This window comes from Vibrio sp. 10N.222.55.B11, from assembly GCF_041473705.1.
GTDB classification, from domain to species: domain Bacteria; phylum Pseudomonadota; class Gammaproteobacteria; order Enterobacterales; family Vibrionaceae; genus Vibrio; species Vibrio crassostreae_C.
The window spans coordinates 115,344-173,014 of record NZ_JBFRST010000037.1; the positions used below are offsets into that span (position 1 = coordinate 115,344).

At 45.1% G+C, this 57,671-nt stretch carries 53 protein-coding genes and 1 pseudogene (2 of these 54 cut by a window edge); 17 read left to right on the forward strand and 37 right to left on the reverse strand.

Features of this window, described 5'->3' with window-relative positions; genetic code table 11:
* Positions 1 to 782 carry the 5' portion of an HTH-type transcriptional regulator CysB gene (cysB, locus tag AB4503_RS13265; protein WP_017060244.1) on the reverse strand. It extends 193 nt beyond the left edge of the window, so only the first 782 of its 975 coding nucleotides appear in the window; the start codon lies at positions 780 to 782; its stop codon lies beyond the left edge, outside the window.
* Positions 783 to 1,104: 322 nt separating this feature from the next.
* Between cysB and AB4503_RS13270 the strand changes: the two genes are divergently transcribed.
* Positions 1,105 to 1,869: a hypothetical protein gene (locus AB4503_RS13270; protein WP_017060243.1), complete on the forward strand. Its 765-nt coding sequence runs from the start codon at positions 1,105 to 1,107 to the stop codon at positions 1,867 to 1,869.
* Between the two features lie 143 nt (positions 1,870 to 2,012).
* Positions 2,013 to 2,768, forward strand: a complete 756-nt coding sequence (miaE, locus tag AB4503_RS13275; protein WP_017060242.1) for a tRNA isopentenyl-2-thiomethyl-A-37 hydroxylase MiaE — start codon at positions 2,013 to 2,015, stop codon at positions 2,766 to 2,768.
* A gap of 104 nt (positions 2,769 to 2,872) precedes the next feature.
* On the opposite strand, the gene pyrF is transcribed toward miaE, so the two are convergent.
* The 11 genes from pyrF to AB4503_RS13330 all read right to left on the reverse strand — a co-directional run bounded on the left by pyrF (position 2,873) and on the right by AB4503_RS13330 (position 14,476).
* Positions 2,873 to 3,568 (reverse strand): orotidine-5'-phosphate decarboxylase, encoded by a 696-nt coding sequence (gene pyrF, locus AB4503_RS13280; RefSeq protein WP_372115018.1) that lies wholly within the window; start codon positions 3,566 to 3,568, stop codon positions 2,873 to 2,875.
* A 124-nt stretch (positions 3,569 to 3,692) separates the two neighbouring features.
* Positions 3,693 to 4,868: a lipopolysaccharide assembly protein LapB gene (lapB, locus tag AB4503_RS13285; RefSeq protein WP_017060240.1), complete on the reverse strand. Its 1,176-nt coding sequence runs from the start codon at positions 4,866 to 4,868 to the stop codon at positions 3,693 to 3,695.
* 12 nt (positions 4,869 to 4,880) lie between these two features.
* Entirely contained in the window at positions 4,881 to 5,153 is a 273-nt protein-coding gene (locus AB4503_RS13290; RefSeq protein WP_017060239.1) for a LapA family protein, read from the reverse strand.
* A gap of 129 nt (positions 5,154 to 5,282) precedes the next feature.
* Positions 5,283 to 5,567 (reverse strand): integration host factor subunit beta, encoded by a 285-nt coding sequence (ihfB, locus tag AB4503_RS13295; protein ID WP_017060238.1) that lies wholly within the window; start codon positions 5,565 to 5,567, stop codon positions 5,283 to 5,285.
* 121 nt (positions 5,568 to 5,688) lie between these two features.
* Positions 5,689 to 7,359, reverse strand: a complete 1,671-nt coding sequence (gene rpsA / locus AB4503_RS13300) for a 30S ribosomal protein S1 (RefSeq protein WP_010439921.1) — start codon at positions 7,357 to 7,359, stop codon at positions 5,689 to 5,691.
* A 106-nt stretch (positions 7,360 to 7,465) separates the two neighbouring features.
* The gene (cmk, locus tag AB4503_RS13305) at positions 7,466 to 8,146 is read right to left on the reverse strand and encodes a (d)CMP kinase (RefSeq protein ID WP_017060237.1); all 681 of its coding nucleotides are present in this window, start codon (positions 8,144 to 8,146) and stop codon (positions 7,466 to 7,468) included.
* Between the two features lie 292 nt (positions 8,147 to 8,438).
* Positions 8,439 to 9,185, reverse strand: coding sequence for a 3-deoxy-manno-octulosonate cytidylyltransferase (gene kdsB / locus AB4503_RS13310; protein WP_017060236.1), 747 nt, complete (start codon positions 9,183 to 9,185; stop codon positions 8,439 to 8,441).
* Positions 9,185 to 9,364, reverse strand: a complete 180-nt coding sequence (locus tag AB4503_RS13315; protein ID WP_004736429.1) for a Trm112 family protein — start codon at positions 9,362 to 9,364, stop codon at positions 9,185 to 9,187. The genes kdsB and AB4503_RS13315 overlap by 1 nt, the downstream gene beginning before the upstream one ends.
* Complete coding sequence (gene lpxK, locus AB4503_RS13320; RefSeq protein WP_029235839.1) at positions 9,345 to 10,352, reverse strand: tetraacyldisaccharide 4'-kinase; 1,008 nt, start codon at positions 10,350 to 10,352, stop codon at positions 9,345 to 9,347. Before lpxK ends, AB4503_RS13315 begins: the two co-directional genes overlap by 20 nt.
* A 13-nt stretch (positions 10,353 to 10,365) precedes the next feature.
* Positions 10,366 to 12,114, reverse strand: a complete 1,749-nt coding sequence (gene msbA / locus AB4503_RS13325) for a lipid A ABC transporter ATP-binding protein/permease MsbA (RefSeq protein ID WP_017060234.1) — start codon at positions 12,112 to 12,114, stop codon at positions 10,366 to 10,368.
* A gap of 31 nt (positions 12,115 to 12,145) precedes the next feature.
* On the reverse strand, positions 12,146 to 14,476 hold the full coding sequence (locus AB4503_RS13330) for a DNA internalization-related competence protein ComEC/Rec2 (RefSeq protein WP_017066776.1): 2,331 nt from the start codon (positions 14,474 to 14,476) through the stop codon (positions 12,146 to 12,148).
* Between the two features lie 17 nt (positions 14,477 to 14,493).
* On the opposite strand from AB4503_RS13330, the gene AB4503_RS13335 reads away from it, so the two are divergent.
* On the forward strand, positions 14,494 to 15,006 hold the full coding sequence (locus AB4503_RS13335; RefSeq protein WP_017060232.1) for a DUF2062 domain-containing protein: 513 nt from the start codon (positions 14,494 to 14,496) through the stop codon (positions 15,004 to 15,006).
* A 205-nt stretch (positions 15,007 to 15,211) separates the two neighbouring features.
* Here AB4503_RS13335 and lolE read toward each other — a convergent pair whose 3' ends face one another.
* The 3 genes from lolE to lolC are packed head-to-tail and all read right to left on the reverse strand — an operon-like array spanning position 15,212 to position 18,350.
* Positions 15,212 to 16,456 (reverse strand): lipoprotein-releasing ABC transporter permease subunit LolE, encoded by a 1,245-nt coding sequence (lolE, locus tag AB4503_RS13340; RefSeq protein WP_017072111.1) that lies wholly within the window; start codon positions 16,454 to 16,456, stop codon positions 15,212 to 15,214.
* A complete protein-coding gene (gene lolD, locus AB4503_RS13345; protein WP_372115023.1) occupies positions 16,457 to 17,149 on the reverse strand; it encodes a lipoprotein-releasing ABC transporter ATP-binding protein LolD in 693 nt (230 codons plus the stop codon).
* Positions 17,142 to 18,350, reverse strand: coding sequence for a lipoprotein-releasing ABC transporter permease subunit LolC (gene lolC / locus AB4503_RS13350; RefSeq protein ID WP_372099811.1), 1,209 nt, complete (start codon positions 18,348 to 18,350; stop codon positions 17,142 to 17,144). The genes lolD and lolC overlap by 8 nt, the downstream gene beginning before the upstream one ends.
* 227 nt (positions 18,351 to 18,577) lie before the next feature.
* Here lolC and AB4503_RS13355 point away from each other — a divergent pair, with 227 nt between their 5' ends.
* The 4 genes from AB4503_RS13355 to AB4503_RS13370 all read left to right on the forward strand — a co-directional run bounded on the left by AB4503_RS13355 (position 18,578) and on the right by AB4503_RS13370 (position 24,129).
* Positions 18,578 to 19,147: a hypothetical protein gene (locus AB4503_RS13355; protein WP_017065300.1), complete on the forward strand. Its 570-nt coding sequence runs from the start codon at positions 18,578 to 18,580 to the stop codon at positions 19,145 to 19,147.
* A 6-nt stretch (positions 19,148 to 19,153) separates the two neighbouring features.
* Complete coding sequence (gene mfd, locus AB4503_RS13360) at positions 19,154 to 22,615, forward strand: transcription-repair coupling factor (protein WP_372115026.1); 3,462 nt, start codon at positions 19,154 to 19,156, stop codon at positions 22,613 to 22,615.
* Positions 22,616 to 22,678: 63 nt separating this feature from the next.
* Entirely contained in the window at positions 22,679 to 23,446 is a 768-nt protein-coding gene (locus tag AB4503_RS13365; protein WP_372115029.1) for a peptidoglycan binding protein CsiV, read from the forward strand.
* Between the two features lie 137 nt (positions 23,447 to 23,583).
* Positions 23,584 to 24,129, forward strand: coding sequence for a GNAT family N-acetyltransferase (locus tag AB4503_RS13370; RefSeq protein WP_017060225.1), 546 nt, complete (start codon positions 23,584 to 23,586; stop codon positions 24,127 to 24,129).
* 111 nt (positions 24,130 to 24,240) lie between these two features.
* On the opposite strand, the gene AB4503_RS13375 is transcribed toward AB4503_RS13370, so the two are convergent.
* The 7 genes from AB4503_RS13375 to hinT form a co-directional block, all read right to left on the reverse strand.
* On the reverse strand, positions 24,241 to 25,530 hold the full coding sequence (locus AB4503_RS13375) for an NAD(P)/FAD-dependent oxidoreductase (protein ID WP_009847154.1): 1,290 nt from the start codon (positions 25,528 to 25,530) through the stop codon (positions 24,241 to 24,243).
* Positions 25,531 to 26,042: 512 nt separating this feature from the next.
* The gene (gene ycfP, locus AB4503_RS13380; RefSeq protein ID WP_009847155.1) at positions 26,043 to 26,582 is read right to left on the reverse strand and encodes an alpha/beta hydrolase YcfP; all 540 of its coding nucleotides are present in this window, start codon (positions 26,580 to 26,582) and stop codon (positions 26,043 to 26,045) included.
* 108 nt (positions 26,583 to 26,690) lie between these two features.
* On the reverse strand, positions 26,691 to 27,545 hold the full coding sequence (locus tag AB4503_RS13385) for a phosphotransferase (RefSeq protein ID WP_017060224.1): 855 nt from the start codon (positions 27,543 to 27,545) through the stop codon (positions 26,691 to 26,693).
* 205 nt (positions 27,546 to 27,750) lie between these two features.
* Positions 27,751 to 28,341 carry a penicillin-binding protein activator LpoB gene (gene lpoB, locus AB4503_RS13390; protein WP_372115031.1) on the reverse strand — a complete coding sequence of 197 codons (591 nt, stop codon included), beginning with the start codon at positions 28,339 to 28,341 and terminating at the stop codon, positions 27,751 to 27,753.
* Between the two features lie 86 nt (positions 28,342 to 28,427).
* Positions 28,428 to 28,811, reverse strand: a complete 384-nt coding sequence (locus AB4503_RS13395; RefSeq protein WP_017060222.1) for a YcfL family protein — start codon at positions 28,809 to 28,811, stop codon at positions 28,428 to 28,430.
* Positions 28,811 to 30,202 carry a COG3014 family protein gene (locus AB4503_RS13400; RefSeq protein WP_017065296.1) on the reverse strand — a complete coding sequence of 464 codons (1,392 nt, stop codon included), beginning with the start codon at positions 30,200 to 30,202 and terminating at the stop codon, positions 28,811 to 28,813. The genes AB4503_RS13395 and AB4503_RS13400 overlap by 1 nt, the downstream gene beginning before the upstream one ends.
* A gap of 296 nt (positions 30,203 to 30,498) precedes the next feature.
* Entirely contained in the window at positions 30,499 to 30,849 is a 351-nt protein-coding gene (hinT, locus tag AB4503_RS13405) for a purine nucleoside phosphoramidase (protein ID WP_017065295.1), read from the reverse strand.
* 277 nt (positions 30,850 to 31,126) lie between these two features.
* On the opposite strand from hinT, the gene AB4503_RS13410 reads away from it, so the two are divergent.
* Together AB4503_RS13410 and AB4503_RS13415 are read left to right on the forward strand one after the other, a co-directional pair.
* Positions 31,127 to 33,118: a methyl-accepting chemotaxis protein gene (locus AB4503_RS13410; RefSeq protein WP_017060219.1), complete on the forward strand. Its 1,992-nt coding sequence runs from the start codon at positions 31,127 to 31,129 to the stop codon at positions 33,116 to 33,118.
* 197 nt (positions 33,119 to 33,315) lie between these two features.
* The gene (locus AB4503_RS13415; RefSeq protein ID WP_372115035.1) at positions 33,316 to 34,482 is read left to right on the forward strand and encodes a DUF1887 family protein; all 1,167 of its coding nucleotides are present in this window, start codon (positions 33,316 to 33,318) and stop codon (positions 34,480 to 34,482) included.
* A gap of 213 nt (positions 34,483 to 34,695) precedes the next feature.
* Here AB4503_RS13415 and udp read toward each other — a convergent pair whose 3' ends face one another.
* The 4 genes from udp to AB4503_RS13435 all read right to left on the reverse strand — a co-directional run bounded on the left by udp (position 34,696) and on the right by AB4503_RS13435 (position 40,331).
* Complete coding sequence (udp, locus tag AB4503_RS13420) at positions 34,696 to 35,454, reverse strand: uridine phosphorylase (protein WP_017065292.1); 759 nt, start codon at positions 35,452 to 35,454, stop codon at positions 34,696 to 34,698.
* Positions 35,455 to 35,736: 282 nt separating this feature from the next.
* Positions 35,737 to 38,094: a zinc/cadmium/mercury/lead-transporting ATPase gene (locus AB4503_RS13425; RefSeq protein WP_372115037.1), complete on the reverse strand. Its 2,358-nt coding sequence runs from the start codon at positions 38,092 to 38,094 to the stop codon at positions 35,737 to 35,739.
* 153 nt (positions 38,095 to 38,247) lie between these two features.
* Entirely contained in the window at positions 38,248 to 39,711 is a 1,464-nt protein-coding gene (locus AB4503_RS13430) for an MATE family efflux transporter (protein ID WP_372115040.1), read from the reverse strand.
* A 203-nt stretch (positions 39,712 to 39,914) separates the two neighbouring features.
* On the reverse strand, positions 39,915 to 40,331 hold the full coding sequence (locus AB4503_RS13435; protein ID WP_017060213.1) for a CBS domain-containing protein: 417 nt from the start codon (positions 40,329 to 40,331) through the stop codon (positions 39,915 to 39,917).
* 302 nt (positions 40,332 to 40,633) lie between these two features.
* On the opposite strand from AB4503_RS13435, the gene AB4503_RS13440 reads away from it, so the two are divergent.
* Together AB4503_RS13440 and AB4503_RS13445 are read left to right on the forward strand one after the other, a co-directional pair.
* Positions 40,634 to 40,867, forward strand: coding sequence for a hypothetical protein (locus AB4503_RS13440; protein WP_017060212.1), 234 nt, complete (start codon positions 40,634 to 40,636; stop codon positions 40,865 to 40,867).
* Between the two features lie 167 nt (positions 40,868 to 41,034).
* Positions 41,035 to 41,331 (forward strand): hypothetical protein, encoded by a 297-nt coding sequence (locus tag AB4503_RS13445; protein WP_029235295.1) that lies wholly within the window; start codon positions 41,035 to 41,037, stop codon positions 41,329 to 41,331.
* Positions 41,332 to 41,428: 97 nt separating this feature from the next.
* On the opposite strand, the gene AB4503_RS13450 is transcribed toward AB4503_RS13445, so the two are convergent.
* The gene (locus AB4503_RS13450; protein WP_081324522.1) at positions 41,429 to 42,415 is read right to left on the reverse strand and encodes a glycosyl transferase family protein; all 987 of its coding nucleotides are present in this window, start codon (positions 42,413 to 42,415) and stop codon (positions 41,429 to 41,431) included.
* A 167-nt stretch (positions 42,416 to 42,582) separates the two neighbouring features.
* On the opposite strand from AB4503_RS13450, the gene AB4503_RS13455 reads away from it, so the two are divergent.
* Both AB4503_RS13455 and AB4503_RS13460 read left to right on the forward strand, forming a co-directional pair.
* Positions 42,583 to 43,191 (forward strand): TetR/AcrR family transcriptional regulator, encoded by a 609-nt coding sequence (locus AB4503_RS13455; protein ID WP_017066785.1) that lies wholly within the window; start codon positions 42,583 to 42,585, stop codon positions 43,189 to 43,191.
* Between the two features lie 123 nt (positions 43,192 to 43,314).
* On the forward strand, positions 43,315 to 43,809 hold the full coding sequence (locus AB4503_RS13460) for a peptidylprolyl isomerase (RefSeq protein ID WP_017060208.1): 495 nt from the start codon (positions 43,315 to 43,317) through the stop codon (positions 43,807 to 43,809).
* A gap of 130 nt (positions 43,810 to 43,939) precedes the next feature.
* Here the strand turns inward: AB4503_RS13460 and AB4503_RS13465 are convergent.
* From AB4503_RS13465 to AB4503_RS13485, 5 genes and pseudogenes are all read right to left on the reverse strand, one after another.
* A pseudogene (locus tag AB4503_RS13465) lies at positions 43,940 to 44,056 on the reverse strand (cytochrome c); the annotation flags it as partial.
* A 42-nt stretch (positions 44,057 to 44,098) separates the two neighbouring features.
* Complete coding sequence (locus tag AB4503_RS13470) at positions 44,099 to 44,959, reverse strand: DMT family transporter (RefSeq protein WP_372115045.1); 861 nt, start codon at positions 44,957 to 44,959, stop codon at positions 44,099 to 44,101.
* A gap of 110 nt (positions 44,960 to 45,069) precedes the next feature.
* Positions 45,070 to 46,167 (reverse strand): alkene reductase, encoded by a 1,098-nt coding sequence (locus tag AB4503_RS13475; protein ID WP_372115047.1) that lies wholly within the window; start codon positions 46,165 to 46,167, stop codon positions 45,070 to 45,072.
* Positions 46,168 to 46,181: 14 nt separating this feature from the next.
* Positions 46,182 to 46,559 carry a lactoylglutathione lyase gene (gloA, locus tag AB4503_RS13480; protein ID WP_017066787.1) on the reverse strand — a complete coding sequence of 126 codons (378 nt, stop codon included), beginning with the start codon at positions 46,557 to 46,559 and terminating at the stop codon, positions 46,182 to 46,184.
* A 203-nt stretch (positions 46,560 to 46,762) separates the two neighbouring features.
* Complete coding sequence (locus AB4503_RS13485) at positions 46,763 to 47,698, reverse strand: LysR family transcriptional regulator (protein ID WP_372115050.1); 936 nt, start codon at positions 47,696 to 47,698, stop codon at positions 46,763 to 46,765.
* A gap of 773 nt (positions 47,699 to 48,471) precedes the next feature.
* On the opposite strand from AB4503_RS13485, the gene AB4503_RS13490 reads away from it, so the two are divergent.
* The 4 genes from AB4503_RS13490 to AB4503_RS13505 all read left to right on the forward strand — a co-directional run bounded on the left by AB4503_RS13490 (position 48,472) and on the right by AB4503_RS13505 (position 53,018).
* Positions 48,472 to 49,083, forward strand: coding sequence for a hypothetical protein (locus AB4503_RS13490; protein WP_017065282.1), 612 nt, complete (start codon positions 48,472 to 48,474; stop codon positions 49,081 to 49,083).
* The gene (locus AB4503_RS13495; protein ID WP_012604427.1) at positions 49,083 to 50,072 is read left to right on the forward strand and encodes an efflux RND transporter periplasmic adaptor subunit; all 990 of its coding nucleotides are present in this window, start codon (positions 49,083 to 49,085) and stop codon (positions 50,070 to 50,072) included. The genes AB4503_RS13490 and AB4503_RS13495 overlap by 1 nt, the downstream gene beginning before the upstream one ends.
* A 310-nt stretch (positions 50,073 to 50,382) precedes the next feature.
* Positions 50,383 to 52,359 (forward strand): alkyl sulfatase dimerization domain-containing protein, encoded by a 1,977-nt coding sequence (locus tag AB4503_RS13500; protein ID WP_372115053.1) that lies wholly within the window; start codon positions 50,383 to 50,385, stop codon positions 52,357 to 52,359.
* Positions 52,360 to 52,580: 221 nt separating this feature from the next.
* Positions 52,581 to 53,018 carry a hypothetical protein gene (locus AB4503_RS13505; RefSeq protein ID WP_372115055.1) on the forward strand — a complete coding sequence of 146 codons (438 nt, stop codon included), beginning with the start codon at positions 52,581 to 52,583 and terminating at the stop codon, positions 53,016 to 53,018.
* 128 nt (positions 53,019 to 53,146) lie between these two features.
* Here the strand turns inward: AB4503_RS13505 and cyoE are convergent, their stop codons facing one another.
* The 5 genes in view from cyoE to cyoA are tightly spaced (at most 8 nt apart) and all read right to left on the reverse strand, a layout consistent with a single transcriptional unit that may run on beyond the window.
* A complete protein-coding gene (gene cyoE / locus AB4503_RS13510; protein WP_004736301.1) occupies positions 53,147 to 54,019 on the reverse strand; it encodes a heme o synthase in 873 nt (290 codons plus the stop codon).
* A gap of 8 nt (positions 54,020 to 54,027) precedes the next feature.
* Entirely contained in the window at positions 54,028 to 54,339 is a 312-nt protein-coding gene (gene cyoD / locus AB4503_RS13515; RefSeq protein ID WP_004736302.1) for a cytochrome o ubiquinol oxidase subunit IV, read from the reverse strand.
* Entirely contained in the window at positions 54,339 to 54,956 is a 618-nt protein-coding gene (cyoC, locus tag AB4503_RS13520) for a cytochrome o ubiquinol oxidase subunit III (protein ID WP_010439790.1), read from the reverse strand. Before cyoC ends, cyoD begins: the two co-directional genes overlap by 1 nt.
* Complete coding sequence (gene cyoB, locus AB4503_RS13525) at positions 54,946 to 57,033, reverse strand: cytochrome o ubiquinol oxidase subunit I (RefSeq protein ID WP_372058578.1); 2,088 nt, start codon at positions 57,031 to 57,033, stop codon at positions 54,946 to 54,948. Before cyoB ends, cyoC begins: the two co-directional genes overlap by 11 nt.
* 5 nt (positions 57,034 to 57,038) lie before the next feature.
* Positions 57,039 to 57,671, reverse strand: partial view of a ubiquinol oxidase subunit II gene (cyoA, locus tag AB4503_RS13530; RefSeq protein WP_372115059.1) — the 3' portion only. The gene runs 264 nt beyond the window's last position; only the last 633 of its 897 coding nucleotides appear in the window; its start codon lies beyond the right edge, outside the window; it ends in the stop codon at positions 57,039 to 57,041.

A 57,671-nucleotide genomic window follows, 5' to 3' on the forward strand; every position in this document is an offset into this window, starting at 1 on the left:
GCATCAATCGCAACCAAATCAGTATCTTGCTCGTGGTCAATAGCCATACTTGCAATTACACCAACACCAATGCCCATACGAACGTAGGTTTTGATTACGTCTGCATCGGTCGCAGTAAACACAACACGCGGTGTTAAACCTACTTTGTTAAACGCGGTATCAAGCTCAGAGCGGCCAGTGAAACCAAATACATAAGTCACGAGAGAGTAAGCCGCAAGATCTTCGATCGTGATATTACGCTTCTGTGCCAGGGGATGATCTTTGGTCACGACGATCGAACGGTTCCAGTGGTAACAAGGCAGCATAATCGCATCTTGGTAAAGGTGTAGCGCTTCCGTTGCAATCGCAAAATTCGCTGTACCTTTAGCGACGGCTTCTGACATTTGGCTTGGCGTACCTTGGTGCATGTGAAGCGATACTTTTGGATAGCGCGCCGTGAAACCTTTAATCACATCAGGCAGTGCATAACGAGCTTGAGTATGAGTCGTTGAAATATTCAATGTACCCATCTCTGGATGTGTGTGTTCACCCGCTACCGCTTTAATGCTTTCAACGCGTGCCAAAATCTCTTGAGAGATACGAATGATATCCTCACCCGCTTGGGTAACCTGCGTTAGATGCTTGCCGCTACGCTCAAAAATCTGAATACCTAGTTCGTCTTCAAGTAATCTAACTTGCTTACTAATGCCAGGCTGAGATGTGTACAAACTCTCTGCTGTAGCTGAAACATTTAGGTTATGGTTTACAACCTCAACAATGTACTTCAGTTGCTGTAACTTCATATCTAACCTCGTAATCCTTTACTCATTTCTGTGCTAACTTATTTGCAAAGAGAGCGTTATAGTCGCGTGTAATATAATTAATAGTTATAACGCTTCGAACACAAAAATGACAGAAAAATTGAGTTTTTCTAGCTTAACAAACAAAAATATCACTAACGCTTTGCAACCCAACCCTCATTCTCATACATTAGTTGGTAAGTTTTGATTGCCGATTTCGCTCAACAAGAGATAATCAGAAATTGCAATTTACGAGTGCCGATACACAATGGAATCGTGTATCCTCTCCAGTTAGCTATAGAAAATAATAAGCAGACTCAAATATATGAATATTGGTTTAATAATCGTCTTAGTAGCCGTTCTTTTGGTGTTAGTTTTAGGCTACAACATCATGCTTCAATATAAAGTTAAGGTAGAAACAGCGAAGAAACAGGAAGCTTCTCGTTATCTAACCATTATTGACGGTACAGAAGAACTGATTGGCAACGCTCATCACATGCCGTTTAGCCAAGATCTTCTTGTATGCTTAAACAATCGAATTCTTGATGCATTAGAAAACATGTATCAACTCGATCCAAAAAATAAGCAGCTTGCCCAACGCATTGAAAGCGTAAAACAACAAATCACTCAGCTAAAAGAGAACTACAAAGGTGGCGAGAGTACCGCTTTCCGCGTACCAAGTAGTGACAAGCAAGCGATCATGATGCTTAAGTTAGTTAAACGCCTGCGTGATACGGTGCGCAACGAGCACAATAAAGGCCGTTTCGAGACTCAAGCTTATGTGGTTGAAAATGCTCGCCTAGAAACAATTCAAATCCGTATTAACATTGAAAATGTTATCAAACGTGCAAACGATTCGATTTCTCGCGGACAACCGGGAACAGCGATTCAGCTATTACGCAAAGGTATTGATGCTTTGGCGACTAAGAACGACTCGTACTCTAATCAAGCCAAAGAAAAGCTTCAACAGATGCTTAACGAGCTTGACCAGAAACGCCAAGACAAAAACGCTCAAGATTTGCAGCAGATGGAATCTAAAGAACGAGAAGACGATATGGATGCCCTCTTCGGTCAGAAGAAGAAATGGTAACAGTCTAACTCAACACTTAAAGGCCGCCTTATTTACATTAAATAGGCGGCCTTTTTTGTAGCTGTTGAATTTCCTTTCTCTGTATAGGGAGATCTCTTGAGCTGTGATAAAATCCCCGCATTATCAACAAACTTTCCCTGACCATGTATCAAGAATTACTCGCTCCAATCCACTCTTTTCTTAAAGCCGAAACGCCAGATTCATGGATAGATGAAGCCAAAAAGCCAGAAAATCTTCACATCATTCTACGCGATCACATGCTGTGTGAACTTAAGGCGGCACAGAGTGCTTTATTCCTTATTCGCAAGTACGCCGTCGATAAAGAAAGCGCGAAGCAACTGAATGAATGGATTTTGCCATACGAGCAATTTGCTTACCGTCGTATCGGAGACTTAGAGTCTCTGCGTGGTAAAAGCAACGTATCCAAGCAAATCACAGCGAAAGAAGGCTGTAATTACGGTGCTGACCTAATCGATAAGATGGTTTTACTGATCAAAGAAGAGCTGCATCACTTCTACCAAGTCATGGAGTTGATGGAGAAGAAAGGCGTGACTTACCAGCCAATCGAGGCGGGTCGTTACGCTAAGGGCTTGATCAAACAAGTTAAGACTTACGAGCCTGATGCTCTGGTTGATAAGCTTATCATCGGTGCGTTTATTGAAGCTCGCTCTTGTGAGCGCTTCGCTAAATTGGCTCCTTTCTTGGAAGAAGACATGGAGAAGTTTTACGTGTCTCTACTTCGTTCAGAAGCTCGCCACTACCAAGATTACCTTGAGCTAGCAGAACAGATCGCAGGGAAAGATATTTCAGAGCGTATTTCGCATTTTGCTCAAGTAGAAGCTGATCTTATCACTTCAGAAGACAGCGACTTCAAATTCCATAGTGGTGCTCCGGTTTAGGCTCCACACAGAACATTCAGTCCAGTTTAGACTAATCCAGACTAAAAAATTAAGGCCAGCAATTTGCTGGCCTTCTTTATTTATATCTCAATCCAAATATAGACTTAAGCAAGCGTACCGTTGATCTCTGCAAGTATAGCAGCAGGGTCTATCGCTTGCGTAATCGGACGACCAATAACAAGGTAGTCTGAACCTGATTCAATCGCTTTAGAAGGCGTCATGATGCGCTTCTGGTCACCAACATCTGCGCCGACAGGACGAATACCTGGAGTAACTAGCTTGAACTCTTGACCAAGTGCACCTTTAAGCAAAGAAGCCTCTTGTGCAGAACATACAACACCGTCTAAGCCAGAGTTTTTCGTTAGAGAAGCCAAGCGCATCACGTGTTGTTGTGGTTCAAGATCCAGACCGATACCCGCTAAGTCAGATTGCTCCATACTGGTGAGTACCGTTACACCGATTAACAGTGGACGATCTTTGCCATAAGGTTCTAAGATTTCGCGAGAAGCCGTCATCATACGCTCACCGCCACTTGCGTGTACGTTCACCATCCAAACACCCAGTTCAGCGGCAGCACGGACTGCTTTTGAACATGTGTTCGGGATGTCGTGGAATTTAAGGTCTAAAAATACTGAGAAACCACGCTTATGTAATTCACGAACAAATTCAGGGCCAAACAGGGTAAACATCTCTTTGCCCACTTTTAGGCGGCAAGATGCTGGGTCAATTCGATCGACAAAGGCTAACGCATCCGCTTGATTATCATAATCCAAGGCTACAATGATTTTTTGGTCGTTCATTTCATCTCCTAACGCAGTTAACTTTCTAAAAATTTCTAATCACCTAAGCAGGTGATAAATAACAGTCATAAAAATGCAGCCCGAAAGCTGCAATTAATAATTTGGTCTTAAAGTGACCACAAATCTATTCACCATCAAGCCCACGAATAGGCTTGATCGTCCCCCACCCTTTACATGAAGGGCAGTGCCAATACAAAGAGTGTGTCGAGAAACCACACTGACGACAACGGTAATGAGGCTTAACCTTAAGCTGTTCACCAACCATAGATTGAAGTGTGGTTAAGCTGTCTTTTGCTCGGCCTTCTTCTGCTTCCGCTAGGTGGTAATCGATTAATCGATAAAAACCTTTCATGGTTGGATTTTTAACAAGCTGCTTTGTCAGTAACTCTTGAGCAGAGCCTACATCTTCATGGTGAGCAACCAATTGCGCCAGCATCAGTTCGGCAGATACACCGGCTTTCTTCTGAATACACGCTTTGAGGAACTCGACCAATTGAGCTTCTTGTCCAAGCTTGTGGTAACACTCAGCAAGGGTTGGCAACACCTCACTGATAAAATCGATATCTTGTTCAAGTACCGATTCAAGACAATCAATTGTCTTTTGGTAATCTTCGTTCGCTAAGTGGAACTTCCCTAGTGCGATACTTGCGCGAACACATTTAGGGTCTTCAGAAAGCGCCTTCTTAAAATGCTGAAGCGCTTTAGAACGATTACCATCGGCTTGTTCTTGCATTGCAAGCTCACACCAGAAATGCGCGACTGTGGCACGCATCTTCATTTTTTTCTTGCCGAGCTTAACTAAGATATTTCCGTAATGGATAGCCTTGTTCCACTCACGGGTCTGCTGATAAATAGCCACCAACTGCTGTAAAGCGCCCTCTTTATGGTCAGGTTCTTCTACAAGTTGTTCAAAGATTTTTTCAGCGCGATCAAGGAAGCCAGAGACCATGTAGTCTTTAGCTAATTGTTGCAGTGCGAGATTTTTCTGATCGAGGGTAAGCCCCGAACGAGAGATGAGATTTTGGTGAATACGAATAGCGCGGTCGACTTCGCCTCTTGAGCGGAACAAGTTGCCCAAAGCCAAGTGAGTATCGATGGTTTCATTGTCTACTTGAAGCAGTTCAATAAAGTGATCAACCGCTTTGTCAGATTGATCTGACAGTAATAGGTTCAAACCCGTCACGTATTGACGGGAGATCTGGTGTGATTGCTTTTGTTTTTCTTGCTGAGCGTTACGATTACCCATATACCAGCCATAAGCGGCTGCGATGGGCAAAAGTAAGAACAGTAACTCTAACATCAAATATAGCCTTTAAGCTTTAGTATCAGCAGGGACCTGCTTTGATTGCTTATTAAGTTGCTTCTTCAAGCGATGAATTTTTAGCTGAGACCGCATGTGCATATTACCAAAGACTAACCAAGCAAGGGCGAAGCCTGAAACGAATACAACACCTAATAAACTTGATAGGTGGAAGTCACCTTGCGCTAGCAGATAGTTGAAATTCACAGTTGTTTGGTTTTGAGAGCCTAAAGCCAGTGCAATTAGGAAAAGTGCGATAACGGCGACTATTTTTATAATTTTCATAGTTCATCACTCATTGGTTGGTTAGCTGTACGATTATGCAGGAAAATTACTAATCAGACCACCATATTATGGTCATAAAAAAGCGGCATACATTATAGTATGCCGCTTTTCTTAATTCCGATAAGTAGGCTACATTCCTGAGTTTACTCGTTCACGCAGCTCTTTACCTGGTTTGAAGTGAGGAACGTATTTACCTTCTAACTCAACCTTGTCACCAGTCTTTGGGTTACGTCCAACACGAGGCTCACGATAATGCAGAGAAAAGCTGCCAAAACCGCGAATTTCGATTCGATCACCACTTTCTAGTGTTGAAGCCATATGCTCTAAAATGTCTTTTACAGCGTCTTCAATTTCTTTTGCAGAAAGATGCGTTTGCTCAGCGCACAGTCTCTCAATCAATTCAGACTTAGTCATAGTTACCCTCGTTGGTTTTCTTTTTAGAAATTATAGACCTATCGGAAAAATAAGCAAAAAAAAAGGAGCCTTACGGCTCCTTTCTTGGCTAGATAGCTATAATTCTCTTAATGAGAAGCTATTATTCGCCTTTAGCAGCTTTGAATGCGTCTGCCATTGCGTTACCGAACGCGCCTTCTTCAGACTTGTTCAGTGAAGCCATTGCTTCTTGCTCATCAGCTTCATCTTTAGCTTTGATAGATAGGTTGATTACGCGGTTCTTACGGTCTACACCAGTGAACTTCGCTTCAACGCTGTCGCCAACGCTTAGGATTAGAGATGCATCTTCGATACGGTCGCGAGAAACTTCAGAAGCGCGGATGTAACCTTCAACGCCTTCGATTAGCTCGATAGTAGCGCCTTTCGCGTCAACTGCAGTAACAGTACCGTTTACAAGAACACCTTTCTTGTTGTCAGCAACGTATGCGTTGAACGGGTCGTTTTCCATTTGCTTAACGCCAAGAGAAATACGCTCACGCTCTGCATCTACTGCTAGAACAACAGCAGAGATTTCGTCGCCTTTCTTGTATTCACGTACAGCTTCTTCGCCGGCAGCGTTCCAAGAAATGTCAGATAGGTGTACAAGACCGTCGATACCGCCTTCTAGACCGATGAAGATACCAAAGTCAGTGATAGACTTGATCTTACCAGTAACTTTGTCGCCCTTAGCTTGCATTTCTGCAAATGACTGCCATGGGTTAGCTTTACACTGTTTCAGACCTAGAGAGATACGACGACGTTCTTCGTCGATATCAAGAACCATAACCTCAACTTCGTCGCCAACATTAACAACTTTAGAAGGGTGGATGTTCTTGTTAGTCCAATCCATTTCAGAAACGTGTACTAGACCTTCAACGCCTTCTTCGATTTCAACGAAGCAGCCGTAGTCAGTTAGGTTTGTAACACGACCAGAAAGCTTGTGACCTTCTGGGTAACGCTTAGCGATTGCTACCCATGGATCTTCGCCTAGTTGCTTAAGACCTAGTGAAACACGAGTGCGCTCACGATCGAACTTAAGAACTTTAACTAGGATTTCGTCACCAACGTTAACGATCTCTGATGGGTGCTTAACGCGCTTCCAAGCCATATCTGTGATATGTAGAAGACCGTCAACACCGCCAAGGTCAACGAATGCACCGTAGTCAGTAAGGTTCTTAACGATACCTTTAACTTCAGTACCTTCTTGTAGAGTTTCAAGAAGTTCGTCACGCTCAACACTGTTTTCAGATTCGATAACAGCACGACGAGAAACAACAACGTTGTTACGCTTCTGGTCTAGCTTGATTACTTTGAACTCTAGCTCTTTGTTTTCTAGGTGAGCAGTGTCACGGATAGGACGTACGTCTACTAGAGAACCAGGAAGGAAAGCACGGATACCGTTAAGTTCAACAGTGAAACCGCCTTTAACTTTACCGTTGATGATACCAACAACAGTTTCAGCTTCTTCGCAAGCTTTCTCAAGTACGATCCAAGCTTCGTGACGCTTAGCTTTCTCACGAGAAAGTTGAGTTTCACCGAAACCATCTTCAACAGCGTCTAGAGCTACGTCTACTTCAGCACCAACTTCAACTTCAAGTTCGCCAGCAGCGTTCTTGAATTGTTCAGCAGGGATAGCAGATTCAGACTTAAGACCAGCGTCTACAAGAACGAAACCGTTCTCGATAGCTACTACAGTACCTTTAACGATGCTGCCTTGTTGGAATTCAGTTTCAGATAGAAACTCTTCAAAGAGTTGAGCAAAAGATTCAGTCATTATTTAATCTTCAATAATTAAACGTCCATGGGTATCCTACCGCATGGGGTTGATAAATTCGCCGGTCATCATCCTTGCGACCAACGTTCGTACTAGCTCGGCGAAATTACCCAGCCAGTTTCGATTCAATATAGTGTAGTGCTTTTTCTACTACCTGCTCAATATTCATTGAGGTGGAATCAAGCACTAGAGCATCCTCTGCAGGGCGAAGTGGCGCCACTGGGCGATTACGATCTCGGTCGTCTCGCTCTTGGATCTCGCTCAAAAGGTCGTCAAATTTAACATCTAACCCCTTCTGTTGCAACTGTTTAAGGCGGCGACTCGCACGCTCTTCAGCACTTGCATCTAAAAATATTTTCGCTTCAGCTTCAGGAAACACAACCGTTCCCATGTCACGACCATCTGCAACCAAACCAGGCGCAGCGCTGAATGCACGTTGACGACGAAGCAGTGCTTCGCGAACGCGAGGTAAAGCAGCAACTTTTGAAGCCGCCATGCCTGTCTCTTCTTTACGAAGTTCACCAGACACATCTTCACCTTCTAGGATAACCTTAACTAAGTCGCCTTCAGCAATAAACTGCACGTCTAAGTGTGTAGCAAGCGGTACTAAAGCATCCTCTGATTCAGTATCCACACCATGGTGAATTGCCGCTAAAGCCAATACGCGATAGATCGCGCCTGAGTCTAGAAGATGAAAGCCTAGCTTATCTGCTAGCAACATACACAGGGTACCTTTACCTGCACCACTTGGTCCATCAACCGTAATCACTGGGCTTTGAGAAGGCATCTTTTACTCCACGTTTTGTCGTAAGTTTTATTCTGTACTAGCGATTCGCCACTACTTTATAGGCGGCATATTATAGAGAAAAATTGGAACTCGAGCGAGGTAAATCTCAGATAATTCCGTGTTGATGATGCATAAACCAATGCAACTATCCCAATATCCGTTTGCTTAGGTCAATAAGACACACACGCGCTTTTCGATAGCGCACTTTTCGGTAGATAGAAAAAAGCCTCGCAATAAGCAAGGCTCATGATTTTTCATTTTGTAGAGCAAAGAAGAACTCGCTCAAAGAAGCTTAGCCAATAATAGCTCGAACCGCTTCTAGGTCTTCAGGCGTATCAACACCAGCAGCCGGTGCTTCCGCCGCAACGTCTACGTGGATTTTTTCACCGTACCAAAGTACTCGTAATTGCTCTAGGCACTCAATACGTTCAAGAGTGCTTGGTTCCCAATTAATGTAGGTATTGATAAAACCCGCTCGGTAAGCATAGATACCAATATGACGAAGCAAAGGAGATTCCGCTGCAGTACCGTTGTTCGCGTAAGCATCGCGATCCCAAGGGATGGTTGCTCGGCTAAAATACAAGGCGTAACCGTCTTTATCGGTTACAACTTTAACGGCATTAGGGTTAAACACTTCATCAGCATGAGTAATTTCCACACCTAACGTTGCCATCGGGGCTGTACTGTTAGCAAGATTGTTGGCAACCTGATTAATGATTGAAGGTGGGATAAGTGGCTCATCACCTTGAACATTCACGATAATATGATCATCAGGAATATTCATAACTTCAATCACTTCAGCTAGGCGTTCAGTGCCCGATTCGTGATTCGGTGATGTCATACAAACGGTCGCGCCAAATGCTTTAGCCGCTTTTTCAACTCGAGCGTCGTCGGTAGCGATAATAACGTTATCGGCACCCGCTTTCATTGACTGTTCGTATACCCATTGAATCATCGGCTTTCCACCAATGTCAGCAAGTGGCTTCCCTGGTAAACGGCTCGATTGGTATCTTGCAGGTATAACAACCGTATAAGACATTACTTACCCTCATCCATAGAAACGGTGCGAGCTTCAGGTTCTAAAAGAACAGGAATACCCTCTTTAATTGGGTAAGCAAGGCGATCAATTTTACAAACAAGCTCTTGCTTATCCTTGTCAAAAGTTAGTTTACCTTTACATACAGGGCAAGCAACGATCTCAAGTAGACGGTGATCCATAGTATTCCATAACCTCTTTTATTCTTTTTAAAATTTGCTGTTGCGAATCTTCATCAAACTGCGCAGAAACTGGAAGATACCACCAGTTATCTTGCGCATATTCTTCGCATTTTACAGCGTCTTTTTCTGTCATAATCAGATTCATACCTTTATTAGCTAAGGCATGAAGTTCATCTTTATCAAAATCTTGATGGTCGGAGAAGCCCTGTGTGAAAACCACATCACCATCAAGATCTTCCAATGTTTTAAAAAAGCGCGGTGGGTGGCCAATACCGGCAAAAGCCACCAGCTTGTGTAATTTTGCCACAGACCTTTTCTGACCAGTCTTTAGGTTAACTGCTTGGCTTGGAAGCAAAGACATCGAGAACTCTCGACCGTGCGCTTTACCGCCATTGTTTACCAAAAAGTCGACTTCATCTAAACGAGAAACCGGCTCTCGTAATGGACCTAAAGGAATCAAACTCTCACTACCAAAGCGTCTTGCGCCGTCGATAACTGCAAATTCAATGTCGCGTTCAAGCGCGTAATGCTGAAGGCCATCGTCAGTGATAATCACATCAACGCCTTTGCTCAGCAATGCTTTCACTGCGTTAGCTCGCACAGGGTCGACTGCGACTGGCGCACCAGTTCGCTTACGAATCAAGCGAGGTTCATCACCCGAATGCTCAGCTGGGGTATTTTCATCCAACACCAACGGATAGCTTGGTGCTTTTGCACCGTAGCCTCGAGATACGACTCCGGGTTTAAAGCCGTGAGCCTGAAGCATTTCTACTAACCAAATCACAACCGGGGTTTTACCATTTCCACCAGCGGTAATATTGCCCACAACAATAACAGGTAAAGGCGGGCGGTAGGTCTCTTTCTTCCCAGAGAGGTAAGCATCACGACGTTGACCACTAATCAATTTGAACAGCAGACTCAGTGGCCACAACAGCGGCCAGAGAAGATATTTCAACGGGTGATTGTTAAACCAAATCTTTTCGATCACAACAAAACCTAATTTATCCGCTGAACTGAATTCGGTGTAATTGTGCATAAGCACCATCATGCGCGATTAGCTCAGCATGTGCGCCCCTTTCTACAATATGACCATCATCAACCACTAGAATCTCATCAGCTTGCTCGATCGTAGAGAGTCGGTGTGCGATAACTAATACTGTTTTGTCTTTCTGCAGTTCTTCTAGTGCAGATTGAATCGCTCTCTCTGACTCAGTATCCAGTGCAGACGTCGCCTCATCAAGAATCAGCACAGGCGCATCTCTTAATAAAGCACGTGCAATCGCAATACGTTGTCTTTGACCACCAGAAAGGCTTGCGCCATTTTCACCAACAACGGTATCGATGCCATTTTCCATGCCTTCGATAAACTCACTTGCATGAGCAAGCTTAGCCGCGTATTCGATCTGTTCACGTGAATACTGTTCTTCTGCTGCGTAAGCGATGTTGTTAGCCACCGTATCGTTAAACAGATGTACATTTTGAGAAACGAGCGCAAAGTGCTCACGCAGATTTCTCAATTCGTAATCACGAATGTCGTGGCCATCAAGCTCAATTGAACCAGAGTCTACGTCATAAAAACGAGTGAATAGGTTAGCAATGGTACTCTTACCCGAGCCAGATCGCCCAACAAGCGCAACCGTTTTACCTTTCGGTATATTGAAGCTGATCTTATCAAGTGCTGGTTTCTCTGCACCGTCATAAGTAAACGTGACATCTTTAACAGCCACTTCACCCATTACAGTTTCAGGTTTCAACGTCCCTTTGTTTTGCTCGGTATCTAGATCCATCAAGCCAAATAGAGTCGTACTCGCAGCCATACCACGTTGGAATTCAGACGTTACGTTAGTTAACGCCTTTAGCGGACGTAATAGACCAAACATTGCAGAGAAGACAACGGTAAACGTACCAGCAGTAAGCTCGGCTTTAATAGAATCGACACTAGCAAGGAATAGAACAACAACAATCGCAACTGATGCGATCATTTGAATAATCGGGTTAGCGGCCGCTTGAGCAGTGATTAACTTCATGCTTTGTTGGCGCATTTGGTTACTAACTTTATCAAAGCGGTGTTTTTCTAGATCTTGACCACCGTAAGTTAGAACCACTTTATGCCCTTTCAGCATTTGTTCAGCTGAAGAAGCAACGTGACCCATGCTAGTTTGCATGTTCTTAGAGATCTTTCTGAATCGCTTCGATACGATACTGATCGCCCACGCAACCAAAGGCGCTACAGCAAATAACACCAAAGATAACTGCCAACTATTCCAGAACATCAGCGTCAACAAGCCTATAATACTTGCACCTTCACGGACAATACTGACTAACGCTTTACTGGTTGCTGCAGACACTTGCTCTGAATCGTAAGTAATTCGAGATAGCAATGCGCCTGTCTGTTCTTTATCGAAGAAAGAAACAGGCATGTGCATGAAATGGCTGAAAATCTTACGACGAATTTCCATCACCACATTGCCAGAGACCCAACTCAAGCAATAGGTTGAAACAAAGCCACTGACGCCACGAACGAACATCATGGCAAAGATAATAAGTGGAAGTGTACGTAAAAAGTCAGATTCAGCATTACCAAAGCCTTCATCAAGTAACGGCTTTAGTAAGGAAATCATATAGGTATCAGAAACGGCATTTATAATAAGCGCAATTACCGCAACACCTAGGCCGGCCTTATATAATCGAATATAAGTCCAAAGTCTTTTAAATGTGACCCAGGTAGTTTCATCTGTTTGTGTTGACATAGAATCGCTTAATTTTCTCACAATAATCTATCTATTCTACTCCCTTACGGAGCATCTGCCTATACCACTGCCCGCCTTGTTGTTCTCTAATCGCATGATATTGCCAACCTTCTTTGCTAAGAGTGATGGTTATTTGTCCGCTTTCTCCAGTATCTAGCCAAGTACTCCCCGCTTCCTGATAACGTTCAATAACAAACTCACTCGGCATTCCCCACTGGTTGCCTTTGGCAAGAGAAGCTATCGCCAGCTGAGGAGACACCGCCTCAATAAACGACTTAATCGATGACGAATCGCTGCCATGATGCGGAACCAACATAACATCACTCCTTAGCTGTTCTCCTTCACGAGCAAGTAACCACTCACTTACCAGTTCAATATCACCAGTGAGCAACATTGAGAAATCAGCACTATGATCTGAGATCTTGACCACACACGAATGTGGGTTATACGCCCTCTTTACTTGCTTAGGCGGCCACAACACCTCAAAAACAACATCTTGCCAGTTCCAAACCTCTCCAATAGTACATGTTTGAATATTAGACGGGGCTTGAGTGATAGATTGGCGTTCTTGAATAATGTTCTGACTGGTTCTTATCCACTTTGGCGTATAGTTCTCAAGTAATGCCGGATAACCACCAGCATGGTCAGAATCGAAATGACTCACAATCACGCCTTCTAATTCATAAATCCCCCGCTGATTCAAAGTAGGAATCAACAAAGACTCAACAACCGAGCCTCCTGGCCACGCATTGCCAAGATCATAAACAACAATCTGATTGTTCTTTTCCAAGACCAAAGACAACCCATGCCCAACATCCAAGATATCAATAGTTAGTTTGTCTTGCTGGGGTTTGCTGAACTCCCACCACAGCACAAACACTGCAGTTACCAATATCGATAATGTTCGCTTGAAATACCGACTAACAAAGCTCAAAAACAAGATAAGGAATACTGATAATGCAATCGTCTGATTATCGACTTGGATCCAAAATCGCTCAGAGAAAGGAAGACTAAATACGAGAGGCTCAAGCGATAAGTCGACTAACTTCCACAGCTGACTGACCAAATCATTGTCTAGCGCTGTTATACCAACCACGCCAGACACTGACTCCGATATTAAGCTTAGAAACATTGCCAGAAACAACAGCGGGATCGTCACCATCGATACCCAAGGTAAAAGGAACAAGTTGTAGAAAACAGAGACTAAACTGACTCCTTTGAAAAACAACATCGAGGAAGGCGCGATAAGGAATGTCAGCATCAGTTGAAGCTTAATAAGTTGGAGTGCGTGGTCGATAAATGTAAAGCTTGAAGCTGAGCGCTGAGTATTACAGGCGATATAGAAAACAGCGCCCAATGCACCAAAGGACAACCAAAAACTGCTCGACAAAGCTGAAAACGGCCAAATCAGCAGAACCACGCACACACTTAAAGTAACATACCGAAGCAAACTGATATTTTGCCCACGCCACAAGAAATAACTCGCGATAACGCACATCACCAAAGCTCTCAAAGTTGGCAGCGTGAATCCAGCAAACCAACTATAGAAATACGCCAAGCCGAGCCCGAATATTGTAGGTAACCAAAGAAATGAAGGGGAAAGTAACCTTAATATCTTGCCAATCTGATAGCCGATACCAAAGGCAATCCCAATATGCAGCCCCGAAATAGCCATCAAGTGAATCAGGCCACTGCTTTTAAGCATATCCCACCGCTGAGGCGGAATAAGGTCTCGATATCCAAAACTCAAAGCGATAATGAGATCTTGATTTGCCAGCAGACTTAACCTTTCAAGGCTGGCTTCAAACCATTGGGCGCGTAAGTTGGTGCTAGAATGAATTCGGTACTTGGTATCTGCTCTGTAAGTTGCATTGGCAACCACGCCAGCACTAAACAAGTACTTTTCTCGGTCAAAGCCGGCTTCGTTGAGTTTGCCCCATATCGGCTTTATTGAGGCCGATAAATAGACATCATCTCCAAGCGTTAGCTTGAAAGGAGTAAACAAACGCAATTTTATCAATTGAGGAAAGATTAATTTTTCGCCGCCAATTGATCTGACTACTATTACGCTTTCAAAACCGTGGCTATTTTCACTAAAAAGGCTAACAACCGACGCATTTATGGTAGTATTCTGCCCTGATTGGAATAAGCGACTCGTTTGTATTTCAATCGCATTCCCTAGGCAGATAACTAGTATCAATGCTGTTACTGGACCTCTTGCACTCCGGAAAACGCTATACTTTGTTGGTGCTAGCAGTAACAACAGCATCAATGGTGCCCAAACCCAATGTGGCATCACAGGCCAGAAGCTGGCAGACACAACTGTCGCAGCAAATGAAATCAAGAACCAAGTGTTAAACAAGAGAGTAGCTTCCTCCTATGCCAAGAAAGTTTATCAAACGATTTATGCCTGACCATGATCTAATCAAGCGTCAGAAAGCATTGAAAGTTTTTGGCAATGTTTTGTACAACCCCAACTTATGGTGCCTTAATCGTCGCTCTGCGGCTGGCGCGTTTGCTGTTGGGTTATTCATGGCGTTTGTCCCTCTACCAAGTCAAATGATTATGTCTGCAGGCCTTGCTGTCGCATGTGGCGTTAACCTGCCTTTAGCTGTCGCACTTGTTTGGATCAGTAACCCGGTTACCATGCCTGTTCTCTTCTACTTTGCTTATAAAGTCGGGGCGTTTGTTATGCATGTGCCACCGCAAGCCTTCCATTTCGAATTGTCTTGGGACTTCATCTTGGCGCAAATGAGCACTATAGGGCCTCCGTTCTTATTGGGTTGTCTGATTTGTGGCGTGGTTTCAGCAATGATTGGCTACTTTGGTATTCGCGGTTTATGGCGCTACTCAGTAGTAAGAAGTTGGAAGAAGCGACAAGCAAGGCACTGAACGCCATTTCTTGTTATTCAATCTAACCTTGTATGCGCTTCACTTAAAACGTACACAAGTTAAAATCGGATGAGCTACTTACCTCTGCAAGATTGGCATGTAACGAAAGTCGTAAAGAACACGAATTGAATTCAATAAAAAAGGATCCCACTGGGATCCTTTTTTGTATCGACTGAAAACTGACGGCCTGTTATTTAGGCGAATGCTATTTAGAACTCAGCACTGAGGCTGGATTCAACTTCGCCGCGCGTGATGCTGGGTACCATGTCGCCAGTAAACTCAGCACAATCGCAGTGCCGGAAACCACAACAACATCCGTCATATCAAGTTGTGATGGCAAGAAGTCGACAAAATAGATATCACCGGACAAGAACTGGTGATCGACCAACTTTTCAAGTCCTTTGATTAGTGTCGTGAGATTAAGAGCGACTAGCACACCTATTGCACTGCCCACTAAACTGCCTAACACGCCTGAGAATACGCCCTGCCAAACAAAGATGCGCTTCACAAGGCCGTCTGATGCACCCATGGTTCTTAAAATCGCGATCTCTGATGCTCTGTCTTTTACTGCCATCATTAGCGTCGAGACAATATTGAAACAAGCCACACCAATAACCAGTACCATCACCAGATACATGATGGTACGAACGAGTTGGATATCTCGATACAAGAAACCAAACTTCTGCTGCCAGCTTCGTAGATACACATACACATCAAGCTGATTGCCCACTTCACGCACAATAGAGTTCGCGTTCAGCACATCGGTCACTTTTAAAGAGACTCCAGTTACCGCCTCACCTAAGTTGGCGTAGACCTGAGCATCACCAATCGGAATCAGAGCCAAGCTGTGGTCAATCTGGCCATTAAGCGTCAGCAAGCCAACCACTTTCACTCGAACACGCTTTGGCGCCTGAACCTTCACAGAACCGTTTACCGTTGGAATCATCAAAGTCAGGTAATCACCCACTTTCGCACCCAACACATTCGCTACACCAGAGCCCAGAATGATCTGTTGTTGTCCTGCCTTAAACTCGCTCCAAGCTTGTTTATCGATAAAACTCGATAGACTTGATACCTGTTGTTCAAGTTGTGGATCAACACCGCGAACTTCAATTGCTTTGAGCTCTTTGCCCTTTTCAGCAAGCGCTGTAATTTTTACATAAGGCGCAGCAGCAACGACTTTATCGTGCTTAACCGACTCCTCAATCACGTGCTCCCAACGAGTCACAGGCTCATTCACGCCTTCAAATTCACCATGAGGAATGACAGAAAGTACTCGTGATTGAAGCTCTCGCTCAAAGCCATTCATCGCAGATAAGCCGATAATGATCACCGCGACACCAACCGCAATACCAATGGTCGAAGACAATGAGATGAACGACACCATCTTGTCTCGTTGTTTCGCACGGCTAAATCGGCCGCCTATCAATAGAGATAAAGAGGAAAACACTTAGCTCTCCTCTTTTTCTACGTTGACCAGTAAACCATCTTGCATGTGAAGTTGGCGATCCATCTTACCGGCAAGTTCACCATCGTGAGTCACGACCAAAAAGGCAGTATCGTATTCACGGTTCAGTTCACGCATTAAGTCGTAAATAGACAGTGCGGTGTTATGGTCAAGGTTACCGGTTGGTTCATCCGCCAACACTAGCGCAGGCTTATTCACCAATGCACGAGCAATCGCCACACGTTGCCTCTCGCCACCAGAAAGCTTTGAAGGTCGGTGGTCCACGCGGTGACTCAATCCAACTTTGTCCAACAAACGTTGTGCTTCTTGCTTTGCTTTAGCGGGCTTTTCGCCGCCAATCAATAACGGCATCGCCACGTTTTCTAAAGCTGAAAAGTCAGATAGAAGATGATGGAACTGATACACAAAGCCAAGATGCTGGTTGCGAAGCTTCGCCTGCTTATTCGAACTCAAAGATGCTAAATCTTGACCAAGAAAACTCACACTGCCCGCAGAAGCATCGTCTAATGCGCCTAAGATATGCAGTAAGGTACTTTTGCCCGAGCCAGAGGTACCGATGATTGCTACTAGCTCACCCTTTTCGATGTCAAAGCTGACTCCCTTGAGCACCTCAGTATCTAACGAGCCTTCACGGTACGTTTTACGGATATCATTACATTGAAGAAAATTACTCATAACGAAGGGCCTCAGCAGGTTTCACAGACGATGCACGATAAGAAGGGAATACAGTGGCAATCAGGCTAAGTGCAATAGCCAGAACCACAACAACAGCGATTTGAATTGGGTTAATCAAAATTGGTAACTGTCCACCAAACGAGAATAGAGCAACGCCCATCGCCTCTAAAATAGTATTAAGGTTCATCGCTAGAGCAACGCCTAACACACCACCAGAGAGCGCACCAATCACGCCACTACTTGCGCCTTGAACCATGAAGATCCCCATGACTTGACCATCAGTCATGCCTTGGGTCTTAAGAATCGCGACTTCAGACTGCTTCTCCATCACCACCATGATAAGTGCTGAGATAATATTGAAAGCAGCAACACCGATGATAAGCCCAAGCATTAAACCCATCATGTTTTTTTCCATACGAACGGCTTGGAATAGCTCACCTCGTTGGTCTCGCCAGTCGCTCCACAACCAACCTTCCGGTAATGGCTGAGTTGATAACTCTGCGACTTCAAACGGGTCTTCAAAAAATAGTCGCCAGCCTGAAATAGTGTCTGATTTATAACGCATCAAACGCCCAGCGTCTTGGATGTCTGTCACCATCAGTTGAGCGTCGATATCAGAACCTGTATTGAAAATACCGGCAACGGTGAAATTTCGTTGGCTTGGAATACGACCTAACGGGGTGTACTGGCTCGCGCTGGTCACCATCAGGCGAACTTTGTCACCCATAGATACCTTCAAATTTCTCGCCAAGGTGTGACCAAGAAATAGCTGATATTGCCCAGCTTGAAGTGAAGACAATCTGCCCGCAATCAAGTGGTTTTGAAGAGGGTCATCTGAATTAGGTTCAATACCGATTAATAGCCCCGCAGATAACTGAGCCGGACTCTGAATCACCGCCTCACTGCGGACAATCGGTTCAACGTGACCATTAAGCGAGATTTGCTCTGCAAAATTAGGCGCTTGGGCAAAAAGAGAAGTGGTGCCACCTTGCTCATAAACCACCGCTTGAGGAAGAACTCCAAGAATTCGGTCTTTTAACTGCGCTTCGAATCCATTCATTACCGATAAAACAGTAACCAAAGACAGCACACCAATGGTGATACCTGCCGTCGACATATAAGAAACAAAACGGCTAAAGCGATCACCTGAACGGCCTTTCAAATAGCGTAGGCCAACAAACAACGAAATAGGATGAAACATACTTTGAACCATCTAAAGGGGATGCGGGTTAATGTAACGGGTATTGCTGTTACTGTGTAGGGGTTAACTGAAAATATAGAGTGAATTAACTCAATTAGTTAGGCTTGAAAAACAGAACCTTGTCAAATAGCCAAATTTCAAACAACTATTTGAGACTTTCAATTAACTGACCTTGATTACTGCGGCCACATAGCGATAATCAATAGATCACTTCAAGGAACTAACGCATGACAGAACAAGAGTTTTTCACCGTTCACCATAGCCTTACCGCTAATATTGAACCAATGGACAGCGGCTTCACTTTACCTTCTCAAATTCAATTCGAATCTGAGATCCCAGCACCATTTGTGGTGGCAAGTGAATTTAGCCAATTGGATCTGTTAGCTGACAGCGCTCGAGCGGAACTGAAAAACAGCGACTTGAAGAATGTCACCAGTTTATTGGATGCACAAAACTCAAAATTAAACCTCTTGTTGAGCTTTATGTTATCGCAGCAAGATGATGAGAAATTTCGCACTCACACCTATTCATTTGGTGCGAGTCAGTTTTCCTGCTTTTCAAAAGCAGACATCGAACCGGGTCGCTTAGTAAAAGCCAAACTTTTTCTAGAGCACCCAGCTGCAGCCATTTATTGCTACGCAGAAGTATTTGCTAGCGAGGCGAAAGACTCAGGTTTCGAAATCAAATTTAAATACGCTCATCTTCGCGATACCGACCAAGACCTGCTAATTAAAGCGGCACTTTATCAACAACAGAAACTCTTGCGTCAACGCTCTCTAGACCGAGATAACAAGTAAATTAACATGACCAAAAAATCCATATTTACACTACCTAAACTTAAAGGTGCCGGTGACAAAAAGCACATCGGTAACCTAGTCGGTTCGTCTCTCGCTCTTGCCATTGCCAAACTCGCAGAGCAACACAACAGCCATACCGTCTTGGCTGTACCCGACCCACAAGTGGCGCTTAAGCTTCAATCTGAAATTGAACAGTTTACGGCACATGAAGTCGCATTATTCCCTGACTGGGAAACGCTGCCATACGATAGCTTCTCGCCGCACCAAGAGATCATCTCAGATCGTATCGCACGCCTTTACGCACTGCCAACATTAAAAGATGGCATCACGATCGTTCCGATCAGCACGTTATTGCAACGCCAGTCACCGCGAGACTTTTTGCTACAACACACGTTAATGGTGAAAACGGGCGATCTCTACTCGCTTGAGAAACTGCGCCTACAGCTTGAAAAGTCAGGCTATCGTTACGTTGATCAAGTGTTTGGCCCCGGTGAATACGCAAGTCGTGGTTCTATTCTCGATCTGTTCCCAATGGGCAGTAAAGACCCGTATCGAATCGATTTTTTCGATGACGAAATCGACACTATTCGTACTTTCGATCCTGAAAACCAGCGTTCTATCGAAGACATCTCTGAGATCCGCCTGCTGCCTGCTCACGAATTCCCAACCTCGGAAACAGCGATTGAAGATTTCCGTATTCGTTGGCGCCAACAGTTTGATGCGCGCCGCGAACCAGAATCGGTTTATATGCAGGTTTCTAAGGGTACTTGGCCTGCTGGTATCGAGTACTGGCAACCGCTGTTCTTCGATCACACAGAAACCTTGTTTGATTACGTTGCCGATGAAGCGCAACTGCTGATTCTAGGTGATGTCGAGACTGCAGTAGACTCATTCCTAACGGACGTTGCTCATCGATACGAACAGCGCGGTGTTGACCCATTACGGCCACTGCTGACGCCTGAACAACTGTGGTTGAAGAAAGACGAGCTGTTCGCTCACTTCAAACAGAAGCCACAAGTTAACCTGAGCTTAGATTCAATTGAAGAGAAAGCTGGACGTACCAACCTTCCGGTTGTGTCTCTTCCTGATCTCAGTGTTCAGCATCAGAATAAAGAGCCACTCGCAAACCTAAGAAAGTTCACTGAAGCCTTCGAAGGCAAAGTCGTCTTTTCAGTTGAGTCAGAAGGTCGTCGTGAAGCGCTGAGTGAACTGCTTCGTGGTATTAAAGTACGACCAAGCGAAGTTGAAAACCTCGATGCGGCGATTAAAGGTAAAGATAAGTTCACCCTGATCCTAGGTTCTGCTGAGCATGGCTTTATCCACGAAGAGCAAAACATCGCCCTTGTCTGTGAAAGCGACCTGTTAGGTGATCGCGTTGTACAACGTCGTAAGAAAGACAAGAAAAGCGTTAACAGCGACACTGTAATTCGTCACTTAGCCGAACTTAAACCGGGTCAACCTGTTGTTCATATTGACCACGGTATTGGTCGTTACATCGGCCTGCAAACACTTGAAGCGGGTGGTATGAAAACAGAATACGTAACGCTTGAGTATCAAAATGATGCCAAGCTCTACGTACCTGTTGCTTCTCTGAACTTAATCGGGCGCTACTCTGGCGGCGCTGAAGATTCTGCACCACTGCATAAACTCGGTGGCGAAGCATGGCAGAAAGCTCGTAAGCGCGCCGCAGAGAAAGTCCGTGACGTTGCAGCCGAACTGCTTGATGTTTACGCTAAACGTGAACTAAAACCTGGCTACAAGTTTGTACTCGACCGTGGCCAATACGCGACCTTCAAGTCTGGCTTCCCGTTTGAAGAAACGGATGACCAAGCAATGGCCATCAATGCGGTGATGTCTGACATGTGCCAAGCAAAAGCCATGGACCGCTTAGTGTGTGGTGATGTTGGTTTTGGTAAAACAGAAGTCGCAATGCGCGCAGCATTCGTTTGTACGGATAACAGTAAACAAGTGGCGGTGTTAGTTCCTACTACCCTACTTGCTCAGCAACACTTCGAGAACTTCCGTGACCGTTTCGCCAACTTGCCGATTCGTGTTGAGGTTCTATCCCGATTCAAATCAGCTAAAGAGCAGAAGTTGATCATGCAAGATGTCGCCGACGGTAAGGTCGATATCTTAGTGGGTACTCACAAGCTACTTTCGAGTGATATTAAGTTTAAAGACCTTGGCTTGCTGGTTGTCGATGAAGAACACCGATTTGGTGTGCGTCAGAAAGAGAAAGTGAAAGCGATGCGTGCCGATGTCGATATTCTAACGCTTACTGCGACACCGATCCCGCGAACGCTGAACATGGCAATGAGTGGCATGCGTGACCTTTCGATCATCGCTACACCACCCGCACGACGCTTGGCAATTAAAACCTTCGTTCGCGAGAGTGATGATGCCATCGTCAGAGAAGCGGTGCTGCGTGAAATCATGCGTGGTGGCCAGGTTTACTTCCTACACAACCAAGTCGACACGATTGAGAAAACAGCAGAGTCATTGCAAAAGCTGATTCCAGAGGCGCGCGTGACTGTAGCTCATGGCCAGATGCGAGAGCGCGAACTGGAACGCATCATGAATGACTTCTACCACCAGCGCTTCAACTTACTGGTGTGTACAACCATCATTGAAACCGGTATCGACGTACCAACGGCAAATACCATCTTGATGGACAGAGCCGATAACCTTGGTTTAGCACAGCTGCACCAATTACGTGGTCGTGTAGGTCGTTCGCACCACCAAGCTTATGCTTACTTGTTAACGCCACACCCTAAAGCAATGACCAAAGATGCGATCAAGCGATTGGATGCGATTGCTTCGCTCGAAGACTTGGGCGCAGGCTTTACCTTAGCAACTCACGATTTAGAGATTCGTGGTGCGGGTGAGCTGTTAGGTGATGAACAGAGTGGTCAAATCCAGTCAGTTGGTTTCACCTTGTACATGGAGATGCTTGAACAAGCGGTTGAAGCATTGAAGGAAGGTCGAGAGCCATCGCTTGATGACCTACTGCGTGAACAAACTGAAATTGAGATGCGTTTGCCAGCACTATTACCAGATGACTACATCCCAGACATCAATACACGTTTGTCTACCTATAAGCGTATTGCGAGTGTGAGTTACTCCGACGAATTGGCAGAGTTGAAAGTCGAGCTGATTGATCGCTTCGGCCTTCTGCCTGATGCAACCAAGAACTTGTTATCAGTTTCTGAGCTAAAATTAGCCGCAGCGTCTATCAAAGCGAAGAAAATTGAAGCCCACGATAAGGGTGGATTCTTAGAATTCTACCCGGATGCTGACATAAACCCGACCTACCTTGTTAAACTGTTGCAATCTCAACCGCAAAAGTTTTCAATGGAAGGACCAACAAAGTTCAAGTTTACGATACCATTGGTCGACAGACGGAAACGAATTCAATTTGTTAGTGATTTATTGGGCGAATTCAGACAAAACTTGCTGCCTTCAGCATAAGACCCAATCCACTTGCACATATAAATTATCCAGCCGGTAGTTCGGCTGGAAGACGGAGTAAAAATGAAAAGACTGATCCCACTGCTACTATTGTTCGTCTCACTGCCAAGTTTGGCGCAGAGACAATTTGATATAGAAGTGATCATTTTTAAGCGCGCTGTTGATGCAGAGAAGGTGAACGAATCTTGGCCAAATACACAGCCTAAGATTTCACTTGAGCGTGTTGGTTCATTTCAAGATACCCAATACCGAGCAAAGAAAGGCGTTCAAATGCTTCCTTACTCGGAATATAAGTTAACGCCTCAAAAAGACAAGCTACGTAAACACGCTGGCTTTGAAGTTCTGATGCATACCGCTTGGCGTCAAGGCGACCAAGGTAAGAGCTCGGCACCTGTTTTCCACATTCAAGCAGGTAAAGATTTCTCTAAACAATTTAATGCTGATGGCTCTGAAAAAGGCGCAATCACTGCAGGCAGCGCTGATGGGGTCCAAGAAGAGACCATTGATAAGCCACTCTACGAATTAGACGGCAAGCTGCAAATCTACGTTCAGCACTACCTATACGCTGAAACGACATTAGATTTAAAAGCGCCAAGCGTTCGTGAAGTGACTCTACAAGAGCAACAAATCGAGCTAGATTCACCAGTAAGTGGCGCAGAAAGCAACGTCCAAGTGGGCAACCTAACTGAGATTTCTCCGACGGTTGAAGTCCAAGAGTTCCTTAAGAGCTACCGCATGGACCAAAAACGTCGTATGCGCAGTACAGAAACTCACTACCTTGACCACCCACTTCTTGGAATGGTGATTCAAGTTAGACGTGTAGCGCAGTAAATTACTTGCCGATTCGGCTATAATTATATAAATAATTCAATCCGCCCTCCTAGTGAGGGCGTTTTATTAAGTGCTATCTATCTTTATTCTGTACTGACTTTCTTTGCTCAGTACTTACACGTTACTTGGTACGCTCTATGAGCCCTGAATTTCAGATCAACACACAAAATCTTAGCCTTAAAATCATTGAGGCCTCAGATGCTCAAGAATTTTCTCAGCTGGTTAAGTCCTCCCCTAGCTTGCTGCCATGGGTCGACTGGTGTCATAAAGAGTTTTCTATCGTCGAGGCCGAGAAATTTATTCTGGCAACTCGCCTGAACTGGGTGAAAGCCGATGCGTTTGGCTTTGGCATCTTTGAACGAAAAAGCGATAAGTTAGTCGGTATGGTTGCCATTAATGAGCTTTACCACACCTTTAATATGGCGAGTTTAGGTTATTGGGTCGGTGATGACTTTCAAAGGAGAGGGATCGCCAAAGAAGCGATGTTCGCCCTATTTGAATTTTGTTTCGCGCAACTCAAGTTAACGCGTTTGGAGATTGTCTGCGATACCGAGAACCTACCTAGCCAAAAGTTGATCGAGAAGTGTGGCGCTGAGCGAGAAACCATTGCCCAGAATCGATTTCTGTTTAACGGTAAGCCGAAAGATGGCGTGGTTTATTCTGTGCTACCTCCAACGTCTTAACAGCAGAAATGAGTTCAACACCTGCGATAATCCATAATCGACACGATCAAAAAAGAGCTCCGAAGAGCTCTTTTTTATTATCAGCGTAATGCTCTGAGAAGGCTTACCTGATTAGTGAAGCTTTAGGTTTGGACGAAGTACACGGTTAATACGACCAACCAGCATCATCAGTGATGTTTTGATTAAGCCGTGAAGCGCCATCTGGTGCATGCGGTACAAAGAGATGTAAACCACACGAGCAATACGACCTTCGACCATCATCGAGCCTTTCGTCAGGTTACCCATCAAACTACCTACCGTAGAGAAACGGCTAAGTGAAACTAGCGAGCCTTTGTCTTTGTAGATGTAGTCTTTCAGGTCACGACCGTTCAACTTAGCAATGATGTTGCTGAATGCACAGCTTGCCATTTGGTGAGCCGCTTGTGCACGTGGCGGAACGAATGAACCGTCTGCTTGTGTACATTGCGCCAAGTCACCGATTGCAAAGATGTTGTCATCCAGTGTTGTTTGCAGCGTGTTCTTCACAACCAACTGGTTGATACGGTTGGTTTCAAGACCACCGATATCTTTCATGAAATCTGGTGCTTTGATACCTGCTGCCCATACCATGATTTGAGCTGGGATCTTGTCACCATCTTTGGTTGTTAGGCCGTCAGAATCCGCCTGAGTCACCATCGTATTCGTACGAACGTTCACACCAAGCTTGGTTAGCTCAGAGTGTGCTGCACTTGAAATACGAGGAGGTAGAGCTGGAAGAATACGCTCACCCGCTTCAACTAGGTTTACGTTCAGCTTGCTTGAATCTAGGTCGCCGAAGCCGTAAGTACGAAGTTCTTTAACGGCGTTGTGTAGCTCTGCAGAAAGCTCTACACCAGTTGCACCAGCACCAACAATCGCGATGTCTACCGTGCCTTGACCGTTCTTAGCGTGAAGCTTTAAGAACTGATTGTTCATTTCTGTACGGAAACGGTGTGCTTGCTCTGGGCTATCAAGGAAAATACAGTTGTCACGAACGCCTGGAGTGTTGAAGTCGTTTGACGTTGAGCCTAGCGCCATCACTAGAATATCGTATTCAAGTTCACGGCTTGGCATCAGCAGTTCACCGTGCTCGTCTGTAAGCTCGCTTAGTGCAATCACTTTACGCTCACGATCGATGTCGTTCAGGCTGCCCATTTGGAAATCGAAGTAATGGTTTTTTGCGTGCGCACGGTAGCTTAATGCATCAACACCTTCATCCAGTGAGCCCGTTGCTACTTCATGAAGTAATGGTTTCCATAGGTGGCTTGCTTTACGGTCTACCAGAGTAATCTGGGCACGTTTCTTACGACCTAAAGTGCGGCCTAGTTTAGTGGCTAGTTCTAAACCACCAGCACCGCCGCCTACTACGATAATTTTTGTCACAATGACAATCCTCTACAAAATGAATAAATGGGGTTCGGCTCGATTACTCCAACCGATAAATTCTATGTATCTACTCGGCCTTGAATGCGAAGGCTGTTACAAATTGGGTTACCGCGAAAAAGAATAACGACAGCTCACCGAGTAGTTAGAGGGGTTACAAACAACAAATAATGGTTTGTTGCTTTGCTCACGTGGATATAAAAGGTGACTACCTGAGAGGCAGAACACAAATTATGGGCAAGTTTTTTCACTCGCTCTCAATTTTTTTTGATATTTGTCAAAATATTTTGCTTGGGAACATTATATATAGCAAAAAGATGACCGCAACAAAAAAATCCTTACCCTCAATGAGGATTCGCGACTAATTAGTTAACGTTTGCGCAAACTGATCTATAAATGCACAAACCGACCGATAAAACATATACAACTACTTTATCAATACCAATCTCTAAGATTCAGATGTGAAAAAGCAGCACTCATTGAGCACTGCTTTTATAAAACATCTGGATTGATTAAGCGTTTTTGAACGCTTTCATTGCTTGAAGATGTTGAGAGATCTTTTTGAATTTATGACTCTCTTTCTCATCCCAGATTACATCATAGTAATCTTCTAGCGCGGCAGCTGTTTTGGTATTGTCGTGAATTTCATCTTCACGAGAAAGCACCACTAAACAGCGTCCTTTGTTTTTCATACGGTACTGAGCAACACATTTAGTTGCGATGTCTTCGTACTCTTCTGGACGGTCAATTCGACCTACCATGTTGTTCTCAGGGTGCAGATTAGGGTTGAACACCACCTGCTTAATCCCACATAAGAAACCAATACGCTCAGACCAAAAACCACCTAAACCTACACCACAAATAATGGGATGCGGATCATCGGATTGCTCTATCACCTTATGCACTTCTTTTAGCAGATGCTGCATATCGTGTTTTGGATGCAAAGTACTGTAGTTGATGAAACGAACGTCATCATCAATGAATTGCAACTGCAGTATTTTTTCGTGATTGCCCGGGCTTGTTGAGTCGAAGCCATGTAGATAGATAATCATTGTACCTCCCCCGTTGAATATTGGTACGTTTTGATCAATCTAACACGAAAAACAAGGTTTTAAAGGTAACAGCTGAGAAATTATATTTTTCACTTCCTAAACGTGATCCTAGCTACATAAAGTGTGACTCAGAGCCTCCGCTTCACGCAGATAACTTTCATCGCCCCAAAGCTGATGAGCAAGTAAATACCATAGCATCGCCATCATCTGGCTTCTTGGTAACCATGCTTCTACACCATCAAGCCAAGGCTGAACATCATGGATTCCTCGCAGCTGACAGTACTTCTCAACCGCTTCTGTGACTGGCGCGCCAGCAACCGCAATGGTTAATGTTAAATCGAGCCTAGGGTCTGCGAGCGCAGCGTATTCCCAATCAATAATCTTAATGCAGTCACTGTTTCTCACTAGGTTATAACCACCTAAGTCAAAATGGCACAAAGACAGGTCAACATTGGTAATACTCGGAGCCACGCGCCACTCTTGATAAATCTTAGTGCAGGCTTCAGTCTTATGAATCGCATCAAGCTGCAGCCAGTAATGGTCGACTCGCGCCGTGAAACTGAATGGTTGCAGTGGTAATCGCGCAGTATTAACCAGATGAACAGAGATCAGCGTTTTCAACAGGTCATCGAGTTCTAGATCTTCGTAAAGTGTCTCACCCGCAATCCACTCAACCAGTAACCCCTGCTCATTCACTACCATTGGGCTTGGCCCGATACCGAGTCGCTCAATGGCAGACAGCACTTGGTACTCTTCATGGCGAGAAATGAAGAACGCTTTGGTGATAGGTGTGGTTGGCCGCCAAACATACGCAGTACCATCGGCATCGACCAACTTCCAACATCGATTGGTCAAACCGCCTGTTAATGTCTGTGCTCTAACTGGAGGCTCAGAAAAGTAACCGTCAAGCGAACTCAAACTGGTATCAAGAAGCTTAGCCTCAGACCAAGAAAAAATTGCCATATTTACTCCCTATAAACGTCTTAACTGCCCTATAAACGTCTTCATTCCCTACAAAAAAGACACTGACCAAAAGCCAGTGTCTCTTCATAAACAGCACATCATGCACTGCATTGGCGTGTGACCAAGCTATACGCTGTCAAGATTAAGCGCCGCCAATACTAGACATTGTCAAATCCGGCTGCGCATAGTTGGCAAGTAAGCGAAATTAAAGGCCTAGTAGGCTCTTAGATTGTTGCTTACGGATTTCAGTCTCGTCAGCCCATTCAATCAAGCCAGACTCAAGATCCATTAGACGCATCGTCATTTTGTAGTATACGTCTTCATCGCTACCCGCTTTCTTAACGATGCTTGATAGGTTGCCGTACAGCATGTACTGAGCACCAACCATTTTACCGAATTGAATCGCTGAACTTTGGTTTACAAGCTCATCGTTGTTTTGGAAGTTCAATTGGTCACGAACAGACTCTACACGGTCCATATCAACGAAACGGAACTTACCAGAGTTCAGCATCTTAGTACTGATAGTGTCAGTGATTGACTCAGTATCGATGTGCTCACTTGTTTTGTTCTTGATTCGCTCTACAAACACGATTGGACGCTGTTCACGAGTAATGTAAGACACAGAACCAGACTCCATCATGCTATCGACCATTTCACCCGCAATCGTTTGAAGGTCAGTTGAACCGAAATCGATTGTCGTGGTTTCTACTGCTTGTGCATCACCGTAGCTTACCTTGTTTGAACAACCGCCTAAAATAACCGCTAAACCTAGTAGCGCAATGACACTCTTTTTCATTTTGTTTCCTCAACTTATCACTGAGCGGGGTTACCCACACTCTTAAATTCTTGTATTTACGAATCATGAGACCCGTTTAATCTAACTTACTGCTCTCGGAACTGGACTCTGAACTGAGTCGCTTTCGGGTTTACCGACACTTCCGACAACGAAATACTTTCAAAACCACGAACAATCGCTTGCTTCCAAGGACCTTGTTTAAGGTTGACCTCAAGCCCGGCATCGTCGTACCAGTAAAAACGATAAAGAATATGTTGATCGCCTTTATAGTTACTGTTTAAACGAACGATTCCTCGCGTATGACCGTCGACCAGATCGGTGCGAATATCTTCAACCTGTAAACGGCTGCCCAATACCTTGTCACCAAAGAAAACGTTCTGAGTCAGACTATCGACCCTTACGCCAGCTGTATTATCAGCACAACCAGCCAGAGCCATAACCGCTGCTAAGCTCACTAACCACTTTTTCATTACAGCCTCCCTAGCTGTTTATGCCACATTGTTGCATTGTTTCCTTGTCGAGAAATCCACACCAAGGTGGTCTGCCCTTCTCGAATATCAAAGTCGTACGTTTTAGCGCCCGCTTCCAACGTATATTGACCGCTATTTGCTACAAACGTACTGCTCTTAATCTCTGCAGGTAATGATTGCCAACTGCGAGTGTCTGGTTGCTCTGTCAGTGTGTTCCACACGTTGAACAGAATATTACCGACATCATCGCCTTTGGTTGCTTCTTTTCGAATGCGATCTTTCGCGACTACACGTAGCGCTTGGCGAATAACAATGCTTGTCATACGTTCCGATAGATCGTTCTGCGCCATCGCGTTTACATCAGTGATCAAATGTTCTTGTAGCGGCTGTCCGCTGATTCGCAAGGCAGAAAAACGCTCTACGTTTTGACTTGGGTAATATGGCAGCGCAAGAGAGTATATTGCCCCCTGATCGCGACTGTCATAAACAGGCAAATCCAGTCGCCAACTGTCCATAGCTTGCACAGCGCTCTGCTCTTGAAGAACAATCACTCGCCCTTCACCTGCACTAAGTTTAGAAGATTGCTTATAGCGTTTTTCTAATGTTGCTAAATCTTGTCGCATCCCTAAACGAGCGGCTGTTGCCATGGTTCTATCGATGATTTCTTGGTTATCTGGCATCACAGCCAAAGCACGACGATAGTCAACGTAGGCGCTGTTTAAATCATTTGACGCTTCATAAAGCAGACCAGACAAGAACATCAGATACGCATTCTGTACTGACTGCAGTTTCTTACCCGCATCAGGGTAATTGGCAAGGATGCTACCCACATTGGCAGACAAGCCTTGCTTCTTCGCATCGCTGGCTGCTTTGTCTAACTCAGCCTCGCGTTGCTTCTTCGCTTGTTCTTGAACTTGGTTGGCGCGACGCATTTCGATCACCGCACCTTCTAAATCGTTTTTCTTGAGGTAATTTAAACCGAGATACAGATGAAGAAAGCCCAACTCGTAATCGGCTGGCACATACTCGGTAATATTGTCATTCACAGCCAACGCACCCACACTGGTTGCACTGTCTGAGATTGAGATCACGGCTTTGCGTTGCTGCTCAGTAACCGCCTGATCAGCCACTTCAAACGAAGCCTTACTCTCAGGGTATTTTTGATCCAGCAGATTAATTCTGCCTCTTTCAAAGTTATCAAGGATGTCGCCTGCCGCGTAATCTGGTAGCTCTTGCTGAGCCTCTGAATAATCTCCAGATTTAACGGCTTGGTAGATCGCTTTGTTTTGTGCGCTGTAATGACTGAACAGGCTTCCTGCAGACATACTCGCACAACCTACGGTCAACGCCGATAACAGGGCAATGGAAGCGAATCTAAACTGTTGCTTCACTTATCGTCTCCGTGCATGTTTAAAATGCCTACTTTATTAGGGTCTGCTGACCTTTAATGGTCTCATTATCAAAACGAAACGCGTTGTAAAAAGGATCTCAAGCCAGTTGAAACCCTACTGATTTAGCCTCTGCCTAAGCGATGCCGACATTCAGACAACAGATAGAACTTAAAGTTGGCATACAAACTACAAATTTTCCAACTAACTACTTGTGTTAACCCACTAATGAGCGCGTTTAAACTAGCTCATTAGCTTTCATTAACTCGTTAGCTTTTCATTAGCTCATTAACTTTTTATTAGCTCATTAATAGGGGGCCAAGTGGACGGCCGCCAACCAAGTGCATGTGAATATGATAAACCTCTTGGCCACCGTGAGAGTTACAGTTCACGATAAGACGATAGCCATCTTCTGCAATGCCCTCTTCTTTTGCTAACTTGCGAGCAACAGTAAACATGCGCCCCATCATAGCTTCATCTTCGACTTCAACATCGTTAGTTGTCGGAATCAGCTTGTTTGGGATGATTAGGATATGGCTTGGCGCGCGAGGGTTAATATCGCGAAATGCGGTTACTAAATCGTCTTGGTATAGTAGATCTGCTGGGATTTCTTTGTTGATGATCTTAGTAAAAATGGTTTCTTCAGCCATGTTTCTCTCCGATAAAACATTTATTTTTTAATGCTTTGAGTATGCGCTATGCCGCATCAAACCACAATAAATCTGCTGTAAAGCATAATAAAAAACACCGTTCAAATCAAAGAAAACGAGCCTTAGCTCTCAAGAATGGCATGTTGGTTATAACTGAGCGCTATTTTTGACGTGTGCGTCATAAAATGCGTAAGCCGAGCTCAATAGAATGCTGATAATTTTGTTAGTTTTACCTTGACCTGACATTAGGTCTGCATTTTTATTTAGGGAGAAAGCCATGAAGGGATCTGTGATCAAGCGTATGTACGCTGGTTTCGCACTGATCATCATCATGTTCGCAGTCACGATAACCATCATGATGAACAGCATGAATCAGATACACAGCAATTTTGAGAGTGTCTCAGAAACCTCATTACCACTTGTCGCGCTTTCAAATCAAACGAGTGTTCAATTGCTTTCTGCTGATAAGTCATTCAAAGATTTCTTAACCACACAAAACGCTGAACGCATGTCTGCAATGCGTACAGAATTTGCTGCATCACAAAACTCGTTTTCAGAAGTTCTCGGTAGTTTAGAAGCGGCAAGCCAAAACAATGCTTCACTTGTTGAACGTATCGCGCAATTAAGAGCAATGGAAGAACGCTACTTCGCCGAAGCTGACGAAGCGATGAACAACTACGTCGCGATGTTCGAAGCACAAGAACAAGTACAAAAAGCGTCTCGTGACTTCCAACGCTTACATTCAGAATTAACCGTTGGTATGAAAGAGTACGTTGCCGACCAAAAAAGCATCTCTGTAAAAGTGATGGCAAAGAGCTACTTCATCAAACTGCAAGACGCAGAAGTTATTACCTCTGATGCACTTGCTAGCTCTGATGTTGCCTTCGTTCAAAAAGCCGTTAACCAAAACAAAAAGGCCGTTACTCACCTTAACTACGCTTATCGAGGTCTATCAACACAACTACCAGCACTTAAAAATGTCTTCGATGAGTCGGTTCAGAAGTTCACCAAAGACGTTGGTCAGAAAGGTGGCGTACTAGACAAACACAACAACTACCTACAAGCCAAACAAGCGTTGTACGTGAACATCGCTAACCTAGCTCTAGAAGTTGACCAAGCGATGGCTGTTTTGGACTCATTCAACGTGACCGCTGAAGAGCAACTTAACTCATCACTCGCTGACGCAAGCAGCATCTACGACAAAGGCCTATTCAACGCGATTGCCATTGGCATTGTTGTGACTGTGTTCGCTGCTGCGATTGGTTACCACATTGCACACAGCGTACGAGAGCCATTAACTCGCATCCTCGGTACATTAGAAGGTCTAACTGAAGGTGATATGACTCAGCGTATCGATATTCGCTACGACAACGAATTCAGCCGCGTGAGCCGTCACATCAACACCTTGGCTGACAACCTGCACAATATCCTTGTGAAGTTGAATGATGCTTCAGATGACTTAACTAAGACTGCAAGCGTCAACCAGAAGACGTCATCTGAAACGCAGGCTCAATTGAACAGCCAACGTGAGCAAACCGCGACTGTTGCGACCGCAATGACAGAGATGTCTCATTCTGTACAAGAAGTGGCGAACAGCGCGCAAAGCTCACTCACCATGGTTCAACAAGTAGAATCGGCTTCTGAGTCTGGTCGTCAGATCATGAACACCAACATCAGCACCATTAATCAGCTTGAAGTTCGCCTTACTGAATCAGTGGGCGCTGTAGGCGAGCTACAACAGATGAGTAGCCAGATTGGTTCAATCCTTGACGTTATTCGTGGTATTGCTGAACAGACCAACCTACTTGCACTTAATGCGGCAATCGAAGCAGCGCGTGCAGGTGAACAAGGTCGTGGTTTTGCAGTCGTTGCCGATGAAGTACGAGTGCTAGCACAGAAGACCACTCAATCAACCTCTGAAATCGAGACTATGATCAGCAATCTGCAATCAAGCTCGAAAACTGCAAGTAACGTAATTGAAAGCTGTATGAGCGATATGGACATGTCGGTTCAACAAGCTTCAAGTGCAAACAGTGCGATGGAAGAGATCCAAGCCTTGATTCTAGAGATCAGCCACATGAGTACACACATCTCTCAAGCAGCCGCTGAGCAGAGTGAAACGTCTGGTGATATTGCACGCAACATCGAAGACATCAACCACATCGCAGATAAGAGTTACCAAGCGATGTCTTCAATTGCGGAGGCAAGCCAAAACCTAACAATTTTGGCGAATCAGCAAGGTGATTTAGTACATCAATTCAAACTATAGATAAATGAAGAATCGATAGATATTTAGTGAGATTGTTGAGACTTCTTATCCAATAGTGGTGACTAATTGAGCTAGGGCAACTTTTATCAAGGGTTGCCCTTGTTTTTTATGAGCTTTGTCATTATATGATTATTAAGGCTTGCTGCTTCCCGTTTTTTCTTTCACCTTTATGAGCGAGCCGCTATTAAGGAATTTATATGGCTGTTCATGTTGGCATTATCGATCAAGACCCCATTCGCTTGCTCACCCCATTACTTGATAACCGAACGGTCAGCACTCACATCGTGTTTATCGGTGACAAAAATCAAGTCAGTATGTACAAACGTTTAGACAGCGTTTTGCACAAGCGCGACATTACGAGTGAGTTTTTCGAAATTCCGACCATCGTAAATACATCTGTCATTAAAGAATCTATCCAAACCCTTGCCGAAGTCCTCAAAGCACGCGGTCAAGAAGTGAAGCTCAACGCAAGTTGTGGCCTCCGTCACCGCCTACTTTCTGTGTACGAAGTATTCCGTACTTACCACTGGCCAATCTTCGTGGTTGAACCAAATAGCGACAAGCTTTGCTGGTTGTACCCTAATGGTAAAGAAGACGCACAAGTTCAAGACCGCATCACTATCGACGACTACCTAACTGTGTTCGGTGCTCGCGGTGAATTCAGCGATGTTCAGCTGTCTCCGCAACTGGATCAGAAACTTTATGAACTGGGTGAACGTTGGGCAAGTAACGCACTCGAACTAGGCCCTGGCCTTGCGACATTGAACTACCTAGCAACGACCTGCCGTAAAGAACAAAAACTTGATGTAGGCCTATCTGAGAAGCAACAAGGCTATCGCGAGCTCAACATGCTGCTGAGCGATTTGGTTGAAGCTAAAATTGCGACTTACGACAATGGTATTTTGACCTTTGCCAACGAAGACGCGCGCCGCTTCTCAAACGGTGAATGGCTTGAAACATTGGTTCACAGCACAGTTAAGCAGATCCAAGATGACATGCCGACCATTCAAGACCGTTCTTTGAATGTTCAGGTATACCGTCAACTGGGTGAACGTGAGGTTCGTAACGAGCTTGATGTTGCCTCTGTGGTGAACAATAAGCTGCACATCATCGAATGTAAGACCAAAGGCATGCGTGATGATGGTGATGACACCTTGTACAAACTGGAATCGCTTAGAGACCTGCTAGGTGGCCTACAAGCACGTGCAATGTTAGTGAGCTTCCGCCCTCTTCGCCATAACGACATCACACGAGCTGAAGATCTTGGCCTTGCATTGATTGGCCCTGACGAATTGAAAGATCTTAAAACACACCTAACGGCATGGTTTACAGCTGCGGGTGGCAGTGAAGATCTAGAGTACTAAAAACCAATAAGCTCATGAGAGCTCAATGCTCTTAAGCAGATTGTTAAAAAGGCGAATGACGATTAAGTCACTCGCCTTTTTTGTTGTCTGTTTTCTCTATTGATTACTTTCAGACGGCACAAAAAAATGGCCGCATCATACGATGCGGCCATTTTCAAAATTTAATGTCGCTTGAAGACTTAATGCTCTCTAAAACTCAGAGCACTTTAAGACTTAAAGCATTTTACGAGCGGCTTCTACAACCACTTTGATTGAACGTGCTTCTGTTACTTTTAGAGTGTCGTGATCAGGCGTCTCTTTTTGAGTACGGTTGATGATTACACCAGCAACACAACCTGCTTTCAGACCAGAACTTGCACACATAGTTAGCAGTGTTGCAGATTCCATCTCGAAGTTTAGAACGCCCATGTCTTGCCATTCTTGCATAGAGCCTTGGAAGCGCTTAACAACGCGACCAGAGAACGTGTCGTAACGCTCTTGACCTGGGTAGAACGTATCGCTTGATGCCGTTACGCCCATGTGAACTGTTGCACCTGATTCATCAACTGCCGCTTTCATTGCTGTTGCAACTTCAAAGTCAGCCACTGCTGGGAACTCCATAGGAGCAAAGTGTAGGCTAGCGCCGTCTAGACGAACAGAACCTGTAGAAACAATCATGTCACCCACGTTTACGTGAGGTTGGATAGCACCAGTCGTACCAACACGTAGGAAAGTGCGAACACCAAGTTGAGCAAGCTCTTCAACTGCGATAGAAGTCGATGGACCACCAATACCTGTTGAACATACAACAACTGGTTTGCCGTCTAGCTCTGCGCGGTAAAGCGTGTATTCACGGTGACTAGCAAGGAATACTGGGTTCTCCATCTCTTCTGCAATTTTTTGCACACGAGCAGGATCACCAGGGATGATCGCAAGAGTAGCACCGTTAAGATCTGCTTCAGTAACACCTAAGTGGAAAACAGCTTGAGACATAGTTCGCTCCTTTTGGCTTATTGGGCTTTTTACCCTTATTTAAGCTCATAGTAAATTCGTGGGGTACGAACACACTCTAACCAAGCTCATTACAAAATGAAGTGACACATGTCACATGAATGATCGCAACAATAATTCAAGTTTCACAAAAAACCGATTGGCATCACAAAAATAAGCAATCCGCACGCCTATGTTGCATACTAATGAGACAAAAAGCGCCTTTAACGTATTACCGCTAAAGGCGCTTTTATATTAAGAATGCTCTATGTCGGTGAGCTCGATTTAGTCCGCTTTAGATTTAAATCGAAGCAGACGCAATGCGTTCAATGTCACCAATGCAGTTGCACCACTATCCGCTAAAACTGCCACCCACAAACCGGTAATACCTAACAAGCTTGTCACCAAGAATACGACCTTCAAACCAAGCGCAAGGGCTACGTTTTGACGGATGTTGTTCATGGTCGCTTGCGACAGTTCAATCATCGCTGGCAGCTCAGTTAAACGGTTATGAGTCAGTGCTGAATCCGCCGTTTCCAAAGCGACATCCGTACCACCACCCATTGCGATGCCGACATTCGCCGTTTTCATTGCTGGTGCATCATTAATGCCATCACCGACCATCGCCACGTGCGACTGTTGAGATAACTCCTCAACGTAAGATACCTTGTCGCTTGGCAATAGGCTTGCCTTGTACTGCATACCAATCTTGCTACTGATCGCTGCTGCACTGCGCGGATTATCGCCGGTCAACATGATAGATTGAATACCTAATTCATTAAGTCGTTCAATCGCAAGCTTAGCGTCACTGCGTAACGTATCTTGCCAAGCAATCAGACCAATCACCGTCGTAGCTTGCTCTGTTGATTCTTCTTGATCTTTAACCTCAAGAGCAACCACAACCGTCTTGCCCTCACCTTCTAATGCTTCTACCTGAGAAACCACATCGGCACCAAGTTCGAACGTGACTTTAGACGGTGACAGAACCTGATACTTAACACCATCAACATCCCCTTCAACACCACTACCAATCAACGCTTTCTTGTTGTGTGATTCAGGAATCTCAATATTCAGGTCTTTTACTTTAGCGACAAGTGACTGCGCCAACGGGTGAGTAGAGCCAACTTCAATCGCCCCAACCACACGCAGCATCGCGTCTTGTTGCCACCCCGATAGAGGTTGAATATCCGTAACCTGAGGCTTACCTTCGGTCAGTGTGCCTGTCTTATCGAAGGCGATGGTTTGGATTTTACCAAGCTGCTCTAGCGCTGCGCCGCCTTTAATGAGCGCGCCACGTTTCGCTGCTGCTGCTAAGCCAGAGGTAATCGCTGCAGGAGTCGAGATAACCAAGGCACACGGACAAGCAATCAACAATAGCGCTAGGCCACGGTAAACCCATGTTTCCCATGGTTGCGCAAACAACAATGGTGGTGTGATGATGACCAACAGAGCCACTACCATCATTAACGGTGTGTACCAACGGCTGAACTTATCGAGGAATCGCTCTAGTGGTGCTTTACGAGACTCTGCTTCTTCAATCAGATGAAGAATGCGATCGATCGCGTTCTCACCCTGTTTTGAAGTGATGGTGATACGAACCACTTTATCGACCACCACAGCGCCAGCCATGATGCTATTGCCTTCGATGTGTTCAACAGGAACAGATTCACCGGTTAACGCACTTTCATCAAAGCTTGCCGCGTCTGTAATCAATTGGCCGTCAGCAGGTAAACGAGAGCCCGCGGCCACTTCAATCACATCACCTGGAACCAGTTCACTGACTGCTACTTCTACACGCTCGCCGTTGATGATCTTAGTCGCGTTTTCTGGTACCAATGCCATTAGAGCTTGAACGCCACTTCTTGCTCTTGATGAAGCAAACGCTTCTAAGCGCTCACCAATCAAGAACAACAATAGAACCATCGCTGCTTCCGCAGTTTCGCCAAGGTACAAAGCACCCAGCGCGGCAACACTCATTAAGGTTTCAATAGCAAACGGTGTACCTGAACGCGCCAGCTGAACCGCTTTCTTCGCCACCGGATATAAACCAAGCAGACAAGTTACCGTAAACAAGCCTTCGCTTAATTGAGGAGAGGTACTTTTCAGAAGCGCAGCAAACAGCATTGCTGCTGCAATCGCAATAATCTGTAAATTAGGTTGGATATGAGCTTGCCAAAAAGTCTCAAGTTGTTGTTTTTCTTTCTTTGAACCGACTTCCTTAAGAGGGAAACCCGTTTTGATAGAGACCTGTTCAATGGTGTCAGCAAGGCTTTGATTATCGAATTTCACAACCAGCTTTTCGGTAGCAAAGAGAACCTTCGCTTGAATAACACCGTCAATATTGCTGATCGCGTTTTCTATTTTTCTTGCACAAGCTGGGCAGTCCATTCCGGCAACCAGCCAACTTTTCGAAAATTTGGCGTCGAGAGATAAAGTTGAGGACTGACTGTCTTCTTCTCCACTGTCCGACGAACTACAACAATCATCTCCAGACGATGACGAAGTAGCAGAAGAGCTACAACAACCAGATGAAGTACCTGCTGCTGTGATGCTTGAAATTTTAGGGCTAGAGCAACTTGCTCCTGCCGCTTGAGGTTGAACGTCCACTTTTGCTGAGCGGCACGCTGCATGTTTTGCGCACATAATGTATCTCCTTAATACTCAAAAGCCTTGAGGTTGTTGCTAACTCACGAGCAACAGAACCTTAAGTTCATCAAAAGTATAAACCTTGGAGGCTACTCCAAGGTCAAGAAGAAGTTTTCAAGAAAACAAAAATATTATGCCAGCGCCGATGGCTTACTGAGATTTAAGCTCCGCACACTCTTCACGGTTCGCCGATACATCATCAATAAGCACCGCATCGTGTGAACAGAATGGCTGTGTGTTTAGGCTGACAATCGACACATCGTCTTCCACTGGATCAACTTGAGATCCTTGCATCAGTTCAGCGATATGATGTCGAAGCACCAAGATACCTAAAATTCCGAACAGAACATTACCCAAAGCTTGACCATAAAGAACACCCAAAGCGCCATACCACTCCGAACCTAGATAGACGAACGGCAGAGTACCTAACGTGGCTTTGCCCAAATTCAATGCTGTCGAGTAAAGCGGTTTACCTAGGTTGTTGAAAGACGTGTTGGCAACAAATAGTGCACCGTTAAAGGTGAAGGTTAACGCCACATAGGTACAGAAAGCCGCCACAATGATTGCTGCATCACCTTGTAGACTAAAACCTTGAATGACATAACCTTGAACGAAGTACAACAGAATACAAACAGCGATAGTGTATGCCGTAGTAACCAGCAATGAGTTATTGAGTGTTTCCTTCACTCGGTCCATGCGTTCAGCACCAAAGTTCTGACCAATGATTGGCCCCACAGCGCCAGACAAGGCAAAGATAACCGCAAAACAAACTGGCGTCAGACGACCTATCACGGCAAAGCCCGCGACAAAGTCCTCACCATATTGTGCGATACCCGTTGTCACAATCGCATTACCGATAGGCGTTGCAGTATTAGTGATAATCGCAGGCAGCGCAATCGCCAATATTGGTCGAATATTAAGACGCCATTGCACAAAAGAAGGCGGAGCCACCAGCTGATGGCTGCGAATAAGAGGATAAAGCGAAAAGAATAGCACCGAGAAACGAGCGACAACCGAAGCGATAGCCGCCCCTTCGATGTTCCAACCAAAACCAAAAATAAACAGAGGATCGAGAATCGCGTTAACAATGCCGCCAGACAAAGTTGCCCACATCGAACGCTTAGCATCACCTGCCGCTCTTAAGCCCGCACCCGCTGCCATCGCTAACGCCAAAAATGGACCACTAGGTAGCAAAATCTGTAGGTAAGCTTGAGCGCGTTCGGCTGCAATGCCTTTGGCGCCTATCGCGGCTAGCAGCTCTGGAATATAAGCGAACATGATTGCAGTTATGGTTGAACTGATAACAAACGCAGTCAGCATGATACTGGTGCTTAGGTTTCGAGCGTGCTCTTGATTCTTGGAGCCGATGGCTTTGGACACTAATGCGCCCATGGCAATGGAAGTACCGATAGAAACGGAGGTAGAAAAGAAAGTCAGCGTACCTGCAAAGCCTACCGCAGCAGCCAATTCAACCTGTCCGAGCATACTGATAAACAGTATGTCGAGCAGATCGACCACAAATAACGCCATCAAACCGACAGAGCCAGCCCCCGACATCACCAATATGTGGCGCATCGTTGAACCTTCAACAAACTTTGCCGTTTGATTTGACATGAAACCTCCAAAAGTTGGAATACCCAAGAGCTAAAGCCTAATCAGCTGTTCAACTGTTCAACTGTTCAACTGTTCAACTGTTCAACTGGCTAGGGATCCAAAAAGAAAGGATCGACCAAGAAAAGCGCTATACAGAAAAAAGGCGCTAGTGCGCCTTTTTTCAATTGAGAGTATTGAGAAAAATAATCGTTCTTAACACGCTACTATACCTGATGTTTGAAGCATTCTTCCAAGTTCTTGCCAATTGCTCTCAAAACATCAGTTCTGGTGATAATACCCACCAGTTTTCGATTATCGATCACAGGGTATGCTTTAGGTTTTCCAACCTGCATCATGTCCGCCAATTCAATAATGGATAAGTCAGGTGACACCGACAGCACTTCTTGGTACATACAGTCACCCACAAGGTGTGTGTCTTGGCAGAAGTAACTGACCTTCACAAGTTTCTCGAGTAAATCCTGCTCTGAAAGGAAGCCAATCACTTGTTCGTTATCATCGATTACGGGCCCACCCATATGGTGGCTACGCATCACTTTGTCTAACGCTAGACTTAACGGCATATCAGGAGTAAATGTCACAACCTGCTGCGTCATGTAATCTTTCACTTTAATAGAATGCATTGCGTTCTCCCTAAATACTTTGCGTCATATATTTTCTATCTTGTTAAGTTAATTGTTGTCTAAAATCTTGATTTTACTAAATGGATTTCAACAATTTTATTGATAGGCAAAACCTAACAAGACAAAAAAGTGAGACAAACAAAGGGTTGAGCACGTTTTCGAACGCCAGAAAAAAGAAAAAAAAGAGCCCTTACAAAGCCTTACTTTCCCTTGCTTAACCTTACTTAGCCGAGCTAGCCTGCGTAAATAAACCCTGTAATCTTCACCTCACTAATAATTAGAAATCCCGTTTTAGGAAGTTTATGCAACACGACAACAACATGTACGCGTATATTTACGCAGGTAACGACGGCACAGAAAACACACTCATCGCCACTATCGATAATCAAGAAAAACCGCTGATATCAAGCTGCGTTGATGAGATAAAACGCATGTCATGCTTAGCCATTGATTTAGCAGCAAAACACGACCTAAAAGTGAAGCTGGTGAAATATCAAAGAGAACAAGAGATCGACTTCGGCCTATTCGTTAAATAGTGAATCCGACACTGATTTGGTTAATCTCTAACTGGCAGCCATAGTAGCATTAGCAAGCGCAATAGCCGTGAATGGCTGCCGAATTCGACCTGACAAGCCTAACGGGTAAAGGCTATAATGATCAGACGGCGCCCTTGCCGATTTTCATTGTCCAAATACGGTTTACTATGTCTTCCCAAACCCCACCTAAAACGTATCTAACGAATTCCTTATCTAAGTTAAAAAGCTACTTTAGTGAGTTATTGGATTTCCAATCACGCATTTGGGTGGTTCATATCTTTGAAGACTCTATTACCGATCAGTCGTTTGTGATTAATGAAGATGGCTTTAAAGAACCGCTAGAGTGGATGAAAAAACGTGATTACCAAGCGAGAATGCTTGATCGTGTTGATAAGATGAAAATCTCACAGGTGATTGAGATTCAGTTCGAAGACAAAATGCATCGCTTGATGCGAGTGAAGTAGCTTTATTGTTTGGGCGTTCACGAAAAGCCCTTGCTAGAAATCAAGTATAAAAAGGCCAGCGCTCGCTGACCTTCTCTCATTGATTACAAACCACCATCTAACGCGCACAATACTCATGCCACAGGCGCACCGCTTTCTGGTATGCCTCAGTTTTATCGTGCGTTTCTGCAAAGAGAATGGCTGTCATGCTGTCGACAACGGTATTCGCCATTAGCGCCATATCTTCAGCCGATGTGCCAAGTACACATTGACTAGGAAGTGGCAGTTCTAGGTTCATCATCTCTTCCCAGTAGAACGATTCGACTTTGTCAGGAGAGCTCATCCATACCGTTTGGCTAACTTTAGGATTATATTCCGACTCACCGTTCATCCCTTTGAATGAAATCACCGAGTGGGATTTATTTCCGATAACATGCTCAACTTCCGCATGAAGTTGTGGAAAGCCAGGATGGAAACTGCCACGCAGACCTAAACGGCCACCACCAGGATTCAATGCTCGAACTACCGTGTTAATTGGTGTTCTCAAACCGTAGCGGTGTTTCCAACCAATCATGGTTTGTGCTTCGGGCGCAAAGTTAGCTAGCGGTAAATAAGCAATGCCGTCTTGTTCAAGAATCGACTTAGCATGTTCAGGGCTCTCAGCACTTTGCACACCGACATCTTGCAAATGGCTTTCAACGTGCGTCCTACCGCTCGGCTTATCCATATAGCCATGCATTAACACTTTATAGCCATTGTCAGCTAAGATTTTTGCCGCCAACAAGTTCCAAGGCTTGCCACTGGCGTTATCGTTACGCTTACCTGCATAACACGGCCAATCAATATCAGCGCCTAAATCTGGCACTCGAGATTGAAACGCTTTTACAAAGCCAGCGATCTCTTCATTGGTTTCATTCTGCACACGAATCAACATCAGTAGCATAGCCATTTGGTCGTCACCGACTTCTCCGCTTAAATACTCATCCATGATGCGGTAGGCTTGTTCGAACGATAAAGGCTTACGCCCTCTTTCTCCTCGTCCAACTGTACGAATACACTCTAAAATACTACTCATTGATTGTTTATTCTCTTCCGTTGATATCAATAAAATTCGAATACACTTTCGATTCTATGATACCCACCGTGCATTGCAAAGCGATTCAGTTGCTCTCGACCGAATTACCAATACGCAGATTGGTGTTCTAAAAGTAAACTTCCTGGTGTAAAATTAGCGTATGTAATGCTAACCGCGACATATTGAGTAGTATCCCGATGACTGTAAAAAAAACGCTGAGCCAAAGAAAACGTGAATCGATCGTTGCCGCTGCTATCGCAGAGTTTACTGAGCATGGCTACAAGGCCACCAGCATGGATAAAATATCGAGTCGCGCAGAAGTATCAAAGCGTACCGTATACAATCACTTTGCCAGCAAAGAACTGCTTTTAGATGAGATTCTAGACAGCATTTGGAGCAAAACTCTGGCCGCAACGCATTTCCCATATCAAGCAGAACTGCCACTTGAAGAACAGCTTTCCTCGATAGCCAATCAAGAGCTTGAGTTACTTGAGTCTGAAGGCTTCATCGACCTGTCACGCGTTTTGTTCTCAGAGTATTTCCATAACGCAGAACTGGCGCATCAAGCGATGGAAAAATATTCCCAAGCAGAAAGTGGACTTACAACCTGGATTAAAGCCGCGTTGGCAGACGGTCGTTTAGTAGAACTAGACCCACAATTCGCCTCCACGCAGTTCATTGGTCTGCTTAAGTCTTTTGCGTTTTGGCCGCAAATCATTGGTCATGTGCCGTCACCGGATGCTGCACACAAGCAAGTGCTCATTACTTCAAGTGTCGAGATGTTCCTTAAACAATATCAGGCGTGATTTTGGTGGTTGACGAGAATTCAACCACAATAAAACCATCACTGGTATCCGCTGTTATTTTCCCTATACTGCAACCCACTTTCGTCATTACGACTCAGTAAAACTTCAACTTTAGGTAGCCCTATGATTACTTTCACCACCAACTTTGGCGATATCGAGATTGAACTGAACCTTGAAAAAGCGCCAGTAACGTCGAAAAACTTCCTTAAATACTGCCAAGACGGTTTCTACGAAGGCACGACATTTCACCGTGTTATTGAAGGTTTCATGATTCAAGGTGGTGGTCACACTATCGACATGACAGAAAAACCAACTCGCGCCCCAATCGTCAACGAAGCAAACCGTGGTTTGAAGAATGTGATTGGTTCTGTGGCAATGGCTCGGACTGATGCACCACATTCTGCAACGGCGCAGTTCTTCATCAACCTTGATGACAACGATTTCCTAGATCACACCTCAACAACCAATGCTGGCTGGGGTTACGCGGTATTCGGTAAGGTTTCAGCAGGTATGGATGTGGTAAACAAAATTGCGAAAGCACCAACAACCATTCGCTGGGGACACGAAGATGTGCCTTGCGAAGATATTGTGATTACAAAAGTCACTATTCGCGACTAATTCATTCACGTCCTTTCCCGCCCCTAGTGCATTCGAATTGATGGCATAAAGAAAAGAAGGCTGTGCGATAGGACTATGGTGGTAAGGGTTCGACTTTACCACCTGTATTCAAAGCTCGTTGTTAGAATAGTTACCAGCGAGAACGATAAGTACGGTGACACCCTTTGCACGTCTTATTCGCAGAATTTAACCCTTGCTCTGCACTCGACAAGTCTTGTTCAACACTCGCCTGATAACGCTCAGAAAAGCACTTGAAGAACAACCCACACTCGGCCTTGCGCCGAGTGTTTTATTTTCGTCTCGACCATTTGATATAGCAAAATAGTGAAGCAATGATCACCGCCCCACCGAGCAGCTTCTGCATCTCTACACTTTCGCCAAGCACACTCACACTTAACAGCAGCGTCCACACAGGCTCAAGAATCATGATCAATGCCGCCACTTCCATGTTCACGGAGTGCTGACCGACCGTTTGTAGCAAGTAACGAATAGACGTTGCGATCACCGCAGAGACAATAAACCAGAAGACTAAGGTTTTGGTGATTTCGAACTCCGGCTGAGCTGTCATAGAAGCAAAGGCTAAACCACTCACACCCACCACAAACAGTTGCACACAGATTGATGCGATAGGCTTGATATTGGTAATCACACGCTTGTTCATCACAAAGTGAACAGACAACAACATCGATGCTAGTAAGAAATAAATCTGACTCTGCTCAACATGCCAGCCGTTACCCAAAGTCAGCAACAGCATGCCGATAATCGCGATAGGGAAAGACATCCAAAACGCACGATTAGGTTTAACTCGAAACAAAATCCAAGACACAAAGGGGGCAATGATCATGGCTAAGCTCATGATGAATGCCCCTTCAGACAAGGTCTCGGTCACCGACACTGCATACACCCAGACTTGCAGTGAGGCAGACAGCAACAAACCCACGCCGCAAAGAGACAAGATCTGTTTAAACGAAAGCTTACGAATATGATGAATACAAAACGGCAGAAGAATAAGACTCGCCACTAAAAAACGTACACCAATGAACACTGGTCCCGGCATTTCCAATACCACCAGCTTAGATGCAATCCATCCAACCCCAGCTAGCAGGGTGGCAAATAGAAGGTAAAGCTCTCCGCGCATCGCTTTCATCATTTTACTTGGTCCAATAACAAAAAAAGCAACCCGACTCTGCAAGGTTGCTTTTTATAAACATTCAACAGGATCAAGATACTATCTCAATACTCTGCTTCAGGCAGCTGTTTTTAGCCTGCGTATTCTGGGTAATCAATTAAACCCTTTTCCGCACCACCAAACAATGTGTTTGGATCGTGCGCCGCAAGTGGGTAACCATTTTGAATACGAGCTGGTAAATCTGGGTTAGCAACGAATGGACGTCCAAAGCCAACCATGTCAGTTACGCCTTCAGCAACGGCTTTTTCGCCACGCTCGCTATCGTATTTACCCGCATAAATAAGGACACCCTCGTAGGCTTCACGAACTGCTGCTTTAAATGCTTTTGGCGTTTCAGGTGCATCGTCCCAATCAACTTCTGCAATGTGTAGGTAAACAATTTTGTATAGGTTAAGTAGTGCTGCCGCCGCTGTGTAAGTCTCTACTGGTGTAGCGTCAACCGTGCCATTCAACGATGTGAACGGAGCAAGGCGTACACCAACACGGTCAGCACCAATCGCTTCAACCATAGCTTCAACCACTTCGCCTAGGAAACGTAAACGGTTTTCAATTGAACCACCGTATTCGTCAGTGCGGTTGTTTGCTTCAGAATCGATGAATTGGTTGATTAAGTAACCATTCGCTGCGTGAAGTTCGATACCATCAAAGCCTGCTTCAACCGCATTCAAAGCCGCTTGGCGATACTGTTCAACCACCTCTTTGATGTCTTGTTTCGTCATTTCACGAGGTTCAACCACATCAACAAAGCCCGGTTCATCAGTACCGTTATCGATGAATACCTTTACGTTTTGTGCTTTAAGTGCAGAAGACGAGATTGGCTGTTCACCACCAATGTTGTCTGGGTGTGTTACACGGCCTACATGCCAAAGTTGAGCGAAGATAACGCCCTCTTTTTCATGTACGGCATCAGTCACTTTTTTCCAACCAGCGATCTGCTCATCAGAATAAATACCCGGAGTCCAAGCATAGCCTTGACCCATAGGTGAAATTTGTGTGCCTTCAGCAATAATCAAACCTGCAGAAGCACGCTGAGCGTAGTAAGCCGCCATCATATCGTTTGCTGAATTACCAGGTTGCGTTGCGCGAGAACGCGTCATCGGTGGCATAACAATACGGTTTTTAAGCTCGATATTACCAAGTTGAATTGGTTGAAATAGTGCGTTTGTCATTGTTATATCCTCGATTAACCTAGTTGAATCAGTTCGATTTGGTAGCCGTCTGGGTCAGTAATAAAAGCGATATGAGTTGAGCCGCCTTTCACTGGACCCGCTTCGCGAGTGACGTTGCCACCTAGCGATTTGATTTTGTCACATGCTGCGTAAATATCTTCTACACCCAATGCCAGATGACCAAACGCGCTGCCCATCTCGTACTCATTCGTATCCCAGTTGTACGTTAGCTCGATAGTCGTGCCGCCTTGCTCATAGCCAACAAAAACCAATGTGTAGCGGTACTCTTTGTTTTCGTGGCGTTCAAGTTCCTTCATTCCCAATACCTTGGTGTAGAACTCGATAGACTTGTCTAAATCAGTAACTCGGATCATTGTGTGTAGGAATTTCATATTTCGCCCTTTTTAGCCCAGCAACCTGAGCCGATATAATCGTGAGTGGAGGTTACCCACTCCTTTGTTAGGGTTAATATACGAGCTGACAGCAAATAAATGAAATTATCATAAATTCTCATTGTGATAATTTTCTATTATAACTCACTTAATACAAGTGATTTGTTAAGAAGATATTTGGCAAACAAAAGATAGGGCGACGATCAGAAAGCGGAGCGCCAACTGTTTAGTGATTTAGACATGTCATTAGTCGTATTGATGATCTGCTCTCTCAACCACTTATGTGCCGGATCGGTGTTCTGTTTTTTCAACCAAATGAGGTAATGAGAGATAGGCTGATAATCGAAAGGCGGTTTGAACAACTGTAACCCAAGACGTTCCTGATACTGGTTCGCCATAGAAAGCGGCACAACAGTGATGTAATCAGTCTGGCTACACAGCATTAGGTTACTGGCCATAGAGCTGCCGTGAATTACAATTTTACGCGAGGATAAGTCTAACGAAGTGTAGTGAGTCAAACTTCTTACTTGGCGACGTGTTCTGGCTAAAACCGCATGTTGCTCACTGAGATATTGCGCCTCGGTGATCTCACCTTTGATCCTAGGGTGCCCATTTCGGCAAACAATCACAAACTCACTGTCGTAGAGCTTTTCGCTCATCATGCTTGAATGCTCAGGCAACACAATGTCGATCATCAAATCAAACTTCTGAGTTAATAGATCCTCATGGACTTGATCATCACTATCTGGTTGGTCATACACCTCAAGAGATAAGCCTTGGTTAGATAACTGAGAAAATCGATCGAGCAACATCCACTTTAAATGTTCGGGAACCGAAGCCACAAACCTGCGCTCTGTACTCGCTTCATCAAACCAAGCCATACCTTGAAACACGCCGTTGAGCTCGTGTATTGGCGCTTTGATTTGCTCATACAAGCTTTGCGAGTAAGCAGTAGGCACAACCCCTCGCCCACTGCGCACAAACAACTCTTGGCCAATTTCATTTTTCAGTCGGCCGAGCGCAGTGCTGATCGTCGATTGATTGGTATTCAAATGATCGGCAGCCTTACTCAAACTGCCCTGCTCCATCACCGCTGAAAACACAGCCAATAAGTTAAAATTCGGAATGTCATTACTCATGATTCAGTGCTCATTTGGCGATAGATTTAATTATCTTATCGTAAAAGCGATAGAATGAAACAACGGATGCTCATTGAGAAAACAAAACTGAGAAGGAAGCATCATATGGTAAAGAGCAAAAATGTCAGAACAACTCACTCTTTCGAATAGCTGCCACATTCGCCAGATTGGAATCTAAATCTCTTCGCTGTGCCAGTAACGCTTAATCCACCCAAACTCACCCTAGACTGGTCGGAGTATTCAATATTTCCGTCCTGCCTTATTGATACTTTTATAGCCACTTCTATGATCCAGGCTAATTAAATAGACATATTTTATAAGCCGAGTTTGAGCCTGTTCAAATAAACCCACCTCACGTTTAAGCAACCACTCAATTCATCGTAATTACGATAATTCAATATCGCAATAATGCGTAGATAGCACCAGTTACACTTCCTATTATTTCGCCAACAAATCAATTCTTAACCTAAACAGAAAACCTAAAAATGTGTAGATGATGGTGTTGCACACATCACGGAAGACGGCCTTAAAACCCAATGCAGCAAACGAACCTATCAATGGTAGACGTTACTTAAGAATGATTTCGCCAGGTGTTTTTAACACTCTATTCGCGAGAATGCGTTGTCTACGTGGTCAAAGCGATTTTTAATTGTCATCTAGTACTTTTGACTCAGTAGGTCTATACGGTTACGTGAGTTCAACACCTCTTTCAGATGTCTTCTAAAAGTCTTGTACCAAGGCTGCACTTTCTCTCTCCTTATTTAGGTTGAGATATGAACTTTATAAAAATCGTTTTCCAGAAAATCTGGGCCGTTGTGATGGTCTTGATTAAATTCTGCCTGTTTATGGCAGTGATGTTTGCGGGAGCATGGGCTCTTGCACCATTAGGCACAATCCATTCTAAAGACATCGACATGTCTCAATTCAACAATCATCCCAATGAAATGATGATGAACTTCTTCCAGATGGAGTCCTTCTCTGGTTACTTGTTCTCAGTGACCATTGCTGTGGTTTTAGCCGGTGTTTACGGCATGTGGCAGTTGCATGAACTGGGTGTGCATAAAGCAAAAGAGCACAAAAGCGCTCACGTACAAATCGTGTTTGCACTGTCACTTTGTGGTCTATTCATTAGCAAAACATTCTGGGTTATTGCATTAGTTATCGCGTTGGCGAACTGGAAGCATATTGGTCAATCACTGAGTGATGTTATTCGCCGTGGTGTTCAGCCTAAACAAGACGCGACCAATACAGAGACAGCCGCAGTCCACGTATCACCTGAACAACCGGTAACAGAGCCGTCTTCAGTAGAGCAATCTTCAAAAGAACAGGCTTCAGAAGAAAAGACTCCAACAACACCATCCGCTACAGAAAAAGAGGTCGCATAATGAAAGAGATGATGATTCCATACATCCTAATTGTATGGTCACTGTTTGCGACAGGCGCACTTAAGAAGAACTTCAAGAACTACACATGGGCTGCCATTGGCGGCGTAACGATTCTTGCGGTATTAGCGGTTATCTCTCGCTTGTGGGCACCGGTTGATTTAACCAACTCAACCACAGTGAAAGCACCACACGCGGTAATGTCACCGATCTTTGGCCAGCAGATCGACCAAGTGCTTGTTGAACACAACCAAATGGTTAAAGAAGGCGACGTAATTTACACACTCGTCGACATTGACTCAGCCGCAGACAAAGCAAAGATCGAATCTTCAATTGTTCAGAAAGAAGAAGAGATCAAGCAAATGAATCGCGACTTAGAGCGTGCTGAAACGTCACCTGAAATTTTCAATATGCGTGACGTAGAAAAGTACGACTCTGATCTTCGAGTGCTGCATGCTGAACTGGTGTCGTTAAAAGCCGATTTACAAAAAGTAAATTGGGCGCAAGAGAAAAAGACCATTAGAGCTGAGTTTGATGGTCAGGTATCGATAGTGAATATTGCTGAAGGTTCTGTCATGGGTAACATGCACCTCTACAACACCAGCAAAAAGTTTCTTGAGATGCGTATTTCAGACCAAACTTATGGCTATGTTCAAGTAGGAGACTTCGCTGAGTTCTTCGTTGATGCCTACCCAGGGCACGTGTTCCGAGCAAAAGTACACAGCTTTAATGCCGGTACCGGTGAGTCGAGTATTTCTCCACTTCAGGGGCCACAAAGCGTCGGTCAACACGTGGTAAGAAACGGCAATGGTTTAGGTCGTACTATCGTACTTGAGATCATTGAACCAGAAGGTTACAACATCCCTATTGGTTCAACTGGCGCGGCTTGGATCTCAGCTGAGAAGCCACATCCGTTCTGGGGCTTCATCGATGTAATCGGTGCAGCAACGGTTCGCCTACAATCTTACAAGTCATACTTAGGTGCTTGGTAAACGATTAGCTCTTGATAAGCAATTAAATATTCAATGATTTGGCTGTTATTCACTCGTATCACAGCCACTCATGAACTAGCGACTAATTGTAAAACAAATGCCCTGAGTTTCAGGGCATTTTTGTATCTGTTGCAAGCTCATTTACTAATTGATTTAGATCAAAATTAATCGCCAATACAATCGTTTATCAAACAAATCATCGAAAAAACGATAGATTGAAATATTATTAGCGCGTAGATAGCGACCTCCCCCACCTCTATCATTTGGCTCAAGAAATCCAATTCCTGTATCCAAATATAAGGTCACTACCATGACTAATACATTCAAAAAAATGGCGCTTCCTGTTGCTATTGCGAGCACTCTACTTGCTTCTGGTTTTGCATCTGCAACACCGATTGTCGAAGCGACATCGAAAGTCGGCCAAGAACTTCAGACGGCAAATGCTGCGCAATACCAAAACATTGATCTTGATGCTCGCTACAAGAGCGAGGTTCTATTCGAACACAAATCAAACATGTTCTGGGGAAAAGGCGAACGTATTCAAGTTGTTTCTAAAACAGGCGATTCTCTAGCTTACACTGCTGAGTCTGACCATGTTCACCCAATCCTCACCAAGCATGGTCGTAAAATGGACCAAGCAATCATCAAAGTAGATGACAACGTATATCTTGGTTACGGTTTCGGTCTAGATACACCCGTCATGATTGAAGGTACGGACGGCATCATCATTGTTGATCCAGGCGAGTCGGTAGAAATGGCTCAATCGGTTAAAGAACAGTTCCGTCAAATCACCGACAAGCCGGTTAAAGCAATCATTTATTCTCACAACCACATCGACCACATCTCTGGTGTGCGTGCGTGGGTGACTGACGAAGAAGTGGCATCAGGTGAAGTAAAAATCATCGCTGAAGAAGGCCTAACCGCTGCAGTGGCTAACTGGTCTTCAAACCTAGGTACTCTATTTGGTCACCGTACTTCTTACACAGGTGCTAAGCACGTAGAAGAAGGCGAGCACGGCACAGTAAACGACGGCCTTGGTCCGCGCTTCATGCAAGGTGCTATCTCGTTCATCGAACCAAACCTGCTTGTACCAAGCCAAAGCCACATCGAAATCGAAATTTCTGGCGTGAAAATGCACATCGAGAACGTGCCATCTGAAACTAAAGATGAGTTAGTGGTTTACTTCCCAGACCAGAAAATCCTGCACGCGGCTGAAGTACTTCAAGGTGAGAACTTCCCTAACCTTCACACCATCCGTGGTACTAAATTCCGTGACCCATCAATGTGGTTCAAGGGCATCGACGTAATGCGTAAGTTCGACACTGAGATCATGATTAACTCTCACGGTCGTCCTGTTGAAGGTAAAGAAGCAGTAGCTGACGTACTAACGGCTTACCGTGATGCGATTCAATACACTCATGATCAAACTATCCGTTACATGAACAAAGGTATGACGCCAGACGAGCTAGTTGAAGTAGTTAAACTTCCTAAGCACCTTGCAGAACACCCTTGGTTAGGTGAACACTACGGTACTGTTGCACACGCCGTGCGTCAGATTTACGTAGGTTACAACGGTTTCTTCGAAGCGGATCCATGGCAGCTAGAGCCAATGGCTTACGAGCAACGCGCTAAAGCATTCGTAGAGATCATGGGCGGTCGTGACAACATCCTTACGACTGCACAAGCAGCAATTAAGGCTGAGAACTACACATTTGCAGCAGAAATTCTTTCTTACCCAATCACGGTAAACAAGCAAGATATGGAAGCTCGTGAGATGAAAGCACAAGCTTACAAAGCATGGGCTGCAGACCAAGTGAACATCAACTGGCGTAACTGGGCGCTCAACGCGGCGGCTGAACTAGAGAACAAACGTGACTTCTCTAACATGATCAGCTTCGCTTCTGTTGACGTTCTTACTGCACTACCAAGCAAGCAGATCTTCGACATGATGACTTCAACGCTTATCGCAGAAAACTCGTTAGACGTGAACATGATGCTAACGTACAACTTCTCTGATACGAACGAAGCATTCACTATCGAAATTCGCAACGGTATTGCTCAGTTACACGAAGAAGCAGTGAAAGGCGCAGACGTTCAAATCGACACCACTCGTGCAGTATTGAACCAAATCTTGATTGCAGGTCCAAACGCTCAACAAGTGATTGGTACCAACCTACAGTCTGGTGCATTCACGTTCTCGAATGGCGACATCAAAGGCTTCGGTCAATTCATGAGCTACTTCGACAAGCCAATGACTCCAGAAGAGATCATGCTCATCGTTCGCTAATAGCGAGCTCGAACGGTCACTCTTTGGCGATAGATCTTCGACGATGGCTCTTTGACGAAAGCTACTTAGCAAACAATCTCGCTAAATAGCTATCAATCGATTCGCTGACCGTTACATGGACGACAAACAAATACAGGGACCCTTTGTGGTCCCTTTTTTTATCGTCAGGTTCGGCTTCTGCCGTCAGATTCTTAACCCTGTTATAGGTCTCGATAACCATTATGTTAAAACGATTTGCTCTGATTCTTTCACTCACATCTTCACTCACGTTTGCCTGTGGTCTCCACCAAGATACCGGATTTAGTTTGGTGACAGAGCCCGGTTCACTCGAGGTATTTGGCAACGTCATTACAGCCAGACAAGACGATGAATTCAACAATCTCAATAAGCCGGATCACTTTCGACTCTTTGCCATCAAGGCTGCGCTTGCGAAACCCCACCCAAGCAAAATTGAGTTCAACTTGTTCGAAGCAATCAAAGGTCATTACAGCCAAGTGAAATTTGAGAAGGGGGTCGATGTCTCAGGCAGAGATACTTTGCCTACCGAGGAAGATCTATTACTGATTACGGAACTCGATGTGTTCGATGCGCTAGCAACTGGCACCATCTCTTGGGATCACGCGACACTAAACGGCTTAGTGATCATCAATGGCCCATAAGATAAACGAGAGCAGCTTGAAGATTGGCTTAGTGATATTTTTGAAGGGTAATAGCTTAAAGCGGGACAGATAAAAAGTCGTCAAACCCTCGGACTTCAGAACATTGAGGGTTCAACGACAAACTTAAATCAAAAAAGAGTAGGCAACGGAATCAACTCCAGCCCCAGCACACCACTGATGCTCATGACCACCAGCAGGGACACCTTAAACACCGTCTTTGACCACTGGATGTAGTTTAGGCAATCAACCTTACGAAACGTCACTTTAGTCCACATAAAACAGACTGCCGCCGACACCGCGAGGTATTCGTAGCCCGCTTCTCCGAGTAGGAACAGCGCCAACGAGACTGCGCCAAACGCCACCACATAGGCTTTCATGTGCTGATGCGCTTTGTCGACGCCCTCTTTCACCGGTAACACGGGAATGCCTGCATCTCGATAATCTTGAAGGCGAAACATCGCGATCGCGTACGAGTGTGGCATTTGCCATAAGCAGAACATCGCGAACAACAAAACCGCTTCCAAACTAATGTAATTAGTCACCGCCAAGTAACCAACCAATGGTGGAACGGCGCCCGAAATACTGCCGACTAAAGTGCCGTAAACCGATGTACGCTTGTACCACATGGTGTAGAAAAAGACGTAAAACACATAGCCAAGCAACACCATGACCGCAGAGATCGGATTAGCGAACTGAAACAGTAGCGCTGTGCCTGCTAGCAGTAAAACCAAGGCATAGACGAACGCGACGTCTGTATTGATGTTTCCTTGAACCAATTCTCGATTTTGTGTGCGCTTCATCTTTTGGTCGATGTCTCGATCAAAGATGTTGTTCACAACACAACCTGATGCAATCACAAGTCCCACACCCGCTAATGTTGTCAGTAACAACATCGCGCTGGCTGGTTCTGTTTTTGCGGCGAGGAAGAACCCCGCCGCAACAGAAATCAGGTTGCCGAAAATGATGCCCGGTTTGGTGATAGACAGATATCTTTTCAGCATACCCTAGCCTACAACTTCATGTTGACGTTCATGTTGTAGATGATCCATACCGAGCCAGCGATAAGAATCAATACAACAATGGCGGTAAACATCAGTGACACCAAGTTCCAACGCCCATCGGAAGATTTCGCTTCCATATGTAAGAAGTACTTAAAGTGCACAAAAATTTGCACCAACGCGCAGCCGAACAAGATCACGTACGTTTCTGTGCTTGGTAACACATGCGCCCACACGATGTAGAACGGAATAATGGTGAGAATCAGTGACGCAATAAAGCCTTTCACATAATCCGTTGCACCACTGTCTAGATGCTGTTCCATTACATCACCCCCATTAAGTACACGATGGTAAATACACAAATCCAAACGATATCAAGGAAGTGCCAGAACAAGCTCAAGCACTGGAAGCGCATCGACATGTTGTCGTTCAAGCCTTTGGTTGAAAGTTGGTGGTACGCCACCGCCATCCAAATCAGGCCAAACGTTACGTGCAAACCGTGTGTGCCAACCAAGGTAAAGAACGCAGAAAGGAATGCACTTTCTTGAGGGCCATAACCTTCTGCAATCAAATGATGGAACTCATACACTTCCATACAGATAAAGGCTAAGCCCAATACGAAAGTCACTTTGATCCAGCGCTTCAGTCCGGTCACGTCTTTGCGCTTCATCGCAATCATGCCAAAACCGAATGTGATACTACTGAACAGCAGCATCATGGTTTCGACAAACACGAACGGCAGTTCAAAGATGTCTTTACCTGTCGGCCCTGCAATTGATCCACTCTCAAGCACGGCATAAGTCGCGAAAAGCGTGGCAAACAGGACACAGTCACTCATCAAGTAAACCCAGAAGCCAAACAACTTGTTGCCCGCAGCTTCGTGGTGATGATCATGCGAATGTGCAAGATCATAAGTGTGTGACGGAGTATTAGCTTGCATACGTCGTCTCCAAGTCATCTTTATTGTCGTTATTATCACTATCAGCATCACCGTCAGCGCTGTTACCACGACCAGAATGATCGCCTTTCACTGACTGTTTTTTCGCTTCTGCAAGCTGCGCACGTCGAGCCGCTTCAATCGCTTTGATCTCTTCAACTTCCACGTAGTAGTCCACATCGTCGTTGTAGCTGTGTTGAATACACGTCACCACGATGCCCACTAAGCTTGCAGCCGCTAGCCACCAGATGTACCAGATCATTGCGAAGCCAAATGCCAACGCCCATGCAGACACATAAATGCCTGTCGGTGTGTTCTTCGGCATGTGAATACGTTCGTATTCTTCTTCCTGAGTTGGATCAAACTCGCCACTTTGCTTTTGATACCAGAACGAATCGATCTCATCGCCCTTAGGCAGTTTTGCAAAGTTATAGAACGGCGGTGGTGAAGACGTTGCCCATTCAAAGGTACGTCCGCCCCACGGGTCACCGGTTAGATCTCGGTTTTGGTCTCGGTCACGAACACTCACGTAAATCTGAACGAACTGACACACCACACCCATCGCAATCACGCCCGTACCTGCAGCCGCAACCGCCAGTAGTGGGAAGAACTCAGGGTTAATGTCTTGGCTCAAACGACGCGTCATGCCCATAAAACCAAGAGCGTAAAGCGGCAAGAACGCCATCAAGAAACCGATGATCCAGCAGTAGAATGCGCGTTTTCCCCAAAGCTCGTTCAGAGTGAATCCGGTCGCTTTCGGGAACCAGTAACCAATTGCAGCAAAACAGCCGAAGACCACGCCACCGATGATTACGTTGTGGAAGTGCGCAATCAGGAATACCGAGTTATGCAGAATGAAATCCGCACCCGGAACCGCCATCAATACGCCCGTCATACCACCAACGGTGAAGGTGATTAGGAAGCCCACTGTCCACATCATTGGCGTGGTGAAGCGGATACGACCTTTGTACATGGTGAATAACCAGTTGAAGATCTTAACCCCGGTTGGGATAGAGATAATCATGGTCGCGATGCCGAAGAAGGCATTCACATTGGCGCCAGAACCCATGGTGAAGAAGTGATGCAGCCAAACCACAAACGCTAAAATAGTAATAGCCACCGTCGCCCATACCAGCGAGGTATAACCAAACAGTTTTTTGCGAGAGAAGGTTGCAGTCACTTCAGAGAACACACCGAAGATAGGCAAGATTAGGATGTACACCTCAGGGTGTCCCCATGCCCAAATCAGATTCACATACATCATCACGTTGCCACCAAGGTCGTTGGTGAAGAAGTGCGTGCCGATGTATCTATCCAACGTCAGAAGCGCGATGGTTACCGTTAGGATTGGGAAAGAGATGATGATCAGGATGTTGGCACACAGAGATGCCCAAGTGAATACTGGCATCTTCATCATTGGCATAGACGGAGTACGCATGCGCAAAATGGTCGCAAAGAAGTTCACACCCGTTAGCGTAGTACCCACACCGGATATTTGCAGCGCCCATATCCAATAATCGACACCCACCCCCGGGCTTGCCTCAATACCGGAAAGCGGCGGATACGCCAACCAACCCGTGCGGCCAAACTCACCTAAGCCCAGTGACATGTTGGTTAGGATAATACCCACCACAAACAGCCAGAAGCTCAGGTTATTCAGATAAGGAAATGCAACATCACGAGCACCGATTTGCAACGGCACGATGATGTTCATCAAACCGATAACCAAAGGCATCGCTACGAAGAAAATCATGATCACGCCGTGAGCCGTGAAGATCTGGTCGTAGTGATGTGGCGGCAAATAGCCCGTTTCACCGGCTGCAGAAAGCAATTGCTGGCTACGCATCATGACCGCATCAGCAAAGCCACGAACTAACATCACCATCGCTACAGCAATGTACATGAAGCCCAATTTTTTGTGGTCTACAGACGTAAACCATTCATTCCAAAGGTATTGCCACTTACCGGCTTTGGTTACCGCGTACACCACTAAGCTGCCCACTAAAGCGATCATGGTTAACGTGACCAAAATAATGGGTTCGTGGTAGGGAATTGAGTCTAGAGTTAATCTTCCAAACATGACGATTATCCTTGGGTTTCCGGCAAACAGTTCATTGAACCAGGGTGCTGGGTCACGACATCAGTGAAAAAAAATGGTGGGATACTTGAAAACAGCGTCACAGGCTCAGCCACACTTGGCGCGGCCAATGAACGGAACTGCTCCCAATCTTCGATGCGATCAGGGCTTGCTTTCACTTTCTCCACCCAGTTTAAAAACGCCACTTGATCAGGCATGGCCGATGCGGTGAATTTCATCTGAGAGAACCCTTTCCCACTGTAGTTCGATGCAAAGCCTTTGAAGTCACCTTCGTGGTTTGCAATTAAATTCAACTTGGTCACCATTCCCGGCATCGCGTAGATCTGCGAACCAAGACGCGGGATAAAGAACGCGTTCATGATATTGTCTGAAGTTAGCTTAAACGTCACCGGTACATCTTTCGGGAACGCAACATAGTTAACCGTCGCAATGTTTTGCTCCGGATAGATGAACAGCCACTTCCAGTCCAGAGAGACCACTTCGATCACCATAGGTTGCACATCACTTTCCAGAGGCTTTGATGGCTCTAATTCGTGTGTTGTTCGCCAAGTGATGGTGGCTAGAATCGCGATGATGATGATTGGAATCGTCCATACCACCACTTCAATCTTGGTTGAGTG

Coding starts and splice junctions, on each gene's coding strand:
- AB4503_RS13270 (WP_017060243.1), top strand. CDS start 1,105: ATGAATATTGGTTTAATAATCGTCTTAGTAGCCGTTCTTTTGGTGTTA.
- miaE (WP_017060242.1), top strand. CDS start 2,013: ATGTATCAAGAATTACTCGCTCCAATCCACTCTTTTCTTAAAGCCGAA.
- pyrF (WP_372115018.1), bottom strand. CDS start 3,568: ATGAACGACCAAAAAATCATTGTAGCCTTGGATTATGATAATCAAGCG.
- lapB (WP_017060240.1), bottom strand. CDS start 4,868: ATGTTAGAGTTACTGTTCTTACTTTTGCCCATCGCAGCCGCTTATGGC.
- AB4503_RS13290 (WP_017060239.1), bottom strand. CDS start 5,153: ATGAAAATTATAAAAATAGTCGCCGTTATCGCACTTTTCCTAATTGCA.
- ihfB (WP_017060238.1), bottom strand. CDS start 5,567: ATGACTAAGTCTGAATTGATTGAGAGACTGTGCGCTGAGCAAACGCAT.
- rpsA (WP_010439921.1), bottom strand. CDS start 7,359: ATGACTGAATCTTTTGCTCAACTCTTTGAAGAGTTTCTATCTGAAACT.
- cmk (WP_017060237.1), bottom strand. CDS start 8,146: ATGCCTTCTCAAAGCCCAGTGATTACGGTTGATGGACCAAGTGGTGCA.
- kdsB (WP_017060236.1), bottom strand. CDS start 9,185: ATGTCTTATACGGTTGTTATACCTGCAAGATACCAATCGAGCCGTTTA.
- AB4503_RS13315 (WP_004736429.1), bottom strand. CDS start 9,364: ATGGATCACCGTCTACTTGAGATCGTTGCTTGCCCTGTATGTAAAGGT.
- msbA (WP_017060234.1), bottom strand. CDS start 12,114: ATGTCAACACAAACAGATGAAACTACCTGGGTCACATTTAAAAGACTT.
- AB4503_RS13335 (WP_017060232.1), top strand. CDS start 14,494: ATGCCAAGAAAGTTTATCAAACGATTTATGCCTGACCATGATCTAATC.
- lolD (WP_372115023.1), bottom strand. CDS start 17,149: ATGAGTAATTTTCTTCAATGTAATGATATCCGTAAAACGTACCGTGAA.
- lolC (WP_372099811.1), bottom strand. CDS start 18,350: ATGTTTCATCCTATTTCGTTGTTTGTTGGCCTACGCTATTTGAAAGGC.
- AB4503_RS13355 (WP_017065300.1), top strand. CDS start 18,578: ATGACAGAACAAGAGTTTTTCACCGTTCACCATAGCCTTACCGCTAAT.
- mfd (WP_372115026.1), top strand. CDS start 19,154: ATGACCAAAAAATCCATATTTACACTACCTAAACTTAAAGGTGCCGGT.
- AB4503_RS13365 (WP_372115029.1), top strand. CDS start 22,679: ATGAAAAGACTGATCCCACTGCTACTATTGTTCGTCTCACTGCCAAGT.
- AB4503_RS13370 (WP_017060225.1), top strand. CDS start 23,584: ATGAGCCCTGAATTTCAGATCAACACACAAAATCTTAGCCTTAAAATC.
- ycfP (WP_009847155.1), bottom strand. CDS start 26,582: ATGATTATCTATCTACATGGCTTCGACTCAACAAGCCCGGGCAATCAC.
- AB4503_RS13385 (WP_017060224.1), bottom strand. CDS start 27,545: ATGGCAATTTTTTCTTGGTCTGAGGCTAAGCTTCTTGATACCAGTTTG.
- lpoB (WP_372115031.1), bottom strand. CDS start 28,341: ATGAAAAAGAGTGTCATTGCGCTACTAGGTTTAGCGGTTATTTTAGGC.
- AB4503_RS13395 (WP_017060222.1), bottom strand. CDS start 28,811: ATGAAAAAGTGGTTAGTGAGCTTAGCAGCGGTTATGGCTCTGGCTGGT.
- hinT (WP_017065295.1), bottom strand. CDS start 30,849: ATGGCTGAAGAAACCATTTTTACTAAGATCATCAACAAAGAAATCCCA.
- AB4503_RS13410 (WP_017060219.1), top strand. CDS start 31,127: ATGAAGGGATCTGTGATCAAGCGTATGTACGCTGGTTTCGCACTGATC.
- AB4503_RS13415 (WP_372115035.1), top strand. CDS start 33,316: ATGGCTGTTCATGTTGGCATTATCGATCAAGACCCCATTCGCTTGCTC.
- udp (WP_017065292.1), bottom strand. CDS start 35,454: ATGTCTCAAGCTGTTTTCCACTTAGGTGTTACTGAAGCAGATCTTAAC.
- AB4503_RS13425 (WP_372115037.1), bottom strand. CDS start 38,094: ATGTGCGCAAAACATGCAGCGTGCCGCTCAGCAAAAGTGGACGTTCAA.
- AB4503_RS13430 (WP_372115040.1), bottom strand. CDS start 39,711: ATGTCAAATCAAACGGCAAAGTTTGTTGAAGGTTCAACGATGCGCCAC.
- AB4503_RS13435 (WP_017060213.1), bottom strand. CDS start 40,331: ATGCATTCTATTAAAGTGAAAGATTACATGACGCAGCAGGTTGTGACA.
- AB4503_RS13440 (WP_017060212.1), top strand. CDS start 40,634: ATGCAACACGACAACAACATGTACGCGTATATTTACGCAGGTAACGAC.
- AB4503_RS13445 (WP_029235295.1), top strand. CDS start 41,035: ATGTCTTCCCAAACCCCACCTAAAACGTATCTAACGAATTCCTTATCT.
- AB4503_RS13455 (WP_017066785.1), top strand. CDS start 42,583: ATGACTGTAAAAAAAACGCTGAGCCAAAGAAAACGTGAATCGATCGTT.
- AB4503_RS13460 (WP_017060208.1), top strand. CDS start 43,315: ATGATTACTTTCACCACCAACTTTGGCGATATCGAGATTGAACTGAAC.
- AB4503_RS13470 (WP_372115045.1), bottom strand. CDS start 44,959: ATGATGAAAGCGATGCGCGGAGAGCTTTACCTTCTATTTGCCACCCTG.
- AB4503_RS13475 (WP_372115047.1), bottom strand. CDS start 46,167: ATGACAAACGCACTATTTCAACCAATTCAACTTGGTAATATCGAGCTT.
- gloA (WP_017066787.1), bottom strand. CDS start 46,559: ATGAAATTCCTACACACAATGATCCGAGTTACTGATTTAGACAAGTCT.
- AB4503_RS13485 (WP_372115050.1), bottom strand. CDS start 47,698: ATGAGTAATGACATTCCGAATTTTAACTTATTGGCTGTGTTTTCAGCG.
- AB4503_RS13490 (WP_017065282.1), top strand. CDS start 48,472: ATGAACTTTATAAAAATCGTTTTCCAGAAAATCTGGGCCGTTGTGATG.
- AB4503_RS13495 (WP_012604427.1), top strand. CDS start 49,083: ATGAAAGAGATGATGATTCCATACATCCTAATTGTATGGTCACTGTTT.
- AB4503_RS13500 (WP_372115053.1), top strand. CDS start 50,383: ATGACTAATACATTCAAAAAAATGGCGCTTCCTGTTGCTATTGCGAGC.
- AB4503_RS13505 (WP_372115055.1), top strand. CDS start 52,581: ATGTTAAAACGATTTGCTCTGATTCTTTCACTCACATCTTCACTCACG.
- cyoE (WP_004736301.1), bottom strand. CDS start 54,019: ATGCTGAAAAGATATCTGTCTATCACCAAACCGGGCATCATTTTCGGC.
- cyoD (WP_004736302.1), bottom strand. CDS start 54,339: ATGGAACAGCATCTAGACAGTGGTGCAACGGATTATGTGAAAGGCTTT.
- cyoC (WP_010439790.1), bottom strand. CDS start 54,956: ATGCAAGCTAATACTCCGTCACACACTTATGATCTTGCACATTCGCAT.
- cyoB (WP_372058578.1), bottom strand. CDS start 57,033: ATGTTTGGAAGATTAACTCTAGACTCAATTCCCTACCACGAACCCATT.